Origin of the sequence: Rhodanobacter sp. Root179, assembly GCF_001428465.1 — a bacterium.
In the GTDB taxonomy this organism is placed as follows: domain Bacteria; phylum Pseudomonadota; class Gammaproteobacteria; order Xanthomonadales; family Rhodanobacteraceae; genus Rhodanobacter.
The window spans coordinates 1-57,671 of record NZ_LMHR01000073.1 but is presented as its reverse complement, the minus strand read 5'-3'; the positions used below and the strand labels follow the sequence as shown (position 1 = coordinate 57,671).

Sequence of the window (57,671 nt, the reverse complement as noted above, 5' to 3'; positions counted from 1 at the left end):
ATGGCCGCCTGCCTGGAGGTCAGAAGTGCCTCGAATTCGTTCCTGCTCGATTCGATTGCCAGGATGTCGGCGGTCAGGCCTTCAACACGATGCGTCGCCGCCTTGCGCTCGACTTCAATGAGTCCCTGGCGCTCCTCCAGCAGACTTGTGAGTCGATCCCGATCGGCCGTCAGTTCCGCGTACGAGACTTCCAGGCGCTTCGCGCGCCCGCTCAGATACCTGCGCAGCAAGCGGTCATTCCTACGCTGGCTCAAAACCAGGCTCTGCGGCACGCCGAAATGCGCGTGGCAAATCCGGCGTATTATCGATTGCGCCTCGATGGCCGCCACCGGCATTCCACCGAGAATGGTGTTCTTTCCGTGCAGTCGGTATTGCAGCAACTTCTGCTGGACGAACTGGACGTTCACGTCTTTGGCGAATACGCAGCGCAGCACAAAATCCCAGTCCAGGTTGTAACGATAATTTCTGAACGGACCGACCTTGGAGAACACCTCCTTGCGCAGGAGGAAATTTGACGTTGACACGGTGAGGTTGCCGTAAAGCAATCCGTCGTCCACACCGTGTTCGACAACCCGTTGACGAATCCGCGCAAGACTCGCATTCCACCAGAAAGCCTCATCGACGATCTCTGCTCCCTCCCCGTCGACAAGAATCGTGTCACTGAAAAGAAAGTCCCCGCCAGCTCTTTTTGCATCCGCGAGCATCACTTCCAGTCGATCAACGGCCCATGCATCGTCCGAATTCAGGATCGCAATCCACGGGGCATTTGAAAGCTGCACGCCACGATTGATCGTGGCATGCGACCCTGCGTTGTCCTGCCGAAGAACTTTCAATCGTTCGTCGCCACGCGCCAAGCTCTCCAGCAGAGCGAACGAGCCATCCACGGATCCATCGTCAATGGCGATCACTTCGATGTCACCAAAGGTCTGCCCCAGAACGCTGGTCACAGCCTCCGTGATGAACTTCTCGTGGTTGTACGAAGGGATGACAACACTAACTTCGGGTAAGCGCATATGTTTCTTCACGGCATGAGGTATGAACGCAGTCAAGTCTATGGCTACTGCGCGGGCTTATTGAGCCATGAATGCAACCTTGCTTCGTCGCCCAGCGGCAATATACGCGGATTCGCCGCTGGCCGAGCTGTCAACACATACTGAAAAACGTTTGCCGTGGGATGGCTGTCAAGCAACGCCCTTACATTGGCAGGCAGCTTGATCCAGCATTCATGGAACTGTTCATGCGAGCCCCCCGCGTCGACTGTTTCGCGATGGGTAACCTCCCAACCGGCCGAATTGAGCATCGATTCCAGGGAGTTCCATGTAAAGAATCGCAGATGTGTCTCGTCCAGAATGCCCGTGGCCTTATAGTCAAATCGACCGCACAACAATTCCGCGATGACCCCGGCATGCCCAACGTTCGGCACGGACAGGACGAGATATCCGTCTTCTCCGAGCATGCCGCGCAGCTCGCGCAACAACCTCAGGGGATCGCGCAAATGCTCGATGACATCAGCGGCGAGAACCACATCGAACGGGGGCGGGATATCCGTGGCCCACGAGGCATCCTCAAGGTCTCCGACGACCAGTTGGTCAAGCCAGGCCCGGGCGTGTTCAGCGCTGGCCGCATCGTATTCCACTCCGGTGACCGCGCATCCCTGCTCGACGGCAAGCTGGCGGGTGATGACCCCATAACCACAGCCCAGTTCCAGCACCCGGCGATCGGATCCCACGAGACGCGACAAGCGCGCCGCCGTACTCAGCCCGTCCGGATCGAAACTGTAGTCGTAAGGCGATATACGGGAATCATCCGTCATTGCCGTCGACCTCGATCTTCACATCCAGCATCGGAACGCCGACCAGACCGGTGGAAACGCTGCTGGACACTGAGCGAATCACAAGGACGTCATGCGCCCACAGCAACTGCTGATGGTCCATCTGCGTGCCATCCGCAATGGCGACGTCGAAACTGTAGTCTCCCACCGGCATGATGGGCATCGGAAACGTGAACTGCGCCCGCAACACGTTTCCCTTGATGGCAGTCGGCGGCGAATCTATATAGGTCAGGTACGTGTTGTCGCCAAAGAGGGTCTGCCCCAGCTTGTCCTTCAGGAAAAATCCGATGATGGGTTGGCGTATCGCCTCCAGACATCGTGCGTGAACCAGCAATGAAACCATTTCGCCGCCGACGACCCAAGACAGGGGATTATCGTCTTCCCCGAGCAAGGCCACGTCCGCCAAGGTGACCCCTCCCTGGCCAAACGATTTGACATTCGGATTGAACTTGAAAACCTCAAGATCATTTCTGATTGACGAACGCATCACCAGGTCGCGACGCTGATCCCTCCATTCACGGGCGCCAAGCACCTTCTGCACGGCGTGATGATCGAGCCGCTCATCCTTTTGCGCCTGATTGAACAGGGACGCCAGGTACTTTTCCGTAACAGACTTGGCGTCACCTATGGCGCGCATTTCGCCCTTGTCGATCCACATCGCTCTGTCGCACAGACTCCGCACGGCCCCTGTGTCGTGACTTACGAAGATCAGGGTACCCGTCTCCTTGAAGTCGCGCAGAAACCTCATGCACTTTTGCGTGAATTGTGCATCGCCAACGGCGAGCGCCTCGTCAATCACCATGATTTCCGCATCGACATGCGCAATGACCGCAAACGCGAGGCGAACGAACATGCCACTTGAATACGTCTTCACTGGCCGATCTATGAAATCGCCTATCTCGGCGAATTCAATGATTTTTGGCAGTCTTGCCGTGATGTCGGCCGTAGAGAGCCCGTAGATGCCACCACTGAGAACGGCGTTCTGTCGGCCGGTGAACTCCGGATTGAAACCGGCTCCCAGTTCCAGAAGTGCAGCTACCTTGCCGGTGCAAGCGACCGTACCTGACGTGGCGGCCAAGGTGCCGCAGACAATCTGCAGGAGCGTGGACTTCCCGGATCCGTTCTTGCCAATGACGCCGAATGTCTGCCCCTTCTTGACCTCAAAGCTGATGTCTTTGAGCGCCCAGAATTCACGATACAGCCTTTTTCGGCCGCGCAGAAAGGACTGCCACAGCCGATGCACCGGCGCGTCGTACATCTGGTAGCACTTGGACAGACCGTGGGCACGAATGGAGACGTCAGAGGACATCAGGGAATCCCTTGCGCGCCTTTTGAAAGAAGACAAACCCCAACGCGGCCATTACCAGGGATATGCCGAGATAGACGGCCAGCACCTCGAAGTCCGGAAGCTCTCCAAACATCAACGCCCCGCGCGCCTCCTCCATTGGTATGGTCAACGGGTTCAACCTGATATAGGGCCTCGCCTTTTCCGGCAAGGTCGATATCTGGTAGAAGAGCGGCGACAGGAACATCGTGGCGCTGATGACCAAGGCGACCACCTGATTGACGTCCCTGACATAAGTCCCCAAGGCCGCAAGAAACCAGCTCAAGCCCAATATCATGATCAACAAGGGAAGTATGATGACCGGGATCCAAAGCCCCTGCCAATGCATCGGCGCATTGAGGAAAATGGCCATTGCCACGAGTACAAATATGGCAATGATGGCATTGAACACGGCCGTGACGAGTTGGATCACCGGCAATATTTCAAGGGGAAATACCACCTTTTTGACGTAATTCGCATTACTCAGTATCAAGGTAGGTGCACGATTGATGCATTCGGCAAAAATATTAAACAATATAAGCCCGGTAAATAGCGCAATAGTGTAGTTGCCCTGCACGTGTTCCCCCTGCGCCCATCGGCTCTTGAACAAGCTCCCGAACACAAACGAATAGAGCGCCAAAAGGAGCAGGTTTTGAATGACGTACCAGGACAAGCCGCCGTAGGATCCCTTGAAGCGCGCAGCAATTTCGCGTTTTGACAAGGCCCACAGAAGCTCCCTGTTTCTAACCAAGGCAGATATCATTCAATTAACTCCGTGATGCAGCGTTGTTGGCTCTGCAACTTGTTCTCCTCACGCTGTCAGCGCCAATGACGTCTCGCGTTCAAGTGGCGTGTCTAGCCATCCTGTCGATCACGCTTGCCTGGATGCTCAGGCCAGCGAGTTCTTCAGCTCAGCCATCAGATCGGTTACGTCCTCCACCCCGACCGACAGCCGGATCAGCCCGTCGCTGATGCCCAGCCGCTTGCGATTGGCTGCCGGCACCGAGGCGTGGGTCATGATCGCCGGATGCTCGATCAGGCTTTCGACGCCGCCCAGCGACTCGGCCAGCGCGAACAGTTCGCAGCGCTCCAGCATGCGCCGGGCCTTCTTCAGGCCACCCTTCACCTCGATCGTGATGATGCCGCCGAAACCGTGCATCTGGCGCTTCGCCAGCGCGTGCTGCGGATGGCTTTTCAGGCCCGGATAGATCACCCGCTCCACGGCGGGATGCTTTTCCAGCCACTTGGCCAGCTCCAGCGCGCTTTCGCAATGCGCCTTCATGCGCAGGTGCAGGGTCTTCAGGCCACGCATGGCGAGGAACGCATCGAACGGGCCGGCCACCGCACCGACCGAGTTCTGCAGGAAGCCCATCTGCGTGGCCAGTTCCTTGTTGCTGGCGACCACGATGCCGCCGACCATGTCTGAATGGCCGTTGAGGTACTTGGTGGCCGAATGCAGCACCAGGTCGGCGCCGTATTCCAGCGGTCGCTGCACCATCGGCGAGCAGAACGTGTTGTCGACCACCAGGATCAGACCGTGCTTCTTGGCGAACGCGGCAACCTTGCCCAGGTCGACCAGCTTCAGCATCGGGTTGGTCGGCGTTTCCGCCCAGATCATCCTGGTGTTCGGCTTCAGCGCCGCCTTCATCGCGGCGGTGTCGTTCAGGTCGACGAAGCTGAAGTCCAGCCCCGCCGAGCGCCGGCGTACCTTCTCGAACAGGCGGTAGGTGCCGCCGTACAGGTCGTCCATCGCGATCACGTGGCTGCCCGAATCGAGCAGGTCCAGCACGGTCGCCGCGGCGGCCAGTCCCGACGCGAAGGCGAAGCCGGCGACGCCGCCCTCCAGATCCGCCACGCAGCGCTCGTAAGCCATCCGGGTCGGGTTCTGCGTGCGCGAATACTCGTAACCCTGGTGCACGCCTGGACTCTTCTGCACGTAGGTCGAGGTCGCGTAGATCGGCGTCATGATCGCGCCGGTGCTGGGATCAGGATGCTGGCCGGCGTGGATGGCGCGGGTGCCGAGGCCGTGGGGAACGCTGGAGTTCGACTTTTTCATTCGCGGATCATCCGGACTTGGTCAGGGCAAGTCATAAAAGACTGTTATCTTACTCGTTTGCCCCGTACCACCGAAACGCGGAAGTTACGCCTGTTCATTTTTCCTGACCCCCGGTCGACCCGCGGCCGTCGGATGTTCCACCTGGGCCGATAGTGCGGCAACATGCAGGGAATGGCATTCGTGACTGGCATGGGCCACCGCCGTTGACCGGAACCAGATGAAATTCCTTCTCCACGCTAAAGTCGATCAGCTCACCATCCAGGAACGGCTTGGCACTCCCGACTACAGCTACTTTTTCCTGCTGCGCGCCTTCAGCGGTGTGCTTTCACAGTTGGGTGAAGTGATCCATCTGCAGTATCCCGAACAGGCGGATCCGATCCACGCACAATGCCTCGATAACGGCGAAGCTTGCGTACTGCTGTCGTTTGCCCCGCCGCACAAGACTCCGCTGGATCTTGAATGCCCCACGATTCCGGTTTTTGCGTGGGAGTATCCCGACATTCCGGGGCGGATCGAGGAAAACTGCTGGCAGGGTGACCCCAGGCACGACTGGCGACAGGTGCTGGCCCGAACGGGCCGAGCCATCACGTTGTCCAACCACACGGTGGACGCGGTCAAGCGCAGCATGGGGCGTGACTATCCGATCGTGGCGATTCCCTCGCCACTGGCGATCGCGCAGGTCAGCGAACGGTCGTTGCCGAGTCCGGAGGATACCCTGCTGAGAGTTCACGCCAGCGTGGCCGATAGCGCCAAAATGGGGCTCAATCCGAATGGCCTGCTTTGCCTCGAAGAGGAAGACGGAACCCCTTTCGATCCAGGTGACGACGCTGCGTTGCCCGGATCCCTGGCCTGCCAGAACGGCAACGCCACTGACATGCCAGCGCCAGCGGCCGTGCCGTGCGCGCCGGATGAATCGGAGCCTGCCATTTGTGGCTGGGACTTGCCTGCCGCCGCACAGATACGCATGCGCCTGCGCGGCGTGGTCTACACCTCGGTGCTGACCCCCTCCGCCGGGCGCAAGAACTGGGAAGATCTGCTCACCGCGTTCTGCTGGGCGTTCCGGGATACCGCGGACGCCACCCTCATCCTCAAGCTGGCCGGCACCGAGCTGACCTTCCACCATCACCAGCTCCTGATGCTGCTCAGCAAGTTGTCGCCCTTCCGGTGCCGGGTCATCGCCATCAACGGTTACCTGTCAGACCAGGACTATGCCGCCCTGCTGGATGCCACCAACTATTACGTGAACGCGTCATTGTGCGAAGGCTTGTGTCTTCCGTTAATGGAGTTTCTCGCTGCCGGAGTGCCAGCCATTGCCCCCGACAACACAGCGATGGCGGACTATATCCAGGATGATCTGGCGTTTGTGGTGGCGAGCTATCCCGGCCTGCCCAAGCCATGGCCGCACGGTGACAACGAATCCCACCGCACCAGTTGCCATCAGCTGGATTGGCACTCGCTGATGCAGGCCTATCGCCAGAGTCACCAGATTGCCATGCATGACCCGGGACGTTACCGGCAGATGTCACGTCGCGCGCGGGAGGCGATGCTGGCGTATTGCGGCGAGGACGCGGTGAAGTCGCAGCTGCGCGGGTTCCTGTGTCCTTGGCTGCCCACGCAGGAGCGGTCCGGAACCTCCGCGCCCAGCGTATTGAAAAAGCCGACGCCGATCGAATCGTGATCATCATCATCCATACCAGCACGCCCGGCGGTGACCTGCGCCACCAACTCGGGCGCCCCGAGTACAGCTACCGTTTCGTGGTGGAGGAATTCCGGCCGCTGCTGCAGGAACTGGGCGCGATCATCGAAGTGACCTATCCGGAACACGAGGTCGACGCCATCTACGCGGACTGCCAGCGGGACGGCGAGTCGTGCGTTTTCCTGTGCTTCCTGCCGCCAAACAAAGTGCCGTTCGGGCTGGCCTGCCCCACCATCCCGGTGTTCGCGTGGGAATACGATACGCCGCCGAATGAGGCCTTCGGCGGCAAACCGCGCAACGATTGGACACGGGTACTGGGTAAACTTGGATCCGCCCTGACCCACTCAAGTTTCACCGTCGAGCGCGTGCATGACGCACTCGGACCGGATTTTCCCGTGTGTTCGGTGCCCGCACCGCTGTGGAATCGCATGCAGACACTGCGCGCCGGCAGTGCGGGACAGTTGCGATTACCCGCGAACAGTCTGCTGGTGGACAGTCGCCACACCGATCTCGGCGCGTATCGGATGAGCCTGATCGAGGCGGCCCTGCCAGACCTCCTGCCGATGCCCGAGCGTGCCGGTGGGCAGGATCTTGTCCTGGACGGCGTGATCTATACGTCCATCTACAACCCGCACGACGGGCGCAAGAACTGGATGGAGATGATCACCGGCTTCTGCGACGCCCTGCGCGACAAGGCGGATGCCACCTTGTTGATCAAGTTGACCCATCATGATCCGCGTGACCTGATCCCGAACATGCTCGAGGCGATCTACAAGATGGGATCGCTCGCGTGTCGCGTGGTGCTGCTCCATGCCTACCTCCCGACTGCGGAATACAACACCTTGTTGCGTTCTAGCACATATGCGGTGAACACGTCCCACGGTGAAGGTCAGTGTCTGCCGTTGATGGAATACATGTCCGCCGGCAAGCCTGCGGTGGCCCCCCGCCATACCGCCATGCTCGACTATCTCACGCCGGAAAATGCCTTCATCGTCGATTCGAGCCCCGAACCGGGAACCTGGCCACATGACCAACGCCAGGTATTTCGCACACTACGCCAGCGCGTCCACTACCAAGCCCTGGTCCGTGCCTACCGTTGCAGTTACCAAGTCGCGCGCCACGAGCCGGAGGTCTACGCCGCGATGAGTGCTGCGGCCACGATGGCGCTGCAGCATTACTGCTCGATGGAAGTGGTGCGAACGCGACTGCAACAATTCGTCAATGCGCGACTTTCGGCCACGCTGGTGAACACTCCGGATGCGCGCCATGTCGATTCCGTCTGAGCGCCAAGTGCTTGGTGCGCGGCGCAACCTGGACATCGAATGCCTGCGCGCGGTCGCGGTCATCGGCGTGGTCTTCCACCACATGCAGGGAAATTTGTTCCATCCGGGACTGGCGTGGATCGACAAACTCTTCCATCGCGCGGATTTCTGGTTCGGCGTGGATCTTTTCCTGGCCATTTCCGGGTTCGTCATTGCCCGCAGCTTTTTGCCCCAGATGAGCACCAGCCGCGGCGACCGGGACGAACAGGTCGGCGTGATCGGTGCGTTCTGGATCCGCCGTTTCTGGCGCCTGCTGCCGTCCGCGTGGCTATGGCTTGGCCTGATCATGCTGGCTGTGGTCGCGTTCAATCACAGCGGGGCGTTCGGCAGCGTCCATGCCAATCTGATGGCGACTCTGGCCGGCATCTTCAACGTCGCGAATTTCCGCTTTGCCGATGCATTCTTCCGCTACGAATACGGCACCAGCTTCGTCTACTGGAGCCTGTCGCTGGAAGAGCAGTTCTATCTGCTGCTGCCATTGCTGGCGCTTGCGCTGCATCGACGCATTGGCCTGCTCATGGTCTGCATCGTCCTGCTGCAGTTGTGCCTGTTTCGCACCCCCATGCTGATGTCCGTGCGTACCGACGCACTGGCGCTCGGCGTATTGCTGGCAATCGCCGCGCCCCGCGCCGGCTATGAAAAATTGAGCCCGCGTTTCCTGCTGCGCCTGCACTGGCTGCGCAGCGTGCTGCCGCTCGTGCTGCTGGCGACCATGGCGATGCTCGCCTCGGGCGATCTTGGCGACTGGCGCTTCCGCATCAGTGCCATTGCCGTACTCTCCGCCGCGCTGGTCTGGCTGGCCTCGTACGACCGCGACTATCTGCTGCCAACCGGCTGGTGCAAGAATCTGCTGGTATGGATCGGAGCCCGCTCCTATGCGATCTATCTGATTCACGTTCCCGTGTATTTCCTGCTGCGTGAAATCTGCTTTCGGCTGGGCACGGCGCAAGGCTCACCCGTGCATCCGTCCGCATGGCTGATGACCGTGCTGGCATGCGGCCTGATTGCCTTGCTGGCCGATCTGAATTACCGCTACCTTGAACAGCCACTGCGCCTGCGCGGCAGACGCATCGCGGATCGCTTCAGGCAGCGCCGGACCAGTCGCCAGGCCCTGGTGGTTTCGCGGGCCTACCCAGACAGCAGCAACATCGATCCCGGTGCATGAGCCGTATTGCCTGCAACGGTTGACCCACCCGCTGACAAGCTTGATACGTCCACCACACGCCACCATCGACGGAGTAACCATGTCCGATCTCACCAAAAAGCTGCTAGGCCTGGCGCCACCTCCGGAGCAGGCCGGAGCGCCTGCACCTGCTGGTCAGCCAGCGGAGGTAGTCGACTTGTCCGGCGCCGCCGGCGTTGGCCTGCATGATGCGGTGCTCAGCGGCTGGTTCCAGAACAGCACCAACGAGGTTTTTCGCGGCATTCCGATCGGACCCGGTGATTCGGTGGTCGACGTGGGCTGCGGCGACGGCGGTGCCAGCATGTTCTGTGCGCGGCGCGGGGCCCACGTCACTGCGGTCGACATCGACCCGCAAGTGATCGCCGCGATCGAGTCGCGCCTGGCGGAAGGCTGCCCGGGCGGCCATGCCAGCCATGTCAGCAACGGCAATCCGCTGCCGCTGGCCAACGCGGTGGCCAACCGAGTGCTGTGCACCGAGGTACTCGAACACGTGGACGATCCTCGGCAACTACTGTCCGAGCTCGTACGCATCGGCAAGCCGGGCGCGCTCTATCTGCTGACCGTACCGGGCGCCCTGCAGGAGAACCTGCAGAAGCATGTGGCACCGTCGAGTTACTTCCAGAAGCCGAACCACGTCCGTATCATCGAGCGCTCCGAGTTTGCCGACATGGTGACGCATGCCGGGCTGATCATCGAGGAACACACCCAATACGGGTTTTTCTGGTCGATCTGGTGGGCGCTGTTCTGGGCCTGCGAGGTGGATCTGGGCAAACCCAGCCATCCGGCGCTGGATCACTGGACCGAGTCCTGGCGTGCCATTCTGGCGCTGCCGCAAGGCACCCAGCTCAAACAGCAACTGGATCAATTCATGCCCAAGAGCCAGGTTATCGTTGCGCGCAAGCCATGATCCAGATCCGGCCCTCCCACGTCCGCCAGCAACCGATTGACCGCGTGGCCGCCTCATGAGCCTCGCCCTCACCCGCACCCTGTGGCGCTATCGCGGCTTCATCATGGGCAGCGTCAAGCGCGAGTTCCAGGCGCGCTATCGCAACTCGCTGCTGGGCGCAGCATGGACCGTGTTGCAGCCGCTGGCCATGATCACGGTCTATACCGTGGTGTTCTCCGAACTGATGCGCACGCGCCTGCCCGGCATCGACAGTCCCTACGCGTACAGCATCTTCCTGTGCGCCGGTCTGCTGACCTGGGGACTGTTCGGCGAGATCCTGCAACGTGGGCAGACGGTGTTCCTGGACAACGGAAACATGATCAAGAAGCTGAACTTCCCGCGCATCTGCCTGCCCGCGATCACGGTGATCAACGCCGTGGTGAACTTCGCGATCACCTTCTCGATCTTCCTGGCTTTTCTGGCAGTCACCCACAGCCTTCCGGGCTGGGTCATCCTGTACGCGATACCGGTCCTGCTGGTGCAGATTGCATTTGCCACCGGGCTGGGCATCATCGCCGGCGTGCTCAATGTCTTTTTTCGGGACGTCGGCCAGTTTGTCAACATCCTGCTGCAATTCTGGTTCTGGTTCACCCCGATCATCTATTCCACCGCTACCTTGCCAGCGCCGGTCAGACCATGGATGAAGCTCAACCCGATGACCCCGCTGGCGCAGGCCTACCAGGGCATCTTCGTATATGGACTGGCTCCATCGTGGTCCACGATCTGGCCCGTTGCCGTTCTGGCCGCGGGACTGTGCGTGGTGGCACTCACGCTGTTCCGCCGTCGGGCGGGTGAAATGGTGGACGAACTCTGATGGGCGACGTCCGCGTCAGTGGCCTGGGCAAGGCCTACAAGCAATATCCGGGGCAGTGGTCGCGATTGGCCGAGTGGATTTTGCCTGCCGGCAAGCCGCGCCACATCGAGCACTGGGTGTTGAAGGACATCGACTTCCATCTGCACGCCGGCGAGGCGGTGGGTATCGTCGGCGCCAACGGTGCCGGCAAGAGCACTCTGCTGAAGATGCTCGCCGGCACCGTGCGCCCCAGTTGCGGCGAGATCACGATTGGCGGGCGCGTGGCTGCCATGCTGGAGCTTGGCATGGGTTTCCATCCCGATTTCACAGGACGGCAGAACGCGGTGATGGGTGGCCAGTTGCTGGGGCTGTCGCTGGAAGAGATTGCCCAACTGATGCCGCACATCGAGGCCTTTGCCGAGATCGGCGAATACATCGACCAGCCGGTGCGCACTTATTCCAGCGGCATGCAAATGCGGCTGGCCTTCAGCGTGGCGACCGCCCAGCGACCGGATATCCTGATTGTCGATGAGGCACTCTCGGTGGGCGACTCGTACTTTCAGCACAAGAGTTTCGAGCGCATCCGCGAGTTCCGGCGCGAGGGCACCACCTTGCTGATCGTTTCGCACGATCGCTATGCCATCCAGACTGTCTGCGACCGCGCCATCCTGATGGACGCTGGTCGCATCCGCATGCAGGGATTACCCGTCGACGTACTGGATTACTACAACGCCATGATGGCCGAACAAAACCACCACAGGATCCAGCAGAAAACCCTCGCCGACGGCCGGGTTACCACCATATCCGGATCGGGTGAGGCCAGCATTGTCGATGTGCGCCTGCTTAACCAGCACGATCGTCCCGCCGATACCGTGGAGGTTGGCGAACCACTTCGCCTGCAAGTTCGTGTAAGAGTGAACTCGGCATTGCCGCGGTTGGTACTCGGTTTCCTGGTCAAGGATCGCCTCGGCCAAGCGATCTATGGAATCAACACGCACCGCCTCGAACAGCCCCTGGAAGATCTGGCCGCGGGGGAGGAAGCCACTTACTGCTTCAGCTTTCCGGCGCGGCTTGGCAAGGGCAGTTATTCCGTTTCATTGTCGCTGTCTCGTGAGGACTCTCATGTGGACAAGAACTTCGAGTGGCGCGACAACGCATTGATCTTTCATGTATTCAATACGGACATGGAGGACTTTGTGGGCAGCAGCTGGCTTGGCGCTGACGTGACGATCACACGCCATGGCATGGCATCAGGCGCCATACATCCAGTGCAAAGTCTCCCGTAAAACCCGCTGCGGAAATGGGCCAATGCGCCTCTGCAACCGGGCTGGATCGCCAACAAGACATTGCACCTCGTTGGCGCGCACGAAGGCCGGATTCACCCGGACCTCGATCGCATGACCGGCGATGTCCTCCATCATTGCGACCACCTCGCGCAACGAATGGCTGTTGCCCGTACAGATGTTGAAGGTGTCGCCTTCGCCGCATGTTTCCAGCAAACGACGGTATGTCCAGGCGACCGTCCGCACGTCCATGAACTCCCGCCAGACGTCGAGGTTGCCCAGCTCGACGATCCCTTCACCACGACGGAAATGGGCGACGATTTTCGGAATCAGGAAACGTTCGTCCTGACCTACGCCGGTGTAGTTGAAGGGTCGGGTAAACACCAGGGGAAGGCGGTCGGACCAGGTTCGCGCCATGTATTCCATCGCCAGCTTGCTCACCGCGTAATCATTCGCCGGTGCCGCCGGCACGCTTTCATCAAGCTTGCCGGTCTGCCCCGCGGCCTGGCCGTACACGTTGGCGCTGCTGGCCAGTACCACGATCGATGGCGCAGCCGGCAGCTCGGCCAGCGCGGCGAGCAAATGGCGCGTGCCGACGATGTTGGTCCGGTAGAGCGAATCCACGTCGCCGTGGGCGACAAACGCGATCGCCGCCAGGTGGATCACCGCCCACGGGCGAATTCCCGCCACCGCGGCCTGCACCGCCGCGGCATCGAGCAGGTCGACACGCCCGCCGTGGGCATTCAGGCCACAGACCTCGTAACCGGCACGTTCGAGGTCCTGCGCCACGTAGCGGCCGGTGAAGCCGTCGCGGCCGGTGACCAGCACCCGCCGCGGCACTGTCTCAGAAGGAGAAGCCATGCTGGTTCCTGCGCAGATCGGCCTCGACCATCATCCGGCACAGTGATTCGAGCGACGTTTGCGCCGACCAGCCCAATGCGGCACGGGCCTTGCTCGCATCGCCGATCAGCAGGTCGACCTCTGCCGGCCGGTAGTGACGCGGATTGATCCGCACCAGGGTCTTCCCGGTTCGTGCATCCACGCCGTGCTCATCGGCTTCCGTACCCTCCCATGCCAGTTCGATGTCCACGGCCGCAAACGCCATGGTGGCGAAATTGCGTACCGTTTCGGTACGCCCGGTGGCCAGCACGCAGGTTTCGGGGGTCTCGGCCTGCAACATGCGCCACATGCCGTCGACATACTCCTTTGCATAGCCCCAGTCGCGCTGCGCGTGCAGGTTGCCGAGTTCCAGCACGTCGAGCTTGCCGAGTCGTATCTTCGCCACCGCATCGGTGATCTTGCGCGTGACGAACTCGCGTCCGCGCAGCGGCGACTCATGATTGAACAGGATGCCGCTGGCGCCGAACAGACCGTAGGATTCGCGATAATTCACCGTGATCCAGTGCGCATACAGCTTGGCCACGCCGTATGGGCTGCGCGGATGGAACGCCGTGTCCTCGGATTGCGGAACCGCCTGCACCTTGCCGAACATTTCCGAAGTGGACGCCTGATAGAAGCGGATCGACGGATCGACCACCCGGATCGCCTCCAGCAAGTGCAGTGCACCCACGCCCGTGATCTGCGTCGTCGTCAACGGCTGGTCGAACGACACGCCCACAAAACTCTGTGCGGCGAGGTTGTAGACCTCGCTGACCTGATACTTCTGCAGCAATCGAATCGCCGCACCCATGTCGGTAAGGTCGAACTCCACCAGCTCCAGCTGCGGGTGGCCGAGGATGCCCAGTTCCTCGATGCGCCAGAAATTGGTCGAACTGGTGCGACGGTAGGCTCCCACCACCCGGTAGCCCTTGTGCAGCAGAAGCTCCGCCAGATAGGCACCGTCCTGTCCGGTGATGCCCGTGATCAACGCTGCCTTCATGCGGTTTCCTGCGTACGGTTGAGTACGGACATGCTACGGGCAAGCCGGCGTCTGTCCAAGCGGTGAATCACCATCCCGTGAGTTGCCTCAACTGTCGACAGGCTGCGTGTCCGGCCGCCAGGGTGGCAGCCATTGCGCATGGGCGCCATCGAACAGCATGTTCCAGAGGCGGGCGGTCGTGTCCTGCCAGCCGAGCACGGCGTCGGCCTTCGGGGCGTGCCTGGCGCGGTCCGTGGCCGCCGCCTGCCGCAATGCCTCGACCAGACTTTCCACGCGCCCGCCATCGAAATAGCTGGCAAACGCCGAAGACACTTCGCGGAATACCGGGATGTCTCGCGCCATGACCGGCAGGCCGCGGCGTGCCGCCTCCACCAGCGGCAGGCCGAAGCCCTCGGCCTCGGAGGCCGCCACCAGCGCGCGAGCACCGTCATATATCTGTTCGAGATATTCGTCGCTGGCCTGTTCCAGCCAGATCATTCGGGTCCCCGCTTCCGCATGCGAACGCATCCGTGCCGCCAGTGCGTCGGACATCCAGCCTTGTCGACCGACCACCACCAGGACCGCATCGACGCCTTCGGCCCACAGCTGTTCGAACGCGTCCAGCACTAGGGCATGCCCCTTGCGTGGTTCGATCGTGCCGACCATCAGGAAAGCCGGCGACCCGCGCAAGCGCGCCAGCACCTGGCCGGCGTCCGGTGGCAACCCCATGCTCGGCCGCGCCGCACCCGGGTCGTTGCCCGGGTAGAAATAGCCCAGAGGCAGTGCGTCATGTCGCAATGGCGGATGTTCGTCGAACCACTGGCGCACGTCGTCGGCGACAAACCGGGAAATGCACAGCAGGGCATCGGCGTATCGACCAATGCACTGCAGCCAGCGCCCGTGCATCCGGGCGATGCCGTCTGGGAACCATGCCGGCTGGCGAACCGGCAGCAGGTCGTACACCACGAACAGCATGCACACGCCGCGCACGCGCCAGGCATCGAGCAGGGCCGTGTTTTCCGGCAGCGCGTCGGCCACCCAGTCCAGTCCGAGCAGGATGTCGCCCGCCCGCGGCTGCACCACCTCTTCCGGCAGTTCGAACGACGGATGCCCGAGCACCTTCAGGGCGTAACTGCCAGCGTAGCGGTAACTGCCATTTACGAGCCGCACCGGCTCGATCCGGTACTGCGCCTGCGGATGCTGCAGCAGCGCCGACAGCACGCCGTGCACCACGCGCTCGATACCCGTGTGCAGGTCGTTGCCGGCAGTGGCGGTAACGTCGACATACAGCCGCGGTCGATCCACCAAGGGCTGGTTCGCAACCAGGGCCTGTTGCAATTCCCGTCGAGCCGGAGCGTCCATGGCAAATCCGGCGTCCGTGCGCGCCAGGCCTTCCAGCAGGCGCTGTTGTCCGGCCCCCGGCGAGCGCTGGTGGAAGGCCTCGATCGCCTCGCGATAGCGTCCTGCCACTTCGGCCGGATGGTGCTGCTGCCCGATCACGTGGGCCGCTTCGGCGGCGAGCCGCGCACGTGATTCGGCCTCGTCCCTCAGCTCCTGCAGGGCGGAGACCAGCTCGGCATCACTGAACTGGTCGGCAAGTCGAAGCACCGCGGCTTCGGGCAACTCCGTCGCTGTGCCGTGGGCGTTGACGATCAGCGGCAAGCCATGGGCAAGCGCATCGAAAACCGCGGCCGAAGTCTCGCCGCGCGAGTCGGTACGCAGCTGCACCACGATGTCGGTGGCGGCCAGATAGTCGGCATAGCTGTCGGCGCTGACAAAGCCGGTGATGTGGATACGCTCGCCGCCAGCGGCAGCGCTGATGGCCGAAGTCAGCGCCTGACCATACTCACCGCCGTGGTTCTCTCCGACAAAAATCAGCCGGCAGCGGTTGTCGTTTGTCAGCGCGGATTGCAGCCATGCCTCCAGCAGACGATGGTTCAATTTCGTCGGTGCCAGCATGCCGAAGCTGCAGACCACGAAGTCATCCGGCCCGATGCCGAGAAGGCGCCGCGCCAGCCGGCGATCGCCGTAGGTACGCTGTTTCGGAAATGGCACCACCACGAACTTGTCCGCGGCCGCCGCGCCATAGTGCAGACGCGCCTGTTTCACGGCGTAGTGCGAGTGCACGATCACGCCAAGCGCCCGCTCGATCACGTCCCGGTTGACTGGCCAAGTATCGAGCGTCGAAGGGCGGCCATGACGCAGGTCGTGCAGCAAGGCGGCATGACCGTGATTGTCGTACAGCAGGCGCAGGAACGCCGAAGGCTCGCCGGCGGCGTGCGCTATCCAGTTTCTCGCTGCGCCCAGCCACGAATCGTGCAACACCACTACGCCGGGGTGCCGCTGCAGCATGCCGAACATGTGCGCGTGAAACGGCGAATTGCCGAAGTGGTACAGCACTCGATCCTCGGCCGCATGGTCCACAAACCATTGCAGCGAACGAACAGGGAAACTGGCCAGCACCCACGGATCGGTCACCTCGGCCTGATCGACCACCACGTCGATCTCGTAATGGCAGGCCAGCTCACGCAGCAGACGGGCGCTGTAATCGGCGATACCCGACCGCACCGGCGGCAACGGCGACACGTAGATCAGCCGCGGTCGGGCGCACCGCCCGCCCCGCGACTTCGCCTTGTTCCCCACATGACTCTCGATGGCCGCCAGTGCCTTGCGCGCACTGACCGGCCAGCTGAACTGACGCGCCTGCACGCGGGCGTGCGCCCGCAGGCTCTGGACATGGCCATCCCCGCTCAGCACGGCCTGCAACCTGGCCGCAATCGAACTGCGGCTGCGCGGATCGAACAATGCATCCTCGCGCCCGATCACCTCCGGCAGGCTGGCGGCGTTCGAGCCGATCACCGCGGCACCGCACGCCATCGCCTCCAGCGGGGGCAGGCCCAGCCCCTCGTGCAGCGATGGCGCCACGAACAGGGTGCAGCCTGAATACAGTCGCGCCAGCTCCTCATCCGCCAGGGTCCCGGTGAAAACCAGCCGATCGGCAGCCAGGCGATGCCGGTGTGCCACCTGGCGCAGCTGAGCTGCCGTCACCGGATCGCATCGACCGGCAAGCACCAGTTGATGCCGCTGCACGACGCTGGCAGGAAGTTCGGCGAACGCGGCGATCAATGTGTCCACATTCTTGTGCGCGTCGTAACCTCCCGCATACAGCACGAAATCCGGACGCAGGCCCCAGTCCTGCTGCCAGCGGGCCCGGCAGGCGGCATCGATCGGCATGGGCCGGAACACCGGATCGGGAGCACCAGATACCACGGCCACATCCTCCGCCCGCAGCTGCAATGCGTCGATGGCCTCTCGCCGCGACGATTCGGAAATCGCCAGCAGCAAACCGCAGCGCTTGAGCAGGCCCAGCCGCTGGTAGTACCAGCGCCGGTAGGCGGCGTCGTGCAGGTGCCGCGCGGGATTCAGCAGCGGGATCAGGTCGTACAGGGTGGCCACATGCCGATGATCGTCGATACCGCTGCCCAGCGCCGCCGTCGAATCATCGCCCCAGCCTTCGAACAGGCTGCTGTGCCAGATGCAGTCCGCGCGCAATCCGCCGAGAAAGCCCGCGTGGGCGACCCTGGCCATCTGCACGCGCCGCTGGTTGCCTGGCTGGCAGGCTGCAATGCCGGAGGGCAGTTCGTTGACCAGCATGCGCTCGCGCGGAATCAGCCCATCGAACTGCTCGATGATGCCGAGCGAACTTTCATCCTGCCGCCCGTTCAGCGCCAGCCATACCTCGTGCCGGCCCGCCTCGACCGCGAAAGCCTTCGCCATCGACAGCGTATAGCGCCCGATGCCCCGATGCCGACTGTGCGATTGCGCGCCCTGGAGATCCAGCACGATCTTCATCGCGGCATTCCGTATCCGTTCAATGGACGTTTCCGTGGTCGTTACCGGCGGCCTGCGGATACAGGCGTGACCGCAGGCGTGCATGCAGACCTGGCACAACACGCACGAGCCGCCTGGCGACACGCCGGAAAAGCGGCACGCGCAACATCGCGCGAACGAGGTTCCCGGGGCGATGGCGCCCTTCCCGGCGCCACGTGGACAACAGTCGCAGTGGCCTTGTCAGGCGCCATGAGCGGCTCTCGACGAAGGACGCATGCATGCGTGCGTGTTCCCTCGCCAGTTCGGCCAGGCGCCGTTCCAGTTCCACGCGCTCCCGATCCTGCTCGGCCAGACGCCGCAGCCGCTGATCACTGGCGACGAGCATTTCGCGATAGTCCACCTGCAGCAAGGCCAATCGATCACGCATGACGCTGTGGTCATGTTCGATCTCCACCAGCCGCGTCAGCCGCTGGTCCGCCAGCAGCCGCCAGTCGATGCCCGCGGCCGGTACCGATGCATCAGTGCGAATGGCACTGGCCGGCGACAGGCCTTCCGTCTTGTTCGTCATGTCAAAAAATCCGTCGGAGTCGCGGAAGCAAACGGCATCATCATGCAGTGCCCTGCAGTTCGTCATCGATCTGGCGCAGCCGCCGGGTCAGCACCGACATGCAGGCCTCGACCGAGAAGTTGCTGGCCATGTCGCGTTTCGCCTGTGCCCCCAGGCGGCTGCCCAGCGTACGGTCCTGATAGAGCGCGCGCATGTGTTGCGCAGCATGTCGCGGGTCGGGGTCGGCCCATTGCTGACCGTCCGCGTAGGGGTACTGGCCCCGCTGTACGGGAATCATCCTGTAATCCACCAGACAGCTGTTCGCCGGCGTCATGAACTCCAGGTTGCCCGAATAGCCTGTCGCCACCACGGCCTTGCCCAGGCACATCGCCTCGGCCATGCCCAGTCCGAAGCCCTCACAACGATGCAGCGAAACATAGACGTCGATGCAGCGATGCAATGACTGGAGGTGATGGCGCTCGAGCAGGTCGTCGCGCAGCTGGATGCGCGCATCGCGTGCGACAGCCCCCAGCAACTGGATCAGCAGAGCGGTGTTGCGGTTTCCATTGCTGGACTTGATCAGCAATGAGACCTTCTCGTCCCCGCGTGGGAACGCCTTGCAAAAGGCATCAATGACCGCTTGCGGATTCTTTCTGGCGACGGTCGAATTGAAATCGAAAGAACAGAAAAAGACGTAATCGTCGTCACGCAAGCCGAAATGGTGACGCTGCAGGCTGCTGTCACTCGTCCCCGGCACCAACGGCAGCGGCACGCGCGTCACGGGCTTGTTGCAGATCCGCCGCATCGCCTGTTCGACGAAGGCGGACGAAACCATGATTTCATCGACCTGATCGATGGCCAGTCGCCAGTCTTCGGGAAAGTTCTCCAGCTCCCAGAACCAGTAGCCGATCACATAACGGCCCCGAGCTGTCGAGATGCCGGCGCTCAGCAAGGTGTCCGCCCAATGATCCGGATTGACAAAGATCAGATCACACCGGTACGGAGAAGCCGTGCCCAGATGGGCGGCCAGCGTGCGGTCATGCCGGGGATGCGGGATATCGATGTCCACGTCGTACAACGAAACCGGATACTTCGTGGCAAGCATGGCATTCGCATAGAGTCGCGCGCATTCCCCAAGACCCAGCCAGCGGGAAAGGTACCCATGGAGATTGACTCCGTGCGCCGCCGCGACGTTCGGCGGCCCATCACCGGACCCCACGTCGGGAACCGTCGGCGTGTCGCTGCCCCATTCGCTGGTTCGCCTGAAGCCCAGATCATGCCTGATCGGCCTTTCCAGCCTGCCACGGACCCATTGCCGGATCGGCAACGGAATTCCGTGACGGATTCCGGCCCAGCGCGGACTTGACAAGGTCCGCATGAGAAAACCTCTCAACATCGGATGAAGTGCTTTCAGGGAACGTACCGACACAACCACCTCAGGTATGCCTGGAACAACCATCTCATCGCGACGCGACGTGCATAAAACCGGACCAACACACTTCAGCTTCAGGCGCTCGGCATACGTGACATGAACGCCCGCAGCGGGCCGGAACCATGGGGCCATGCCACTTCACACCCCTGTATGACAGAATACTTGGGATCAAATTGGAGTGATACATGAAGATATTGCTGGTCACCGGCGGAGCCGGTTTCATCGGTGCCAACTTCGTCCTGCAGGCCATCGCCGATGGTCTGCGCGTGGTGAACCTGGACAAGCTCACCTACGCCGGCAACCCCGACACGCTTGCTTCGCTGGACGGGAACGAGCGGCACCTGTTCGTGCAGGGCGACATCGGCGATCGTGAACTGGTGGCGAAGCTGCTGGCCGAGCACCGGCCCGACGCCATCGTCAATTTCGCCGCCGAATCGCATGTGGACCGCTCGATCGACGGCCCGGCCGAGTTCGTGCAGACCAATGTGGTGGGCACGCTGGGCCTGCTCGAATGCGCCCGCGACTACTGGCGCGGCCTCGAGGGCGCCGCCCGCGACGGCTTCCGCTTCCTGCACGTGTCGACCGACGAGGTCTACGGCTCGCTGGGCGCCGAGGGCAAGTTCACCGAGACCACGCCGTACGCTCCGAACTCCCCGTACTCCGCGTCCAAAGCCGCCTCCGACCACCTGGTGCGGGCGTTCCACCACACCTACGGCCTGCCGGTGCTGACCACCAACTGCTCGAACAATTACGGGCCGTACCAGTTCCCCGAGAAGCTGATCCCGCTGGTGATCCAGAAGGCCCTGGCCGGCGAGCCGCTGCCGGTCTACGGCGATGGACTCAACATCCGCGACTGGCTGTTCGTGGGCGATCACTGCAGCGCGATCCGCCGCGTGCTGGACGCCGGTCGCGTGGGCGAGACCTACAACGTGGGCGGCAATGCCGAGCGCGAGAACATCACCGTGGTGAAGACCATCTGCGCCCTGCTCGATGCGCGCCAGCCACTGGCCGACGGGCGCCCCCGCGAATCGCTGATCAACTACGTCAGGGATCGGCCCGGCCACGATCGCCGCTATGCGATCGATTCGAGCAAGTTGCAGGATGAACTGGGCTGGCGGCCGACCCACACCTTCGAGACCGGCATCGCGCAGACGGTGGACTGGTATCTCGCCCATCAGTCGTGGAGCCAGCGCGTGCTGGACGGCAGCTATCGCATGGAGCGCCTCGGCTCATGAGCACGACGCAGAAAGGCATCATCCTCGCCGGTGGTTCCGGCACGCGGCTGCACCCGATCACCCGCGCGATCAGCAAGCAGCTGCTGCCGGTGTACGACAAGCCGATGATCTACTACCCGCTGGCCACGCTGATGCTGGCCGGTATCCGCGAGATCCTGATCATCAACACGCCGCACGAGCAGGCGATGTTCCAGCGCCTGCTGGGCGACGGCTCGCAGTGGGGCCTGGACATCCGTTACGCGGTGCAGCCGTCGCCGGACGGGCTGGCCCAGGCGTTCACCATCGGCCGTGATTTCGTCGACGGCAAGCCCAGCTGCCTGGTGCTGGGCGACAACATCTTCTACGGCCACGGTTTCACCGAGCGCCTCAAGCGTGCCGCGGCGCGCGAACACGGCGCCACCGTGTTCGGCTACTGGGTGAAGGACCCGCAGCGTTACGGCGTGGCGGAATTCGACGCCGACGGAAAAGTGGTCGGGCTGGAGGAAAAGCCCGCCACACCGAAGTCCCACTACGCCGTCACCGGACTGTATTTCTACGACGCTCGCGTCTGCGACTACGCCGCGGCATTGCAGCCGTCGCCGCGCGGCGAGCTGGAGATCACCGACCTCAACCGCTGCTACCTCGACGACGGTTCGCTGCACCTGGAGCAGCTCGGCCGCGGCTTTGCCTGGCTCGACACCGGCACCCACGAATCGCTGATGGAAGCGGGCAACTACATCGAGACGATCGAGAACCGGCAAGGCCTGAAGGTCTGCTGCCCGGAGGAGATCGCCCACCTCAACGGCTGGATCGACGACGAGCAATTGCTGGGACTGGCCGCGCCGCTGGCCAAGACCGGCTACGGCCAGTATCTGCAGGGTCTGGTGCGCGAGGGACACGCCCGATGAAGGTGATCCAGACCAGCCTGCCCGGCGCGCTGATCCTCGAACCCCAGGTGTTCGGCGATGCCCGCGGGTTCTTTTATGAAAGCTACAACGAGGCGAAGTACCAGGAGGCCGGCGTCGATCACCGCTTCGTGCAGTCCAACGTGTCGCGCTCGGCGCGCGGCGTGTTGCGCGGCCTGCATTACCAGTGGCCGAATCCGCAGGGCAAGCTGGTCAGCGTGCTCGAAGGCGAGGTCTACGACGTGGCGGTGGACATCCGCCGCGGCTCGCCCACCTTCGGTCAGTCGATCGGCGTGATGCTGACGGCCGACAACCACCGTCATTTCTGGGTGCCTGAAGGCTTCGCGCACGGCTTCTGCGTGTTGTCCGAGTTCGCCACCTTCAGCTACCAGTGCACCGCGCTGTATGACCCCAGGGCCGACGCAGGCATCCGCTGGAACGACGCCGCGCTCGGCATCGACTGGCCGATCAGCGCGCCGCTGCTGTCGGACAAGGACGGCAAGACGCCCCTGCTCGCCGACGTGCCAGCGGAGCGCCTGCCGGTCTACGTGGCATGAAGATCCTGCTGCTCGGGGCCAACGGCCAGCTCGGCCGCAGCCTGCTCGATCACGGCGGCCTCGCCGCGCGCGGCGAGCTGGTCGCCGCCAGTCGTGATGGCGTGCTGGCCGGCGGCGGGCCCGGCGAGCTCGCCGACCTGTCGAACCCCGCATCCCTGCCCGCCCTGCTCGACCGCGTGCAACCCGACGTGATCATCAACGCCGCCGCCTATACCGCAGTCGATCGCGCCGAGCAGGAGGAGGCCCTGGCTACCCGCGTCAACGGCGAGGCGGTGGGCGTGCTCGGCCACTGGGCCGCGGCACGTGGCGCGCTGGTGATCCACTACTCCACCGACTACGTGTTCGACGGTCGGCAGTCGCAGCCGTACGCGGTCGATGCAGCCACCGGTCCGCTCGGCGCCTATGGCCGCAGCAAGCTGGCCGGCGAACTCGCGCTGCGCGACAGCGACGCCGACCATTTCATCTTCCGCACCGCCTGGGTCTACGCGGCGCATGGCCACAACTTCCTGCGCACCATGCTGCGCCTGGGCGCCGAACGCGACGAGTTGCGCGTGGTGGCCGACCAGCACGGCGCACCCACCGACACCGGCCTGATCGTAGACGGAACACTCGCCGCACTCGATCGCTGGTTGTCGTCGGATCGTGTGCAACGCGACGCACTGGCCGGCACCCATCATCTGGTTGCCAGCGGCGCGACGACCTGGCACGGCTTTGCCGGCGCGATCTTCGCCGAGGCCGCCACCCAGGGCCTGCTGGCCCGCGTGCCCGGCGTGCTCGCGATCGACAGCAGCGAATTCCCCACGCCGGCCGTGCGTCCGGCCTGGTCGCTGCTGGACAATGGCGGTTTCCAGCGGCATTTTGGCCTTGCCCTGCCGGACTGGACGCAGGGCTTGCGCGATGCCATGCGCCAGCTTGCCTCATCCACGCACTGAACGAGATCCTGCCACCATGTTGATCCCCCTCATCCTCAGCGGTGGCAGCGGCACCCGGCTCTGGCCCGTCTCGCGCAAGAACCTGCCCAAGCAGTTCCTCGCGCTCGCCGGCAAGGGCACGCTGTTCCAGCAGACCATCGCGCGCACCCGCCAGTTGCCCGACGTCGCCGCGCCGATCGTGGTGGCCAGCGAGGATCACCGCTTCCTCGCCGCCGACCAGTTGCTGGAGGCCGGCATCAGGGACGCCAGCATCGTGCTGGAACCGCTGGCCCGCAACACCGCGCCGGCGATCGCGCTGGGTGCGTTGCAGGCCTTGCAGCGCGACCCCGAGGCCATGCTGCTGGTGCTGCCGGCCGATCACCTGATCGGCGACACCGACGCCTTCGTCGAGGCCGTGAGACAGGCGCAGCCGCTGGCGGCGCAGGACTGGCTGGTGACGTTCGGCATCCGCCCGGACCGGCCGGAAACCGGCTTTGGCTACATCCGCCGCGCCGACGCGATCGACCGCCACGGCTATCGCGTCGAGCAGTTCGTCGAGAAGCCCGACCTGGCCACCGCCCAGTCCTACCTGGCCGACGGCGGCTACGACTGGAACTCCGGCATGTTCCTGTTCAAGGCCGCGCGCTACCTGGAAGAACTGGCCGCGCACGCGCCGGCGATGCTGGAAGCGGTGCGCATGGCGCACGCGAAAGCCACGGTCGATCTGGACTTCGTGCGCATCGACCGCGACGCGTTCGCCCCAGTGCCCGACGACTCGATCGACTACGCCGTGATGGAGAAGACCCGTCGTGCCGCGGTGATCCCGGTCAGCTGCGCATGGAGCGACATCGGTTCGTGGTCGGCACTGTGGCTGACCGGCGACAAGGACGCCGACGGCAACCTGCGCGAAGGCGACACCCTGGCGGTGGACACGCATCGTTCGCTGCTGCGTTCGCACGACCGCCACCTGCTGGCCACCGTGGGCGTCGATGACCTGATCGTGGTGACCACGCCGGACGCGACCCTGGTGGCCCACCGCGACGCCGCGCAGGACGTGAAGAAGATCGTCGAGCAACTGAAGGCCGCCGGCCGCAGCGAACACTCGCTGCATCGCGTGGTGCACCGCCCCTGGGGCAATTATGACTCCCTGGAGGAAGGCGAGCGCTTCCAGGTCAAGCGGATCCAGGTCAAGCCGGGCGCGTCGCTCAGCCTGCAGAAGCATCATCATCGCGCCGAGCACTGGATCGTGGTCTCCGGCACCGCCGAGGTCACCTGCGACGACAAGGTGTTCCTGCTGGGCGAGAACCAGAGCACGTACATCCCGCTGGGCAGCAAGCACCGCCTGCGCAACCCCGGCAAGGTCGTGCTGGAACTGATCGAGGTGCAGTCCGGCAGCTATCTGGGTGAGGACGACATCGTGCGTTTCGACGATGTCTACGGCCGCGTCTGAGCACGACGGCCGCTGCCGCAGCGGGCCACGGATTCGCTGAAACGGGAACCTCGATTCGCCCCAGGGCTGCCGACCGCCACGTCGTTCAGGCCGTCTGCGCACACTTCGCCGATGCGGGCCAGGAGCCCTTCCCGGCGGTGCGCAGCACGGCTTGGGCCGCCCATTCGCCGGTTTCGCAGCCACCTTCCATGAAGCCCTGGTTGTCGAACGCGCAATGCTCGCCGGCGAAGTGCAGGTTGCCCACGCGTTCGCCGATGGCGCCACGGATGCCGGTCCACTGGCCCGGCAGGAAGCACGCGTAGCTGCCCAGGGTCCACGGGAACGTGGGCCAGTGCATGCGCGCCTCGCGCGCCCCGTCCCTCGCCGCGGACAGTCCCGGGAAGACCGCTTCCAGTTGTTGCACGGCGGCGGCAGCCTGCTGCTTCGCGCTACCGCTTCCCAGTTCGACGCCATGCCGTCCGCCGGTGAAGTTGGTCAGGATGCCGGCCGTACCAGGCTGCATGCGGCTGGTTTCCCAGGTGGTCTGCAGCGGCAGGTCGGTATAGATGGCGCCACCGCTCTGGTGGCGCGTGTGCCAGACCCGCTCGTTGAAGCCGATCATCAGCTTGGCGTTGGTGCCATAACCGAGTTCGGCGATCGCACGGCGTTTCACCACCGGCAACGCCGCGTCGATGCGTACGCGGCGCAACGTGGTGAAGGGCAAGGCCAACACCACCCGTTGCGCGCGCACCTCGAATGCGCCGGCATCGCGCTTGAAGCCCAGCACGTAGCGGCCATCGGCGCCCTGGCCGAGCGATTCCAGCACGCTGCCAGTGTGGATGGCGTCGGCCAGTCCCGCGCCCAACCGCTGCACGATCAGGTCGTTGCCGCCGCGCGCGTGGAAGCGCTCGTCGCTTTCGCCGAAAATGCGGAAATGGTCCCGACCCGGATCAATGAAGGTGAGGAAATTCAGCGCGGACTGTTCGTCGCAGTCCAGACCCATCTCCGTCGTGTAGGCCACCTCGATCAGGGTGCGCAGCCAGCCGCTGGCGCCCTGGCGATCCAGCCATTGCGCGATCGTTTCGCGATCCAGTCGCTGCGCGCCGCCGGGCGTGGCCGCGGTGATTTCTTCCTCCGGCAAGGTCGCCGCGTCGCGGGCGATCGCCGCGGCCAGCGGCGCGAATTCGCGCAGGATGTCGTCCTCGCCGTAACGCCGACCGTTGCAGAACCAGATGTCGCCGAACGCAGCCGTGGGATCGCGCGACAGGTCGTCCAGTTCGATGCCCAGCTCACAGGCCAGCGCGCGGATATGCACGTGGCCGGTGTCGATCAGCTCGCCGCCCAGTTCGCACACCTGGTTGTCGGCGAAGTGGCCGCGCAGGCTGAACATGCGCCCGCCGATGCGTTCCTGTGCCTCGTACACACGCACCGGCACGCCGGCCTGGCGCAGCCGGTGCGCGCAGGTCAACCCGGCCACGCCGGCGCCGACCACCACCACTTCATCCGTGCCGGTGGCGCGAAGGGGCATCGGCACGCGTGCGCAGGCGCCCAGCATCAGCGCCGCGGAAGCCACCGCCGATTGCCGCAGGAATCGGCGCCGCGCATGATCCACCCGCAAGCTGCGTTCGCGCGCAATCGCCTCGTCCAGCGGCTCGCCCGTACTCCGGGACACGGCCGCAATCGCCGCGGCCCGCCGCAACACATCGACCAGCGCCGTCCGAGCCATCGTCTTACCCCCAGTCGGTACACCCCCGCGCACGGGCGCAGCCTACGCCGAATCTGCCACCGCATCGATTGCAACGACAGGTATCCCGAGGTCACCCCCGGCGGCGATCGCGCTGCGCCCCGTGAGCCTGGGCGATCGTCACTCGATGTGGAAATGGCGTTTGAACGGGACGCCGACGGCGGCGGGCTCTTCCAGCTCACGGGCGTAGCGATGCCCCGCATACACCGCGTGGGCGATCAGGCCCGGCGCCTCGGCGTCGCCGATGCAGCGCAGTGATTGCAGGCCGGCAGCGGACCACTCAGGCTCGCGTCGCAACAGCTCCTGGTACAGCGCGTCGTCGGGCAGGCGGGCGGTGACCGTGACGACAGCGTCGCAGGCCAGCTCGCGGCGCTGATGGTCCCACACGTTTTCGATGGCGAGCGTGCTGCCGGCGTAACCGACGATGTCGTGCGACACGATCGCCTCGATGCCGAGCTTGGCCATCCGCTTGCGGATGTGTCGGTAGTCCAGCGTGTGCTGGCTCCATGGCGCGACGCCGTCCTCCGGCGTCAGATACGCCACTTCGCAACCGCGCAGACGCAAGGCTTCGGCCGCGATGCCCGCGTGGTAGAAACCGTCATCGTCGAACACCACCACGCGACCTTCGGGCAGACGGCCATCCATCAGGTCGTCGGGCGTATAGATGCGCGCGCCGTCGGCGAAACCGTCGATGGCTGTGCCGTGGCTGCGGCCGTAGCCGTCGCGGCGCCAGTGGCAGCCGGTGGCGATCACCACGTGCTCGGCGCCGAAGTCCAGCACGTCCTGCGCGGTGAGTGCGGAATCGAGATAGACGGCTATATTCGCCAGCTTGCGGATCTGGCCCACGCGCCAGTCGCGCACGCGTGCCCATTCGGCCAGGCCCGGCAGGCGCGCTTCGCGGGTGACGCGGCCGCCGAGTTCCTTGCGCGCCTCGGCCAGGCTCACCTCGTAGCCCCGCTGGCCCAGCGCGCGCGCCGCTTCCAGTCCGGCCGGGCCGGCGCCGACCACCAGCACGCGCGCTGCCGAGCGCTTCGGCGCCATGCGCTCCGGGTGCCAGTCCTTGCGCCACTCCTCGCCCATGGTCGGATTCTGCGTGCAGCGGATCGGCGAGATCGTCATGTCGCCGGAAACGCAGATGTTGCAGCCGATGCATTCGCGGATGTCGTCGCTGCGGCCTTCTTCGATCTTCTTCGGCAGGAACGGATCGGCGATCGACGGGCGCGCGCAGCCGATCATGTCGAGTACGCCGCGCTTGAGTTGCGAGACCATGGTGTCGGGCGAGGTGAAGCGGCCCACGCCGACCACCGGCTTGCTGGTGGTCTTCTTCACGAAGTCGATGAACGGCTCCTGCGCGCCTTCGGCGGCGAAGCGCGAGGGCACCGAGTCGTTGTACCAGGCGGCCAGGTTCACGTCCCACAGGTCGGGCAGCTCGGCCAGCATGGCCACGATCTCCTTCGCCTCGGCCAGCTCGACGCCGCCCGGCCCCAGCAGCTCCTCGGTGGCGAAGCGCAGCGCCACGGCGCAGGTGTCGCCTACCGCATCCTTGGTGTCTTCGAGCACCTCGCGCAGCAGCCGCACGCGATTCTTCAGCGAGCCGCCGTACTCGTCGCTGCGCTGGTTGCGCCGGCGCTGCAGGAAGTGCATCGCCAGCGACAGGTCGTGCGCCGCGTAGACGTAGATGATGTCCATGCCCGCGCGCCTGCCGCGGACGGCTGCTTCGCGATGCCAGCGGCGGTATTCGCGGATGTCGTGCTTCGTCATCGCCCGCGCCTGGTGCGGGTAGCCGTACTTGGTCGGCTGGTGCGAGGGTGCGATCAGCACCTCGCGCGAATAGAGGTTGGACGCCGTCGGCCCGTTGTGGGTGAGTTCCAGCGCAGCCAGCGCGCCGTGCGCATGCACCTTGTCGCACATCAGGGCCAGCGCGGGGATGTCGCGGTCATCCCACAACCGCGCCTCCACGTACGGCGTGAGATCGCCGCTGGGGTGGATCTCGCACTCCTCGGTGGAGACCACCGCCCAGCCGCCCTCGGCCTTCATCTCGCGCATCGCCGCATGGGCCAGCGGCATCGCGTGGCCCATGCCGTTGCAATGCGGCACCTGGAAGAAGCGGTTCTTCGCGATGACCGGGCCGATCTTCACCGGTTCGAACAGGATGTCGTAGCGGGGGTCGCGCATGGTGCTCAGGCCTCGGTGGCGGCGACCGGCTTGCGCCGCCACCGCATGAAGACATACAGCGGCAGGCCCGCGGCGATCAGACCCAGCGCATACACGAACGGCTCGCCGCCGATGCCGACGAAGGCGAACACCACATAGGCCGCGCCGATACCCGCCACCAGCAGCACGCTGCGACCGCTGCAGCCCGCCGCGCCGCGCCGCCACAACACCGCCAGCGCCAGTGCGCAGCACAGGTACAAGGGCAGGTTCGCCGCGGTGACCACCAGGGTGAGGAAGGTGAACGCCGCCACCAGCGAACTGCTGTAGCTCATCCACACCATCACCGAGGCCAGCGCCCCGGTGATCAGCAGGGCGGCAACCGGCGCGCCATGACGATTGCTGCGCGCAAGCAACGGTGGCAGCACGCCGCTATCCGCCATGGTGCGGGTCAGTTGACCAGCCAGCAGGGTCCAGCCATTCAGGGCGCCGAGTCCGCTGATCACCACGAACAGCGCCAGCCAGCGGCCAAGCCCGGCGTGGCCGAACGTGTCCATCAGCAGCGCGAATGGCGCGCTGGCGCTGGCCAGCACGTCCTGCCGCAGCAACAGCAGCGGCACGGTCGACACGACGACGTAGATCAGCGCGACCACCACCGCGCCCGTCATCGTGGCGCGCGGAATGGTGCGGCCGGGGTTGTCCACGCGGCTGGCCGGAATGCTGGCCGATTCGATGCCCAGCATCGCGAACAACGCGATGGTGGAAGCCGCCATCACGCCGGCAAACGTCACCGGCGTGGTCGGCGGATGGGCCACATAGCTACCCGGCGAGTTCAGCAACACCCAGCCGCCAAGCACGGCGATCGCCAGCATCGGCAGCAGCTTCAGCGTGGTGGTGACGATCTGCACGATGCCACCGGTGCGCACGCCGAGCAGATTGACCAGGGTGAACAGCCACACCAGCACCAGCGCGAACCACACCGGCGGAATGACGCCGAGTGCCGGCATCACCACGGTGACGTAGCCCACCACGCCAGTGGCCAGCGCCGCGTTGGTCAGCCACAGCGACACCCAGTACGCCCACATCGACATGTAGGCCGGCAGCTCGCCCAGCGTGTCGCGGACATAGCCGTAAGGGCCATCGGCGGCAGGCAGCGCCACGGACAGATGCGCGAATACCCGCGCCAGGGTGAGGCAGCCGAACAGGGTGATGCCCCAGCCGATCAGCGCGTTGAAACCGAACGGCGCCAGCGACGAGGGCAGCAGGAAGATGCCCATGCCGATCACGTTGCCGACCACCAGCGCGGTGCAGGTCCAGAAGCCGATCCGACTGCGGTCACGCATCTCGAAGCGCGCCTGTCCGGTTCGGTGGCAGCGCATGCGGCGACGAACTCATGCAGATTCGCCGGCCGGCCCCGCATAGGCCGCGCGCAACAGGTTCTGGAAATGCCACACGCCGCTTTCGCGCCTGGGGTTGAGCCGGCCGGGCGTATACGCGCCGGAGGCCAGTCCCCGCTGCACCGCCTCGCAGATGCCGATGTCCTCGTTCTGCACCTCGTCGCTGAAGCTGCGGTCGGCCTCCATGCGCGCCTGCGCCGCGGCGTCCTGCGCGTAGTAGTAGTCGAACACGATGCGGCAGCGGCCCGGGCCCAGCGGCAGGATGCGATTGGTCTGCAACCTTCCCGGCATGATGTTGAGCATCACGTTGGGATAGATGAAGTAGTAGAACGCCTCGCCGTCGCCGTAGATGTCGGTGCTGTTGCGCAGCGGCGAGGATTGCAGCGAATGCCAGGGGAACAGCTCGGTGTCGTAGGCGCGGTAGTCGAGCACCTTCGACAGGCCCGGATGCACGTGCGGCAGGTGGTAGCCCTCGAGGTAGTTGTCGACGTAGACCTTCCAGTTGCAGTCGATGTCGTAGGTGTCGCGGCGCAGGTAGCGCATGGCCGCCAGGTCGATCGGCGCGATGCGTTCGGCGATGCCGCCATAGACTTCCTCGAACGGCGGCACGGCGGCGTCCAGCGCCACGAACACCAGCCCCTGCCATTCGTGCACGCGCAGCGGCGGCAGGCGGATGTCCTCCACGCGGAAGTCGGCGGCGTCCTGCATTTCCGGCGCGCTGCGCAGCTGGCCTTCCAGCGTGTAGGTCCAGCCATGGTACTTGCAGTGCAGCGCCCGCGCGCCCTTGCCGTCGCACAGCGCCAGCGGACCGGCGCGGTGGCGACAGACATTGGGAAAGGCCCGCAGCACGCCATCCTGGCCGCGCACCAGCAGCAAGGGCACGCCGCCGACCTGATCGACCACGTGATCGCCCGGTTCGGCCAGCTGCTCCCGATGGGCCACCAGTTGCCAACTGCGTGCGAACACCGCGCGCTGCTCCATCGCCAGCATCGCCTCCCCCGCGTAGTAGCGCGCCGGCAAGGCGTGGGCCCGGTCGAGCGGTTCGACGACGGTGTCGGTGTGCATGGATTGCTGTTCCCCGGTTGGATGGCCGCGAACAACCCGGCCGATGCGACCCGCCCGGCCCGGCGGAGGCGTCCGGCTGAGCCTAGCGCTTGTGTCGAACCGGCGGCAACCGCAGCTGCGCCGCGCCGGCCGGCGCCACTATCTACCAGCCGGATTCGGTTGTAGATTGCGGCGAACCCCGCGAGAGGCCGCTACCTTCCATGTCAGGCGCCGTACCGCTGTCGTCACTCCGGCCCGTCGCCCCGCGTGGGCCGTTCCCGTCGCCAGCACGAGGCGACGCATGATCGCGGCGTCGGCCAGCGGCACGCTGGAGCAGGCGCTGGCACACGCGGAGCGGCTGCTGCAACGCGACCCCGCACTGGCGGTGGAACAGCTCGAAGAAATCCTGCACGCAGTCGGCGCCCATCCGCTGGCGCTGCAACTGCTGGCCGCCGCGCGCCTGCGTCAGGGCGATGCCCGGGCCGCGCTCGACATCCTGCTTCCGCTGGCGCCGTCGCAACCGACATGGGCGGCGCTGCAGTTCGACCTGGGCGTGGTGCTGGGTCGGCTCGGCCACGGCGAAGAGGCGATCGCCGCGCTGCGCCGTGCGGTCGCGCTGCAACCCGACCTGCCGCAAGCCTGGCGCGAACTCGGCGATCACCTGATGGCAGCCGGCGAGCAGGAGGCGGCGGACGCCGCCTATGCCCGGCACGTGCTGCACTCCACCCACGATCCGCGCCTGATGGGCGCTGCCGTGGCGCTCGCCGAAGGCCGCGTCCCGCAGGCCGAGGCGCTGTTGCGCGAGCATCTGAAACAGGCGCCCACCGACGTGGCGGCGATCCGCATGTTCGCCGAAGTCGCCGCCCGCGTGGGCCGCAACGAGGATGCGCTGAACCTGCTGGCGCGCTGCCTCGAACTGGCCCCCGGCTTCGACGCCGCGCGCCAGCACTACGCCATGGTCCTGCATCGCAGCAACCAGCCCGAACAGGCGTTGGCGCAGATCGAGCGCTTGCTGGCGAACGACCCGCAGCACCCGGCCTACCGCAACCTCAAGGCGGTGGTGCTGTGCCGCATCGGCGATTACGAGCCGGCCCTCGCGATCTACGCCGACCTGGTGCAACGCTACCCCGACAACCCGCGGGTGTGGATGAGCTACGGCCACGCGCTGAAGACCGCCGGCTTCGGCGAACGCGCGATCGCCGCCTACCGGCACAGCCTGGAGCGCCTGCCCTCGTTCGGCGAAGTCTGGTGGAGCCTCGCCAACCTCAAGACCTTCCGCTTCAGTGCGGGCGACCTCGCCACGATGAGCGATCAGCTGGCCCGCAGCGACCTGTCGGACGAAGACCGCCTGCACCTGGAGTTCGCGATGGGCAAGGCGCGCGAGGATGCCGACGCCTGCGCGGATTCGTTCGCCCACTACGCGCGCGGCAACGCGATCCGCCGCGCGCAACTGCACTACAGCGCGGACGCGACCAGCGCGCGGGTGGACCGCGCCTGCGCGCACTACACCGGCGAGTTCTTCGGCGCGCGCGCGGGCATGGGCTGCCCGGCGCGCGATCCGATCTTCGTCGTTGGCCTGCCGCGCGCCGGCTCCACCCTGATCGAGCAGATCCTGTCCAGCCACAGCCAGGTCGAGGGCACGATGGAGCTGCCCGAAGTCGCCTCGATCACCCGCGGCCTGCGCCGGCAGGGCGACGGCGACGGCGCGACGCCCTACCACGACGCGCTGGCCGCGCTCGACGCCGACGCGCTGCGCGCGCTCGGCGAGCGCTACCTCGCGCACACGCGCATCCATCGCAAGACCTCGGCACCGCTGTTCATCGACAAGATGCCGAACAACTTCATGCACATCGGCCTGATCCAGCTGATGCTGCCGAACGCCCGAATCATCGACGCGCGCCGGCATCCGCTGGCGTGCTGCTTCTCGGCGTTCAAGCAGCACTTCGCGCGCGGGCAGAGCTTCAGCTACGACCTGGAGGACGTCGGGCGCTACTACCACGACTACGTCCGCCTGATGGCGCACTTCGACACGGTGCTGCCCGGGCGCATCCACCGCGTGTTCTACGAGCGCATGGTGGCCGACACCGAGGGCGAGGTTCGTCGCCTGCTGGATTATTGCGGCCTGCCATTCGAGGACGCCTGCCTGCGCTTCTTCGAGAACCCGCGACCGGTGCACACCGCCAGTTCGGAGCAGGTGCGCCGCCCGATCTATCGCGAGGGCGTGGATCACTGGCGCCACTTTGCGCCGTGGCTGGGGCCGCTGGAACAGGCACTCGGGCCGGTGCTGGACAGCTATCCCGAGGTGCCGGGGTTCATCTGAAAAGTTGGGGGTTGGGTTGGTTTGCCGTTCACCGGATGAGGGGAAATCGCATGCACGCAAGCAGTTCCAGACAGGCCATGAACGCCCGACGGGCGACGTTGATCCGGTTGCCGCTGGCGGCCGCCATCTGTCTCGCCATGGCGGCGCCCGCCATCGCGCAGGACACCGGGCAGTCCACGCCGTCCGACACCACGTCGTCGACAAAGAAAGCCACCACGCTCAGCGTAGTCACGGTGACCGCGCAGAAACGCACGGAGAACCTGCAGAAGGTGCCGATCAGCATGGACGTGCTGGCCACCGACCAGCTCGAAGCGCTGCACGTGAAGAGTTTCGACGACTACGTGAAATACCTGCCCAGCGTGACGTTCCAGCAGGGCGGCGGCGGCATCGCCACCGGCCCCGGCTTCGTCTCGATCTACATGCGCGGCGTGACCAGTGGCGGCAACACCAACCACTCCGGCTCGCAGCCGAGCGTGGGCGTGTACCTCGACGACCAGCCGGTGACGACGATCCAGGGCCCGCTCGACATCCACATGTACGACATCGCCCGCATCGAAGTGCTGGCCGGCCCGCAGGGCACGTTGTACGGCGCCAGCGCCGAGGCCGGCGCCCTGCGCATCATCACCAACAAGCCCGACCCCAGCGGTTACGCGGCCAGCTACAGCCTGGGCGTGGACACGCTCGCCCACGGCGGCATCGGCTACACCGCCGAGGGCATGCTCAACCTGCCGATCAACTCGACCGCCGCAATCCGCCTGGTCGGCTGGCGCGAGCACGATGCGGGCTACATCGACAACAAGGCCGGCTCGCGCACCTTCCCGACCTCGGGCATCACCATCAGCAACGCGCCTGGCTGCACGGCGAGCGGAGCCTCGCCCTCGTCGGCATCCCAGTGCGTCGGCCATGCAAAAGACAACTACAACGACGCCAACATCACCGGCGCGCGCGCCGCGCTGAAGGTCGACCTCGACGACAACTGGTCGATCACGCCGATGCTGATGGGGCAGCAGACCATCTCGCACGGCAACTTCGCCAGCGACCCGGCGGTGGGCGACCTGGCCGTCACGCATTTCTATCCCGAGCGCGTCAACGATCGCTGGTGGCAGGGCGCGCTGACCGTGCAGGGCAAGATCGGCAACTTCGACCTGACCTATGCCTACGCGCACCTCAAGCGCAATCAGGAGGAGCAGACCGACTACAGCGACTACGGATTCTGGTACGACGCGCTGTACGGTTCCGGCGCGTATTTCTACGACAACAGCGGCGCGCTGATCAATCCGTCGCAACACATCAGCGATCGCGACGGCTACACCAACAGCAGCCACGAGCTGCGCCTGGTCTCGCCGGCGGACGATCGCCTGCGCCTGGTCGCCGGCGCGTTCTGGCAGAAGCAGAAGCACGACATCATGCAGAACTACCAGGTCGACGGCCTGGCCGACTCACTCTCCGTCACCGGCTGGAACGACACCATCTGGCTGACCCGGCAGATGCGCTACGACCGCGACGAGGCGCTGTTCGGCGAACTGTCGTGGGATTTCATCCCCGACGTGCTCACCGGCACCTTCGGCGAACGCTACTACCGCACCAGCAACCAGCTGTACGGCTATTTCGGCTACGGCGCGGGCTTCTCCTCCAGCCAGGGCGAGGCCGCCTGCGTGTCGCCCGAGCCGTTCATGGGCGCGCCGTGCCTGGACTTCAACAAGAAGGTGAAGGAGAGCGGCAACCTCACCAAGTTCAACCTGACCTGGAACATCAGCGACACCAAGATGATCTACGCCACCCGCTCCGAGGGCTTCCGTCCCGGCGGCGTCAACCGGCGCGGCACCTTGCTGCCGTACCACGCCGACTTCCTGATCAACCAGGAGCTGGGCTGGAAGACCTCGTGGCTGAACAACCGGGTGTCCTTCAACGGCGCGGTGTTCCGCGAAACCTGGAACGACTTCCAGTTCCCGATCCTCGGCGCGAACGGCCTCACCGAAATCAAGAACGCCAACTCCGCCCGCATCGACGGCCTCGAATCGCAACTGAACTGGCAGGCCACCTACAACCTGCAACTGACCGCCGGCTGGGCGCTGTATCGCGCGCGGCTGACCGCCAACTACTGCGGCTTCACCGACGCCAGCGGGCGCCCGATCACCGACTGCCCGCCCGGCTCGCTCAACCCGCAGGACGGCAGCGTGGTGTCCGGGCCGCTGGCGCCCAGGGGTACCCAGCTGCCGATCACGCCGAAGTTCAAGGGCAACCTGATCGCGCACTACAGCTTCACCCTCGGTGACAGCGACGCGTTCGTGCAGGCGGCCCTGGTCCACGTCGGCAAGCGCACCACGGACCTGCGCCTGAGCGAGCGGGCGCTGCTCGGCGACCTGCCCGCCTACACCACGCTGGACCTGTCCGCCGGCGTGCAGAAAGGCAGCTGGTCGGCCGACGTCTACATCAACAACGCGTTCGACAAGCGCTCGGCGCAATACAAGTACACCGAGTGCGGCGTCGACGTCTGCGGCGCGCACGGCGTGGTGGCGCCATACCCGAACGGTCAGGTCTACACCGGCTACAGCCTGCCGCGCACCATCGGCATCCGCTTCAAGCAGGAGTTCTAGTCGTCCGCGACACGTCGCTGCCCCGCACGAATGGGGCGGCGGCGTGTCGTCGTGCGCGCGATGTGACGCCGGATCGAGTCCGCTGGTCCATCAGGGGTCAGGCGATCGCCAAATAATATTCACACTCATGATAGTTAATATTGACGAGTGGTGCATTTGTCCGCATGATGCAACGGCAAGGGCCTTTCCCGGCACCACGCGTAAAAGGTGGCTGCAGGGACGGAACGGGAAGGCGTGCCGGACGCACGATTCGAGTCAGGCAGAGCGGGTAGTTCGGCAAGTCCGGGGAAACTGGAACTCCTTCAGTGAGGTGAGTCCGTGCGAGCGAAACTTCGTCTTTGGCGGTTCCCCCGGCATCCATGCCGGCATGCATTGCCGCCCGGGGGTATCTGGCCGCTGCGCATTCCCACGCGCGACGACGCCCGTGACGATCATGCACGGTAACGAGTCCGCTGTTCCGGTTTCCCAGGCATCGACGGTGCCCGGCGTGCGGGCCTGGCTCGCGCTGGGCGTCCTGTGTTTCGTGTACGTCCTGAATTTTCTGGACCGGCAACTGCTGGCCATCCTCGCCAAGCCCATCCAGGACGCGCTGGATCTTTCCGACGGCCAGCTGGGGCTGATCGGCGGCCTCTACTTCGCGTTGTTCTACACGTTCATATCGATCCCGATCGGCTGGCTGGCCGACAAGACGAATCGCGTCAGGGTGTTGTCGCTGGCTTGCGCCGTCTGGAGCGCCGCCACCATGGCGTGTGGCCTGGCCCGCACCTATCCCGAGCTGGCCATTGCACGCATGACGACCGGCTTCGGGGAGGCCGGCGGCGTCCCGCCGTCCTACGCAATCATTTCCGACTACTTCCCGCCTGGCTGGCGTGGCCGGGCACTGGGCATATACAACCTCGGTCCGCCGATCGGCGCTGCCCTGGGCGTGGCGTTTGGCGCATCCATCGCGGTCGTGTTCGGCTGGCGATATGCGTTCATCGTTCTCGGCGGCGTGGGCGTGTTGACGGCGGGCGTCCTCAGCCTCGCGGTACGCGAACCGCGAAAGGGAGGCCTGGACGACGTCCGCCCGGGCGACATCCGCCCATCGGGATTCATCGAGACCCTGAAGATGTTCGTTTCGCATCCCGCGCTGATGCTTGCCGCGTTCGGAAGCGCCGCGACGCAGATGATCACCTATGGCATGGGCAACTTCACCACCCTGTTCCTGATGCGCGAGAAAGGCATGACCCTGGATGAGGTCGCGGTGTACTACGCGCTGGTCATCGCCATCGGGATGGGCGGGGGCATGATGGTCTCCGGGAGGATGCTGGATCACTTCACCCGACGCAGCCGGACCGCCTATGGCCTGCTCCCCGCCATCTCCCTGGTGGTCGCCCTGCCGCTTTACGTGGGCTTCGTATGGGCGCCTGGATGGGCGCTATCGCTCTGGTTCCTGCTCGGCGTGGCGTTTCTCAACTACTTCTATCTCACCGCGTCGGTGACGCTGGTCCAGCAGGAAGTCCGTCCGGACCAGCGCGTCATGTCGGGCGCATTGCTGCTGCTGGTCATGAACTTCATCGGCCTGGGCCTGGGCCCGACCTACGTGGGATTGCTCAGCGACTACTTCCACGCCAGCGACCCGGTGCATTCGTTGCAGACCGCCCTGTACCTGCTGATACCTTTCTACATCGTTGCCATCGTGCTGTTTCTGTTTCTGGCGCGGGTGCTGCGTCGCCAGGATCGTGCCATCAAGAACGGAGGAATCATGTCGTGATGCCGCTACGCACGGGCGCCCTGGGCGTCCTGATCGTTTGCATTGCCTGCCTGGCTCCGTCTTATTCGCACGAAGGTCCCGCCATGTCGTCCACCTCGAAGACCCAGTCCGCGCCCGTGGTGGACACCTCCACCGGCCGCGTGCAGGGACTGGCTGCCGGCGCGCTGAACGTGTTCAAGGGCATACCGTATGCCGCGCCACCGGTCGGCGCGCTGCGCTGGAAGGCACCGGTGGCGATGCCGGCGTGGTCGGGCATCCGGGAAGCCACGGAGTTCGGCGCCGCCTGCCTGCAGCCCAAGCCCAAACTCTCGAACATCTACGAAGGCAAGCCGGTTCCGATGAGCGAGGACTGCCTGACGCTGAACGTCTGGGCACCCAGGGACACGCGGAACGCGCCCGTGTTTGTCTGGATCTACGGTGGCGCCTTGTGGGGCGGCTCGAACCGCGACCCGCTTTACGACGGGGCACGTCTGGCCGAGCGCGGCATCATCGTGGTCTCCATCAATTACCGCCTGGGGCCGCTCGGCTGGCTCGCGCTTCCGGCGCTGAGCGCCGAGTCTCCGCTCGGCGTTTCCGGCAACTACGGCCTGCTCGACCAGATTGCCGCGCTGCGCTGGGTCAAGGAGAACATCGGCGCCTTCGGCGGCGATTCCGCGAACGTCACGATCGCGGGCGAATCCGCGGGCGGCTTGAGCGTCATGTATCTCATGGCTTCGCCGCAGGCGCGCGGCCTGTTCGCGAAAGCCATCGCGGAAAGCGCGTACATGATCTCCATGCCGGAACTGAAAAGGAACAGCCACGGCATGCCGGCTGCGGAAGAAGGCGGCACCAGACTGGCCGCCGCGCTGCATGCGCCTGATCTTGCCGCGCTGCGCGCCATGGACGCGGGCAAGCTGACCGAAGCCGCGGCAGCGGCCGGATTCGCGCCGTGGGTGACTGTCGACGGCCACCTGGTACCGGATCAGCTGGTCGACATTTTCGAGAAGGGCGAACAGGCGCGAGTCCCGCTGCTGGCCGGCTTCAACAGCGGCGAAATCCGTTCGCTGCGGATCCTGGCGCCGCCTGCGCCCGCCAGCGCCGCGGAGTACGAGCGCAGCATCCGTGAGCGCTACGGCGATCTTGCGGATGACTTCCTGCGCCTGTATCCCGGTGACAACCTGGAAGAGAGCATCCTCGCCACGACCAGGGACGCGCTGTACGGGTGGACCGCGGAGAAACTGGTGCGGGCGCAGACGAAGTTTGGCCAGCCGGGCTATCTCTACTACTTCGATCATGGCTATCCGGCAGCCGATGCCGCCCACCTGCATGGCTTCCATGCCAGCGAACTGCCTTACGTGTTCGGCAATTTCGACGGCACCCCGCCACGGTGGCCGAAGGTGCCCGAGACGCTGCCGCAACGCAGGCTTTCCGATGCGATGGCCGGTTACTGGGCCAGCTTCGCACGCACGGGAAAGCCGATGGCCAGGGGAGAACCCGAGTGGCCGGCATTCGGCTCGAACCGGGCTTACATGGCGTTCACCGATGGCCCGCGGCCCTCGAAGGATCTGCTGCCGGGCATGTACCAGCTGGTCAACGAGGTCGTCTGTCGGCGCCGGGCAAGCGGCGATCAGCCGTGGAACTGGAACGTGGGCATCGTGGCGCCGCCACTGCCCGCCGTTGACGCCAAGTGCGCGCCACGCTGAACGGCCTGCGCCCCACGGCAGGAAGCTCCGGAAACAACATGAAGAGGTGTGGCGCCCAGTTCGATCTGCGCGCCGCGACTTGCTCAGTGTCCCAACGCGAGAAACCCGGCCGCCATGAACCGGGTAATCCGTTGCTTGACGGCCGGGAAGTCATCCGAGCGACAGACCCCACCAGATAACCGATCGATGCGGCCGGTGCGGGCGAGCGTGTTCATCAGGGCACCGGTCACGAAGTGGTAGCCCCAGAAGATGTCCTCCGCCGAATAGTCGGGCAGCGCACGCTTCAGGATACCCACCAGCTTGAGCACCACCGGATCAAAATGGACATCCATCAGCGCGGCCCCTTCGGGCGTGTTGCTGACTCGCGCGCTGAAGGCCCCGTAGTTCATCCAGTGCTCGCCTCCCTCGTAGTAGAGGTCGAGATCGGTGTCGAGAAAGGCGTGAAGCGCGCCCTCGACGGTGGGCGAGTCTCCCGCCTCTGCCTCGTATTCTTCCAGCGCCGTCATGCGCCGGCTGCTGGTGACGCCGGCGCGCCGGGCAAATACCGCCTCGAACAAGGTCTGCTTGTCCTGGAAGTAGTAGTGGACGAGTGTCGTGTGGATGCCGACGCGTTTGGCGACATCGCTCAAGGTGACGCCATACAGTCCGTTCCTGGAAAACAGGAACTCCGCAGCGTCGAGGATCTGCTCCATGCTCTCGGCGCGCTGCTCAGCCTTCCGGCGAGGAGCGCGCTTTTTGGTTTCCCTTGGCATCTCGATACGGCAACCACTTTGAAGAGCGTTGATCAGTCTATGCACCGCTGCCGCGGGGCGTCAACAATCCGGGTTCTCGTCATCCAGGTCGATGCCGCCGAACGTCGAACGAAGCCGCAGCTTGTCGATTTTGCCGGTAGCCGCCAGCGGCATGGCACTGACGAGTTCGACCCGATCGGGGATCCACCAATCCGCGACCTTGCCCTTCAACCAGGCGAGCAGCTCAGCGGCTTCAAGCGCCATTCCCCCGCGCGGCTCGACCACGAGCACCGGACGCTCGCCCCATTTTTCGTCGGCCCTGCCGATGACCGCCACCAGACTGACAGCCGCGTGCTGACCCACGATGTCCTCGATTTCCGACGGGTTGATCCATTCACCACCGGACTTGATCAGATCCTTCGACCGCCCGCGAATGGCGAGATTTCCGTCTTCATCGATGCTGGCCAGGTCGCCGGTCTCGAAGTAGCCATCGTCATCGAGCACATCCACATCGCTCTTGTAGTAGCGATCGATGACGCTGGCGCCCTTGATCCTGAGGTGCCCGGTCATGCCGCGCTGGCGGGACAGCGTCTTTCCATCGGCATCCGTCAGCCTGATGTCGACACCCATCACGGGGCGGCCGGAAGTCTGGTTTCCGAGTGACCGACGGGCGGGCGAAGCCATGGTGCCGGTGGGGTACAACTCGGTCATGCCCCAACTGGTCTGTATCCGGACACCGAGCCGCTCCTCCATTCGTCGGATCAGCGTCTCCGGACAACTCGAGCCGCCGATGAGGATGCGTTCGAGGTCGGGCAGTTCGCCTCCGACAGCATCGAGATGATCGATCACGCCCAGCCAGAGCGTGTGGACACCGACGGCGACGGTAACCTTTTCATCGCGCAACAGTGCGGCCAGGCTGGCGCCGTCCGCATGCCGGCCCGGCAGCACGAGCTTCGCGCCCACCGCAGGTACGGCGAAAGGCAGGCCCCACCCATTGGCATGGAACATGGGAACCGCTGCCAGCACCACGTCGCGGTCGGTCAGTGCGATGGCATCGGCCTGGAGTACCCGCAGCGTGTGCAGGTAGTTGCCACGATGGGTGTAGAGCACGCCCTTGGGTGGCCCGGTCGTGCCGGAGGTGTAGCAAAGCCCGGCGGGCACCTCTTCGTCAAACTCGCCCCATGCGACCGGCGTACCGCGCTGGTCGAGCAGCGTTTCAAGAAGCCATGATCTGGCCGTCCATTCCTGAGCGGAAGAATCGCCAGGAAGCTCGCCGTCCATGACCACCACATGCTCGATCGTGGGACAAAGCGGCAGAAGCGCATCCAGGAAGGTGGCCAGGCTCGACGTCACGGCGAGCGCACGATCCCCTGCCTCGTTGATGATCGCGGCCAGGTGCTCGACGGTGTAGCGCGGATTCAGCGTATGGCAGACGAAGCCCGCTCCCATGGTCGCGTAATACATCTCGAAATGGTGCCGGGTATTCCAGCCGAGGGTGCCGACGCGATCACCGGGATGCAGGCCCAGCGAGCGCAAGGCGCCTGAAAGACGGTTGCTGCGGTCTCTCAGTGCGGCATAACCGATGCGGTCCGTACCGCCGGCCTGTGCAGACACGACTTCGCGCTGCCCCCACCATTTGGCGGCGTGCTCCAGAAATTTGTCGACGGTCAGAGAATAGGATGGCATGCGGAAGAGACACCTTGCGCGGCCTCGCCGTGTCGCCGCACGGCAACACGGCGAGGCCGCTGCGCGATCATTGGAAGAAGTACGTGGCCCGTATGCCGTACTGACGCGGGAACCCGGCAAACCGAAGCCCCGAATTGATGGCGCCGATGTAGTGCTGGTTGGTCAGGTTCGAGCCGTACAGGGTCGTGAGCCAGCTGCCGTGCGACCAGTCGATCTGGGCACCGAGCAGGTTGCGGCTTCCGATGCGGTCGCCGAGCGCCTCGTTCTCGAACAAGGTGGCCCACTGCCCCGCAATGTGCGCGTAGTTGATGCGGGGGGTGACCGTGTCGCTGCCGACATGGATGGTCCGCTGCAGACCCGTGTTGAACGTCAGCTTCGGCGCATAGGTTTGCTCGGTTCCGCCCAGGTTGCGGCAGGTGGCGCTTTGCGGGCCGCTGGCCGGATCGCAGAACGCGACCGAGGGAAGCCTGGGGTCGGTGGCGTAGAACTCGCCCACGTCGCTGTGCAGCCAGCCGAGATTGCCGTACACCGACCAGTCGCCGAAGGCCGCCTGGAGCTGTGCTTCAAACCCGTAGATCCTGGTGGGATGGGGCGTATTGAGCTCGATGCCGAAGGTGGGAAAGTCCGGGTAGCCGATGGTCACCTGGAAGTTCTTGTAGTCGTTGTGGAACACATTGACCTGGGTGCGCAGGTGATCGTCCAGCCAGGCCGCCTTCCAGCCGGCTTCCAGGCTGGTCACCGTCTCGGCCTTGAACGGATCGGGCAAGCCGAGGCCCACCGGCACATTCAGACCGCCCGGGCGGTAGCCGCTGGCGGCAAAGGCATAGAGGAAGTTTCTTTCGCTGAGCGTCCAGTCCAGCGACACCTTGCCGGAGAAGTTCGAGTATCCGGCGGACTGGTCATCGATCAGCGGCAGACCGTACTGGACAACGGTCACGTGGTTGGTCGTGCGGTCCTTCGAATAGCGCCCGCCAACCGTGAGCTTGAGCCCGTCGGTGAGCTGGTATCCGACCTGGCCAAACACCGCGGTGTTCTTCTTGGGATTGGTTCCCTGCAGCGCGTACTCGGTGGCCGGGAAGCCTTCCGGCACGCCGATCAGGAATTGGCCGGGGGGGAACGTGTAGGTGTCCTTCTGCCAGTAGGCGCCGAGTACCCAGGTCAGCGGGCCGCTGTCGGGCGAAATCAGATTGAGTTCCTGGGAATAGATGGTTTCGTACACCAGGTCCCGGAACGTGCTGTTGCCCAGTTCGGTGCCATCCAGGTCGGCCTTGTACGCCGTGCTGCCATGCTGATAACCGGAGGTCGCCCGGAATTTCACCCCGTTGGCGAATTGGTAATCGACCTTCAGCACCGTGCGCGAAAATTGATCCAGCGCCTTCAGCGGAGCGTTGGCCGTGATGTTGAACGGGTCGTTGGGCGAGTTCACCGGGTCGGCCGGATAGGCGCCCATGTCGATGTGGTTGTAGTCGGTCTTGAGCAGGGCCGAGAAGCTGTCACTGGGCTTCCAGAGCAAGCCGACGCGGGCACTGCGCGAGCGCAAACGGGCGTCGGATCCGCTGTACGGGCCGGAGATGTTCCAGAAGCTGCTCCGGTTGTCGCTGTTGACCGCGACGCGCGCCGCGAACGTGTTGCTGATGGGCAGGTTCACGGCGCCCTGCAGGGCCACGTCGCTGTAGTTGCCGGCCTGGCCCGACACGTAGCCCTGGTAACCGCCATTGATGACCGGGTCGTTCGAGCTGACCAGCACCGCGCCGCCGACCGCGTTCTGGCCGCCGAACGTACCTTGCGGACCGCGCAGGATCTGCACCGAGGCAATGTCGTAGTACGGCTCCTCGGCGAAGTAGCCGGGGAATGTCGGCACGCCGTCGCGGTAGACGATGACGCCCGTGCCGGTCTGCGTGTTGTGCTCCGCCTTGCCGATCCCGCGGATGTCGAAATCGATGCCCTGGCCGAAATTGTTCACGGTGGCCGAAGGGCTGGTGAACTGGAGCTGGTCAACCACGTTCACGCCGCGATTGAGCAAGTCGTCGCCGGTCAGCACCGTCGCCGCGATCGGCGTGGTCTGCAGGGATTCATCTCGCCGCTCCGCCGAAACGGTGACCGTTTTCAGCGTCGTGGCCTTGTCCTTGGCTTTCGATGGGGCCTGGTCGGACCCGGTATCGGATGATGCCGCCGTGGCTTGCGCCATCGCCCCGCACCACGGCAAGGTCAGGAGCGCGAGCCCCAACCAGCGTGCGCGGCTCTTTCCGGAATTGATCTTCATCTCTCCCCTCCCATTGATCGGCTTGCGTGGTAAGTCGGCGACTTTGATGGCGCCGTCATGGATCAGCACATCCCCGAGCGCAATTTGGCGCTGTTTTTGATCCATAGTCAATATTAACTAAGTTTATAGTGAATATCTTTACCAGGGCTTTTCGGGGTGCTAGGGTGCGCGTTCGGCGCCCTCCTCCGGCGAGTGTCGCCGGACCCGAATTCTGGCCAGAGCGCCCGTCAGCAGGGCAACAGGAGGCTCCAATGATTGATCTGAAAGGGCGCGTGGCGATCGTGACCGGCGCAGGCGGCGGCCTCGGCCGCTCCCATGCGCTGCTGCTCGCCAGGCACGGCGCCCGCGTCGTGGTCAACGACCTGGGCGCCGGCGGCGCGGCGGTGGCCCGGGAGATCAACGAGAATGGCGGGGAAGCGTATTCCGCCGAAGGCTCGGTCACCGATGTCGCCTTCGTTCAACAGATGGTGGACACGGCGCTGGCCACCTGGGAACGCGTCGACATCCTGGTCAACAACGCGGGAATCCTGCGCGACAAGTCGTTCGCGAAGATGAGCCTCGACGATTTCCGCCTGGTGGTCGAAGTCCACCTGATGGGCGCCGCGCATTGCAGCAAGGCGGTCTGGGAGACGATGCGGACCCAGGGCTACGGGCGCATCGTGATGACCACCTCGTCTTCGGGCCTGTATGGCAATTTCGGACAGGCGAACTACGCCGCCGCGAAGATGGGCCTGGTCGGGTTGATGCAGACGCTTGCACTCGAGGGAGTCAAGCACGGCATCCGGGTCAATTGCGTTGCGCCGACCGCGGCCACCCGGATGATGGAAGACATCCTGCCGGAGGAACAACTGGCCTTGCTACGACCCGAGCTGGTCAGCCCGGCCGTGCTTGCGCTGGTGTCCGAAGCCGCGCCGACGCGGGCCATCGTCTGCGCCGGCGCTGGCGGCTTCGAGCTGGCGAATATCAGCCTGACCCAGGGGATCCACCTTGCGGGCGCGACGCTTTCTGCCGAGAACCTGCTCGCGCAATGGGCGCAGGTTGCGGACAGGAACGGAGAATTCATTCCCGAGCAGGGTTTCGATCAGAGTCGTCACGAATTGCGCAAGGCCGGCTACGTCCCCACCGAGGCGACCGGGGCCTGAGGCAGCTGGACGATCTCGGTCTTCCGCCGATCCTTTCCCCCTGACCGTTCGAAGGCGAAACGCGGGGCACACTGATGAACACGTTTGCAGGCAAGGTCGCGCTGGTGACGGGCGCAAGCTCCGGCCTGGGTGAGGCGACCGCCCGGAAATTCGCGCAGGAGGGCGCGAAGGTCGTCATCGCCGCCCGGCGCACGGAGCAAGGCGCTCAGGTCGCGCAACAGATCATCGCCCTGGGTGGCGAGGCGCATTTTGTCCGTGCCGACGTCAGCTGCGCGGCGGACGTCGAGCGCATGGTCAACGAGGCGATGGAGAGGTTTGGCCGTCTGGACTGTGCCGTCAACAACGCGGGAATCGCCGGGCCCAGGTTCACGCCGGCAGCCGAAGTGACCGAGGCGGAATGGGACGAGGTCATGGGCGTCAACCTGAAGGGCGTGTGGCTCTGCATGAAGCATGAAATACGCACCATGCTGGCGAACGGGGGCGGCGCCATCGTCAATGTCGCTTCGATCTACGGCTGCAAGCCGAGCGACATCGGCCATGCGCCCTACTCGACCAGCAAGTTCGGCGTCGTCGGCCTCACCCAGTCCGCGGCGGCCGACTATGGGCAGATGGGCATTCGCATCAACGCGGTCGCGCCCGGCTTCACGGCGAGCGAGATGGTCAATCCCGACCGGCCCGGCGCAGCAGAGCGGTACAAGGCGCTTGTCGCCCGTCATTCGGGCATGAACCGTTTGGGCAAGGCCGAAGAAACCGCGAACGCGATCCTCTGGCTGTGCTCCGGGAGCGCGAGCTACGTCAGCGGAACCGTGCTCACCATCGACGGCGGCAGCGCCAAACGGCTCTACTGAAGTCACCTGCGATATGCGGTGCCCGGGCTCCCCATTATTCGGCGGCCCCAGTCACCCGGGGCGACCGGCGCATCATTCCACAGTGACCGACTTGGCCAGGTTGCGCGGCTGGTCGACGTCGGTGCCACGCAGCACGGCGACGTGGTAGGCCAGCAGTTGCAGCGGCACGGTGAACACCGCCGGTGCGATGAAGCTGCCGCCGGATTCCACGCGCAGCATCGTGCCGTGGGCGGCCATGTCGTCCATCCCGGCGGCACCGTCGGCGAACACGATCAGGCGACCGCCGCGGGCACGCACTTCCTGCAGGTTGGACTTCAGCTTGTCCAGCAGCGGGCCGTTCGGCGCCACCGCCACGATCGGCATGTGCTCGTCGACCAGGGCCAGCGGCCCGTGCTTGAGCTCACCCGCGGGATAGGCTTCGGCGTGGATGTAGGAGATTTCCTTGAGCTTCAGTGCGCCTTCCAGCGCGACCGGATATTGCGCGCCGCGACCCAGGAACAGGGCGTGCTGGCGGTGGATGAATTCGGCCGACAGCTCGATGATCGCCGGCTCCAGCTGCAGCGCGTCCTCGATCGCCCGGGGCAGGTGCTGCAACTCGGCGCACAGCGCGGCATAGCGATCCTCGTCCAGGCCATTGCGACGCGCCAGTTCCAGCGCCAGCAGGGCCAGCCCGGCCAGCTGGGTGGTGAAGGCCTTGGTCGAGGCCACGCCGATCTCGGGGCCGGCGCGGGTCATCAGTTTCAGGTCGGCTTCGCGCACCAGCGAGGATTCGGGCGAATTGCAGATGACCAGGGTGCCCAGATAACCGCGACGGCGTGATTCGCGCATCGCGGCCAGCGTGTCGGCGGTTTCGCCGGACTGCGAGATGGCGACAAACAGCGTGCCGTCCGGCACCACCGCCTCGCGATAGCGGAATTCGCTGGCCACTTCCACGCTGACCGGCAGGCGCGCGAATTCCTCGATCCAGTACTTGGCCACGAGGCCAGCGTGATAGCTGGTGCCGCAGGCGATGATGTGCACGCCGCGCGTGGCTTGCAGCAGCGCGTCGCTGTCGATCCCGAAGATGTTCGGCAGAACGCCATGCGGGCCGATGCGCGCCTCCAGCGTGTCGGCCACCGCGCGCGGCTGCTCGAAGATTTCCTTCTGCATGTAGTGGCGGTATTCGCCGCGCTCGACCGCGTCCCTGGACAGCTCGCTCTCGTGCATGTCCCGCTGTACCGGCGTGCCGTCCAGGCCGAACACCTGCACGCCGTCGCGGGTGATCTCGACCACGTCATCCTCGTCGAGGTAGAGCATCTTGTTGGTGACCTGGATCAGCGCCTGCGCGTCGGAGCCCAGGAAGTTCTCGCCGATGCCGAGGCCAACCAGCAGCGGCGCGCCGCGGCGCGCGCCGACCACGCGATCGGGCTCGTCACTGCTGAGCACGGCGATGGCATAGGCACCTTCCAGTTCGCGCACCGTGGCCAGCACCGCCTCGCGCAGGCTCACGCCCGCCGTGTAGCGCCGGTCGATCAGCGCCGCCATCACTTCGGTGTCCGTTTCCGAGGTGAATACGTGGCCCTCCGCCTGCAACTCGGCGCGCAGGCCGGCGTAGTTCTCGATGATGCCGTTGTGCACGATGGAGATACGCCCGGCCATGTGCGGATGCGCGTTCGCCTCGCTGGGCACGCCGTGGGTGGCCCAGCGCGTATGCGCGATGCCGGTGCCGCCGGGCAGCGGATCGGCCAGGTACAGCGCCTCCATTTCGCGCACCTTGCCCTTGGCACGTGCCCGGCGGATCTCGCCACGATCGATCACGGCCACGCCGGACGAGTCGTAACCCCGGTATTCGAGCGCCTTCAGGCCGGCGATCAGCAGCGGCGCGACATCACGCTGGGCAACGGCAGCAACAATTCCACACATCGAGCAGGTTTCCTTGGATGAAAGACGGAACTTCCGGCCCCGTCGAGGGATGAGTGATTATGCGTGTACGACCTGACTGCAGCCTTTCGGGGATGTGGCGGGCCGGGTCATCAGTTCACTTTGCGACGCAGCCAGTTCAGCAGGTCGATGCGGGTGATCAGGCCGAGGAAGTCGTCGCCGTCGACCACGATGGCCACGTGGCCGCGCTCGAACACCGGCAACAGCGACTCGACCGGCGAGCGCACGTCGAGCTTCTGCAGGCTGGTGATCATGGCGCTCGACACCGAGTCGCGGAAACGCGACTCGTCGGCGTGCACGTGCATCAGCACGTCCGATTCGTCGACGATGCCGACCAGCTTGCGGCCGTCCATCACCGGCAGCTGCGACACGTCGTACAGCTTCATGCGGTTGTAGGCGGTGATCAGCAGTTCGTTGGGGCCGACCACCACGGTGTCGCGCTGGGCGAACGGGCGCAGCAGCAGGTCGCGCAGGTCGCCGTGCTGCTCGCGCTCGATGAAGCCGTTGTCGAGCATCCAGTAGTCGTTGTACAGCTTGGACAGATACTTGTTGCCGGTGTCGCAGACCAGGGTCACCACGCGCTTCGACGTGGTCTGCTCGCGGCAGTAGCGCAGCGCCGCGGCCAGCAGGGTGCCGGTGGACGAGCCGCCCAGGATGCCCTCCTTCGCCAGCAGCTCGCGGGCGGTGAGGAAGCTCTCCTTGTCCGGGATCGCATAAGCCTTCTTCACCCGGGTGAAGTCGCTGATGCCCGGCAGGAAATCCTCGCCGATGCCTTCGACCATCCAGCTGGCCGACTTGGTCGAGAGCGTGCCCTCGTTGATGTATTCGGCGAGGATGGAACCGACCGGATCGGCCAGCACCAGTTCGGTTTGCGGCGAATGCTCGGCGAAGAATTTCGACAGTCCGCTCAGCGTGCCGGACGAACCGCAGCCGAGCACGATCGCGTCGACCTGGCCGTCCATCTGCTCGAGGATTTCCGGCCCGGTGGTGGCGATGTGCGCGGCCGGGTTGTCGGGGTTGCCGAACTGGTTGATGAAGTACGCGCCGGGCGTCTCGCGAGCGATCCGCTCGGCCATGTCCTGGTAATACTCGGGATGGCCCTTGGCCACGTCGGAACGGGTCAGCACCACCTCGGCGCCCATCGCCTTCAAGTTGAAGATCTTCTCGCGGCTCATCTTGTCCGGCACCACCAGGATCAGGCGGTAACCCTTGGCCTGCGCCACCAGGGCCAGGCCCAGGCCGGTGTTGCCGGCGGTGCCTTCGACCAGGATGTCGCCCGGGCGGATGCGGCCGTCCTTCTCGGCGCCCTCGATCATCGACAGGCCGATGCGGTCCTTGATCGAGCCGCCGGGGTTGGCGCTCTCCAGCTTGAGGAACAGTTCGCATACGCCGGTGTCCAGACGCTGGGTGCGGACCATCGGCGTGTGGCCGATCAATTCAAGAACGCTCTGGTGGACCGTCATGGGGGCTCCGTGATGTGGCTGCGACGCGATGAAGACCGTCGCGACAAGAGGGCCATGATACCCGAGCGCTCGAAGCGGGCAGCGCAAACGCGGCGGCCCCGGCACCCTTTCCGTCTGGCGGAAAGGGCCCGGGGCCGCGTTCGCGAACAGCCGAGGTCAGTGGACGAGATGCGCCCGATCTGCCCACATGCGTTCGAGTCGGGACTTGGCCAGCAATTTTTCCTTCTTCATGCTGGCCAGGGTCATGTCGTCGATGGGCAGCACGCCGATGTCGGCGTCGTGCACCTTGCTGTCGAGTTCCCTGTGATGCTGGTAGAGCCGCCGGAATTCCGCATCAGCCTTCATCAATGCCTCGACATCATCACGCTGCTGGTTTTCAAACATGGTCCGACCTCCTCGCGAGTTGACGTGCGGACGCAACAGGCCGTCCGCAGACGGTGAACCGGGGCGCGCACCCTCGATCCGCGCCGGAACACCGGATGCGGAGCAAGCTTTCGAAGCGAGGAATGCGTGCATGGTTCGGTCAGTGACCCACGGGACCGGGATGCCCCGTGGGACTTTGACCCTACTCCCCCACCGGAGGGGGTGCAAGCGTTTCGAGGGCACTTTCGGGAGGCGTGGAAAGTTCCGTAAAAAACTGTCAAAACAGCCTTTTACATCCGCTCAACGACTTTCTTCCGGGACCGTAACGGGAGCCCGGAAGAGACCCTTCAGCGATGCTGGCCGGACGGCTTGGCATCGGTCCCGGAGGGCTTGTCCGCGCCTTCCATCTGCGAGCGCATCGCCTTGGCGGCCTGTGCCGCCAACTCGGCCTGCCGCTTGGCGGCGCGTGCCACCTTGCTCTGGGCCGCGGCCAGCTTCTTTGCCCGATCCGCTTCCGCCCGGGCCTGGTCGGCCGCCTGCGAATACTCCAGGCCCTGCGCCTGCAGCCGGGCCGCCTCCTCCTGCGCCAGCTGGTATTGCAGGCGCTGGCGCTCCAGCTCGCGCCGGGCCAGCTCCGCATCGCGACGGCTGTTGTCCAGCAGGATCTGGTCGTGTTCGCGATCGAGCTGGGTCAGCTTGACCTGGGCGTCCTGCACCTGCGCGGCGGTCTTGGCCAGGTCGACGCGACGCTCGGCCAGATACAGCGCATGCGGCCGCTCACGCGAGCCGGCCTGGGCCAGCCGGTTGATGGCGTCGCGGGCACGGGCCTGTTCGGCCTGGGCGTAGGCGCCCAGGCCGGGATCGCTGGCGAGCTGGTTGAGGCTGCCGGTCAGGCGGTTGATGTCGATGTCGTCCTGGCGGGCATGAGCCGAACCCAGCGTGCCCAACGCCAGCGCGATGGTGGCAAGGATGATGGCGGAACACTTCATGGCTGACCTCCCGCGGGGTCCACCGCAGGCTGTTGTGCGTTGTCCGGCACGGTCTGGAAACCGTCACCGGCCGGCGTGGACAGCGCCGAGGACGGCGGAGCCGGCATGTCTTCGGTGGGCTGGGCGTTGCTGGCCGGTGGCGCCGGCGCAGGCGCCTGCGCCGCGGCGGCCGCAGCCTCGCCCTGGGCCCGCAGACGGCTGTTTTCCTTCATCTTGCTCTGGATCTGGGCGCGCGCTGCGCCCAGGCGGGCTTTGGCCTGGGCCAGTTCCGCGTCGGCGCGGGATTCCTCGGCCAGACTCGCCGCGTCGGCGTACTTGCGTTCGGCCATCGCCGACTGCGCCAGCTGGAACTTGTCCTGGGCAAAACCGAGGTCCACCGGCGCATAATCGGCCGCGCCGGCGTCGCGAGCCATCTGCAGCTGGGTCTGGGCCATGTTCATCGAGTCATTGGGCGGCGGCACCGAGGCGCAGCCAGCCACGAACAGGGCCAGGACCAGGGCGATCAGGACGGTGCGGCCGGGCCGGAAATGTCCGGCCGGCAGGGAAAAGATGTGCATCACATTCCTCATGGTGTGTCGCAGCGTATTGTGGGCGGGCATAATCCATCATTGCAACGCGCATTTCGCAAACTAGGGGTTTTTCGTGGACATCGGTTACTTCCTGAAGCTTATGGTAGACAAGGGCGCGTCGGACATGTTCCTGTCCACAGGCGCCCCGGTGAATATCAAGGTCGAGGGCAAACTGTATCCGCTGGGCAATACCGGCCTTCCCAGCGGCATGGTCAAGAAGATCGCCTACTCGCTGATGGACGAAGGCCAGGTGCCCCAGTTCGAGCGCGACCTTGAATTGAACATGGCGCTGGCGGTGAAGGAAGCCGGCCGCTTCCGCATCAACGTGTTCAAGCAGCGCGGCGAAGTGGGCATGGTGATCCGCGCGATCAAGAGCGAGATCCCCAGCATCGAGCAGCTGCAGCTGCCGAAGATCTTCCGCGACCTGATCATGGAGCCGCGCGGCCTGATCCTGGTGGTCGGCGCCACCGGTTCGGGCAAGTCGACCACGCTGGCGGCGATGCTCGACCACCGCAACACGAATTCCTCCGGCCACATCCTCACCATCGAGGATCCGATCGAATACCTGCACCGGCACAAGAAGTCGATCGTCAACCAGCGCGAGGTGGGCCTGGACACCCACACCTATCATGAGGCCCTGAAGAACGCGATGCGCGAGGCGCCGGACGTGATCATGATCGGCGAGATCCGCGACACCGACACCATGGAAGCGGCGATCGCCTTCTCCGAGACCGGCCACCTGTGCCTGGCCACGCTGCACTCGAACAACGCCGACCAGACGCTGGAACGCATCCTCAACTTCTTCCCCGAATCGGCGCACAAGAACGTGCTGATGAACTTGGCGCTGAACCTGCGCGCGGTGATCAGCCAGCGCCTGGTGATCGGCAAGGACGGCCGGCGCATTCCCGCGGCCGAGGTGCTGCTGAACACTCCGCTGATCCGCGACATGATCCGCCGTGGCCAGACCCACGAGATCAAGGAGGCGATGGACCGCAGCCTGCAGGAAGGCATGCAGACCTTCGACCAGTCGCTCTACCGCCTGTACAAGGAAGGCCGCGTGGACCTGGACGAAGCGCTCAACAAGTCCGACTCGCGCGACGGCCTGGCCCTGAAGATCCGCCTGGCCGAAGGCGGCACCAGCGACGAGGAACTGGCCGGCAACGACCCGTACGGGATGGGCTTCTAGAAAAGCGGCCCATGGCCGCCGCAAAGCCCCTTCTCCCTGCCGGGGAGACAAATCGGCAGGATTGCCGATTTGCACGGCGACAGCCGCCCGAAGGGTGAGGGCCAAGGATGGCCCGAATGCAGGTGGCCCGAAGGGTCGGATGAGGGGTCACGGTTGCGACAGATCCCCACCCCCGACAAAAGCGATCGCGCACAAGGTGCGCTCCTGCACGTTCTCAAGGCGCGTCCGGCTGAGCCTCCGGAGCGGCGCGCTGGAACGCTTCCAGTTCGTTGCAGGCGCGGTGGATGCGCGCGATGGTGGGGTAATCGTCCATCGGCAGTTTCCAGCGCAGCGCGTTGTAGACCTGCGGAATCAGGCAAGCGTCGGCCATGCTCGGGGTCTCGCCGTGGCAATAGCGACCCGTCGCGGCGCTGTCGGACAACTGCTCCTCGATCGCCTTGAAACCCGCCGCCATCCAGTGCCGCGACCAGGTCGCGCGCTGTTCCTCGCTGGCGCCAAATTCGGCTTCCAGCTGTTGCAGGACACGCAGGTTGCCCAGCGGATGGATGTCGCAGGTGACCGCCATCGCCAGCGCCCTGACCTGGGCGCGACCGCGGGCGTCCACCGGCAGCAGGGCCGTTTCCAGTTCCGGGTGCATCTCGTCCAGGTATTCCATGATCGCCAGTGACTGGGTGATCACCCGATCGCCATCGAGCAGGCACGGCACCATTTCCTGCGGGTTGAGTGCCTTGTAGGCCGGCGCATGCTGCTGACCGCCGTCCTGCACCAGATGCACCGGCCGGGTTTCGTACTCCAACCCCTTGAGGTTCAGCGCGATGCGCACGCGATAGGCAGCGCTGGAGCGCCAGTAGCTGTAAAGCACCAGACCGGTGGCCATGAGCAGTCCCCCTCTGCACGATGATGGCAAGCAGGCGACAGTGTGGCCCGGGCCGGTCCGGGCCGCAACGCCCCGTTGGCGGCGCCCCGGTTTGCATCGACGCGATCGGGGCCGGACAATAGTCGGCTGCCGCCCTTTCGCGGTGAACCCCGACCACCACTGGAGTCCTGCCGTGTCCGTCACCCGCATGAGCGACCTCGATTTGCGCGACCAGCGCGTGCTGATCCGCGAAGATCTGAACGTGCCGTTCGACGACCACGGCCAGATCACCTCGACCCAGCGCCTCGACGCCGCCCTGCCGACCATCCGGGCCGCCCGCGACGCCGGTGCCCGCGTCATGGTGATGTCGCATCTGGGCCGCCCCAAGGAAGGCCAGTTCGACGCCGACTCCTCACTGGCGCCGGTGGCACTGTGGCTCGGCGGCAAGCTGGATCAGCCGGTGCGGCTGGTTTCCGACTATCTGGCCGACGGCGTCGAGGTCGGCCCGGGCGAAGTCGTGCTGCTGGAAAACTGCCGCATGAATGTCGGCGAGGGCAAGGACGACGAGGCGCTGGCAAAGAAGTATGCGGCGCTGTGCGACATCTTCGTGATGGACGCCTTCGGCACCGCGCACCGCGCCCAGGCCTCGACCCACGGCGTGATCAAGTACGCCCCGGTCGCCGCCGCCGGCCCGCTGCTGTGTGCCGAGCTCGATGCGCTGGGCAAGGCGCTGGAACACCCGGCCCACCCGCTGCTGGCCATCGTGGCCGGCTCCAAGGTGTCGACCAAGCTGACCCTGCTGGACAACCTGATCGGCAAGGTCGACCAGCTGATCGTGGGCGGTGGCATCGCCAATACCTTCATCGCGGCGATGGGTCACTCGGTCGGCAACTCGCTGGTGGAGATGGACCTGCTCGACGCGGCGAAGAAGGTGCTGGCCGACGCAAAGCGACGTGGCGCCGAAGTACCGATGCCGGTCGACGTGGTGGTGGCACCGACCTTCTCCGCCCAGGCGCCGGCCACGGTGAAACCGGTCGATCAGGTCGGGCCGGACGAAATGATCCTCGACATCGGCCCGCAAACCGCGGAGATCTACGCCGCGCTGATCGCCAGGGCCGGCACAGTGGTGTGGAACGGTCCGGTCGGCGTGTTCGAGTTCGACGCGTTCGGCAAGGGCACCGAGACCCTGGCGCGCGCGATTGCAGCATCGGATGCGTTCTCGATCGCCGGCGGCGGCGACACCCTGGCCGCGGTCGACAAGTACGGCATCGCCGACCAGGTTTCCTACATCTCCACCGGCGGCGGCGCCTTCCTCGAATTCCTCGAAGGCAAGGAACTGCCCGCAGTCACCGCACTGAAGGCGCGGGCCGCGAAGTAATGCTCTGCCTGTTCGACCTCGACGGCACCCTGATCGATTCCGAGCACGGCATCACCGCCTGTGTGAAACATGCGCTGGCGCGGCTCGACGTGCCGGCGCCCGCGCACGAGGAATTGCGTCGCTGGATCGGCCCGCCGCTGCGGCACAGCTTTGCGCCCTTGCTGGATCACGATCCCGAGCGGATCGAGGCGGCAGTGGATTACTACCACGAGCGTTTCAACACGCTAGGCTGGCGGGAACACGAGATCTATCCGGGCATCGAGGCGCTGATCGAACGACTGCTCGGCGCCGGCCACCGACTCGCCGTGGTCACCAGCAAGCCGCACCGCCACGCCGCGCCGATCATCGCCCACCTGCCCTTCGGCGACGCCTTCCTGCGCCTGTACGGCCCGCATCCGGACAGCCCGCACAGCGAGAAGGCCTCGATGATCGCCGAGGCGCTGGCGGATTTCGACAGCGACCCGGCAGACGCCGTGATGATCGGCGACCGCCACTTCGACATCGACGGCGCGGTGGCCAACCGCGTGCGCGGTTTCGGCGTGCTGTGGGGCTTTGGCAATCGCGAGGAACTGGAGCAGGCCGGGGCCAGCGCGATCGCGGCGACACCGGACGAACTGGCGGGCCTGCTGCTCGCCTGAGTTTGCCAGCGCGAAAAAAAAGCCGCGGCATGCCGCGGCTTTTTTGTGGATGAAGAAACCCGCGCTCAGCGCACGACGCGCTTCACCGCATCGATCACGTGCGCGACGGTGAAGCCGAAGTGCTCGAACAGCTGCGGCGCGGGTGCGGAGGCGCCGAACGTGGTCATGCCGATGACTTCGCCGTCCAGGCCCACGTACTTGCACCAGAAGTCGGCCGTCGCCGCTTCCACCGCGACACGCGCGCGACACCAGCCCGGCAACACGCCTTCGCGGTATTCCAGCGGCTGCGCGTCGAACACTTCGGTGCACGGCATCGACACCACGCGCACGGCCACGCCCTGCTGGGTCAGCGCGCGCGAGGCTTCCATCGCCAGTTCCACTTCCGAGCCGGTGGCGATCAGGATGGCCTGGAACTTCGTGTCCAGCGGATCGGACAGCACGTAGCCGCCGCGCATGATGTCGGCGACCTGCTGCTCGCTGCGCTGCTGATGCTTGAGGTTCTGGCGCGAGAAGATCAGGCACGACGGCGCGCCCTTGCGCTCGATCGCCGCCTTCCACGACGCGGCCGATTCCACCGCGTCGCACGGACGCCACAGCTGGTTGTTCGGGATGTAGCGCAGGCTGGCCATGTGCTCGACCGGCTGGTGGGTCGGGCCGTCCTCGCCCAGGCCGATGGAGTCGTGCGTGTAGACGTGGATCGCGTGCGCCGGGATCAGCGCGCTCATGCGCACCGCATTGCGGGCGTAGTCGGAGAACACCAGGAAGGTCGCGTCGTACGGGATGAAGCCGCCGTGCAGCGCCAGGCCGTTGGCGATCGCGGTCATGCCGAACTCGCGCACGCCGTAGTAGACGTAGTTGCCCTTGCCGCCCGCGCTGTCGCCGGTGGCGGCGTCGAGGCTGCCCTTCCACTTGGTCAGGTTGGAGCCGGCCAGGTCGGCCGAGCCGCCGATCAGTTCGGGCAGCAGCGGGCCGAACGCGTCCAGCGTCATCTGCGAGGCCTTGCGCGAGGCCACTTCCGGGCCCTCGGCCTGCAACTTCGCGATATACGCCTGTGACTTTTCCGCCCAGTCGGCGGGCAGCTCGCCGGCGAGGCGGCGCTTGAACTCGGCGGCCAGCTCCGGATGCGCGGCGGCGTACTTCGCGAACGCGTCGTTCCAGGCCTGCTCGGCTTCATTACCTGACTTTTTGTGATCCCAGCCGGCGTAGATCTCGGCCGGGATTTCGAATGGAGCGTACTTCCAGCCCAGCTGTTCGCGGGCGGCGGCGATCTCGTCCTTGCCCAGCGGGGCGCCGTGGCTTTCTTCCTTGCCCTGCTTGTGCGGCGCGCCGAAACCGATGATGGTCTTGGCGCAGACCAGGGTGGGCTTGTCGTGCTGCGCCGTAGCGGCAGCAATCGCCTTCCTGATCGCCTCGGCGTCGTGCCCGTCGATGCCGCGGATCACGTTCCAGCCATAGGCCTCGAAGCGCGCCGGCGTGTCGTCGGTGAACCAGCCGTGCACTTCGCCGTCGATGGAGATGCCGTTGTCGTCGTAGATCGCGACCAGCTTGCCCAGCTGCCAGGTGCCGGCCAGCGAGGCGACTTCGTGCGAGATGCCTTCCATCAGGCAGCCGTCGCCGAGGAAGACGTAGGTGTGGTGATCGACTACTTCGTGGCCGTCACGGTTGAAATGCGCCGCCAGCACCTTCTCCGCCAGCGCGAAGCCGACGGCGTTGGCCAGGCCCTGGCCCAGCGGGCCGGTGGTGGTTTCCACTCCCGGCGTTTCACTGGCTTCCGGGTGGCCGGCGGTCTTCGAATGCAGCTGGCGGAAGCGCTTCAGCTGATCCATCGGCAGG

The 57,671-nt window shown here is 65.2% G+C and carries 44 protein-coding genes (1 of these 44 running past the window's edge); 20 read left to right on the top strand and 24 right to left on the bottom strand.

Features of this window, described 5'->3' with window-relative positions:
- From ASD82_RS08465 to ASD82_RS08445, 5 genes are all read right to left on the bottom strand, one after another.
- A protein-coding gene (locus ASD82_RS08465) for a glycosyltransferase (RefSeq protein WP_056717391.1) crosses the window boundary here: on the bottom strand, positions 1 to 1,013 show its beginning. Its footprint begins 1,039 nt before the window's first position; only the first 1,013 of its 2,052 coding nucleotides appear in the window; it begins with the start codon at positions 1,011 to 1,013; the stop codon falls past the left edge of the window.
- A 44-nt stretch (positions 1,014 to 1,057) separates the two neighbouring features.
- Positions 1,058 to 1,813, bottom strand: coding sequence for a class I SAM-dependent methyltransferase (locus ASD82_RS08460; protein WP_056717390.1), 756 nt, complete (start codon positions 1,811 to 1,813; stop codon positions 1,058 to 1,060).
- Positions 1,803 to 3,140, bottom strand: coding sequence for an ABC transporter ATP-binding protein (locus tag ASD82_RS08455; RefSeq protein WP_056717389.1), 1,338 nt, complete (start codon positions 3,138 to 3,140; stop codon positions 1,803 to 1,805). Before ASD82_RS08455 ends, ASD82_RS08460 begins: the two co-directional genes overlap by 11 nt.
- On the bottom strand, positions 3,130 to 3,918 hold the full coding sequence (locus ASD82_RS08450; protein WP_056717388.1) for an ABC transporter permease: 789 nt from the start codon (positions 3,916 to 3,918) through the stop codon (positions 3,130 to 3,132). Before ASD82_RS08450 ends, ASD82_RS08455 begins: the two co-directional genes overlap by 11 nt.
- Before the next feature lie 126 nt (positions 3,919 to 4,044).
- The gene (locus tag ASD82_RS08445; protein WP_056717387.1) at positions 4,045 to 5,211 is read right to left on the bottom strand and encodes a PLP-dependent aspartate aminotransferase family protein; all 1,167 of its coding nucleotides are present in this window, start codon (positions 5,209 to 5,211) and stop codon (positions 4,045 to 4,047) included.
- 217 nt (positions 5,212 to 5,428) lie between these two features.
- On the opposite strand from ASD82_RS08445, the gene ASD82_RS08440 reads away from it, so the two are divergent.
- The 6 genes from ASD82_RS08440 (at position 5,429) to ASD82_RS08415 (ending at position 12,437) form a co-directional block, all read left to right on the top strand.
- The gene (locus ASD82_RS08440) at positions 5,429 to 6,889 is read left to right on the top strand and encodes a glycosyltransferase (RefSeq protein WP_056717386.1); all 1,461 of its coding nucleotides are present in this window, start codon (positions 5,429 to 5,431) and stop codon (positions 6,887 to 6,889) included.
- Positions 6,886 to 8,190 (top strand): glycosyltransferase, encoded by a 1,305-nt coding sequence (locus ASD82_RS08435; protein ID WP_056717385.1) that lies wholly within the window; start codon positions 6,886 to 6,888, stop codon positions 8,188 to 8,190. Before ASD82_RS08440 ends, ASD82_RS08435 begins: the two co-directional genes overlap by 4 nt.
- Entirely contained in the window at positions 8,165 to 9,394 is a 1,230-nt protein-coding gene (locus tag ASD82_RS08430) for an acyltransferase (protein ID WP_235580670.1), read from the top strand. Before ASD82_RS08435 ends, ASD82_RS08430 begins: the two co-directional genes overlap by 26 nt.
- A gap of 79 nt (positions 9,395 to 9,473) precedes the next feature.
- Positions 9,474 to 10,319 carry a class I SAM-dependent methyltransferase gene (locus tag ASD82_RS08425; protein WP_056717384.1) on the top strand — a complete coding sequence of 282 codons (846 nt, stop codon included), beginning with the start codon at positions 9,474 to 9,476 and terminating at the stop codon, positions 10,317 to 10,319.
- A gap of 55 nt (positions 10,320 to 10,374) precedes the next feature.
- Complete coding sequence (locus ASD82_RS08420) at positions 10,375 to 11,172, top strand: ABC transporter permease (protein ID WP_056717383.1); 798 nt, start codon at positions 10,375 to 10,377, stop codon at positions 11,170 to 11,172.
- On the top strand, positions 11,172 to 12,437 hold the full coding sequence (locus ASD82_RS08415) for an ABC transporter ATP-binding protein (protein ID WP_056717382.1): 1,266 nt from the start codon (positions 11,172 to 11,174) through the stop codon (positions 12,435 to 12,437). The genes ASD82_RS08420 and ASD82_RS08415 overlap by 1 nt, the downstream gene beginning before the upstream one ends.
- Here the strand turns inward: ASD82_RS08415 and ASD82_RS08410 are convergent.
- The 5 genes from ASD82_RS08410 to ASD82_RS08390 all read right to left on the bottom strand — a co-directional run bounded on the left by ASD82_RS08410 (position 12,402) and on the right by ASD82_RS08390 (position 20,234).
- The gene (locus ASD82_RS08410) at positions 12,402 to 13,295 is read right to left on the bottom strand and encodes a GDP-mannose 4,6-dehydratase (protein ID WP_056717381.1); all 894 of its coding nucleotides are present in this window, start codon (positions 13,293 to 13,295) and stop codon (positions 12,402 to 12,404) included. The genes ASD82_RS08415 and ASD82_RS08410 overlap by 36 nt on opposite strands.
- A complete protein-coding gene (gene gmd / locus ASD82_RS08405) occupies positions 13,279 to 14,313 on the bottom strand; it encodes a GDP-mannose 4,6-dehydratase (RefSeq protein ID WP_056717380.1) in 1,035 nt (344 codons plus the stop codon). The genes ASD82_RS08410 and gmd overlap by 17 nt, the downstream gene beginning before the upstream one ends.
- Positions 14,314 to 14,400: 87 nt before the next feature.
- The gene (locus ASD82_RS08400; RefSeq protein ID WP_056717379.1) at positions 14,401 to 18,144 is read right to left on the bottom strand and encodes a glycosyltransferase; all 3,744 of its coding nucleotides are present in this window, start codon (positions 18,142 to 18,144) and stop codon (positions 14,401 to 14,403) included.
- A gap of 19 nt (positions 18,145 to 18,163) precedes the next feature.
- Positions 18,164 to 18,691, bottom strand: coding sequence for a hypothetical protein (locus ASD82_RS17710; protein ID WP_056717378.1), 528 nt, complete (start codon positions 18,689 to 18,691; stop codon positions 18,164 to 18,166).
- A gap of 40 nt (positions 18,692 to 18,731) precedes the next feature.
- Positions 18,732 to 20,234 (bottom strand): glycosyltransferase, encoded by a 1,503-nt coding sequence (locus tag ASD82_RS08390; RefSeq protein ID WP_082585283.1) that lies wholly within the window; start codon positions 20,232 to 20,234, stop codon positions 18,732 to 18,734.
- Positions 20,235 to 20,287: 53 nt separating this feature from the next.
- Here ASD82_RS08390 and rfbB point away from each other — a divergent pair, with 53 nt between their 5' ends.
- Genes rfbB through ASD82_RS08365 form a run of 5 tightly spaced genes read left to right on the top strand, consistent with a single transcriptional unit; the run spans position 20,288 to position 25,139 of the window.
- Positions 20,288 to 21,337, top strand: a complete 1,050-nt coding sequence (gene rfbB, locus ASD82_RS08385; protein ID WP_056717376.1) for a dTDP-glucose 4,6-dehydratase — start codon at positions 20,288 to 20,290, stop codon at positions 21,335 to 21,337.
- The gene (rfbA, locus tag ASD82_RS08380) at positions 21,334 to 22,224 is read left to right on the top strand and encodes a glucose-1-phosphate thymidylyltransferase RfbA (RefSeq protein WP_056717375.1); all 891 of its coding nucleotides are present in this window, start codon (positions 21,334 to 21,336) and stop codon (positions 22,222 to 22,224) included. The genes rfbB and rfbA overlap by 4 nt, the downstream gene beginning before the upstream one ends.
- Entirely contained in the window at positions 22,221 to 22,778 is a 558-nt protein-coding gene (gene rfbC / locus ASD82_RS08375) for a dTDP-4-dehydrorhamnose 3,5-epimerase (RefSeq protein WP_056717374.1), read from the top strand. Before rfbA ends, rfbC begins: the two co-directional genes overlap by 4 nt.
- The gene (rfbD, locus tag ASD82_RS08370) at positions 22,775 to 23,710 is read left to right on the top strand and encodes a dTDP-4-dehydrorhamnose reductase (RefSeq protein WP_056717373.1); all 936 of its coding nucleotides are present in this window, start codon (positions 22,775 to 22,777) and stop codon (positions 23,708 to 23,710) included. The genes rfbC and rfbD overlap by 4 nt, the downstream gene beginning before the upstream one ends.
- Before the next feature lie 16 nt (positions 23,711 to 23,726).
- Positions 23,727 to 25,139, top strand: coding sequence for a mannose-1-phosphate guanylyltransferase/mannose-6-phosphate isomerase (locus tag ASD82_RS08365; protein ID WP_056717372.1), 1,413 nt, complete (start codon positions 23,727 to 23,729; stop codon positions 25,137 to 25,139).
- An 85-nt stretch (positions 25,140 to 25,224) separates the two neighbouring features.
- Here the strand turns inward: ASD82_RS08365 and ASD82_RS08360 are convergent, their stop codons facing one another.
- The 4 genes from ASD82_RS08360 to ASD82_RS08345 all read right to left on the bottom strand — a co-directional run bounded on the left by ASD82_RS08360 (position 25,225) and on the right by ASD82_RS08345 (position 31,475).
- Positions 25,225 to 26,790: an NAD(P)/FAD-dependent oxidoreductase gene (locus ASD82_RS08360; protein WP_235580669.1), complete on the bottom strand. Its 1,566-nt coding sequence runs from the start codon at positions 26,788 to 26,790 to the stop codon at positions 25,225 to 25,227.
- 192 nt (positions 26,791 to 26,982) lie between these two features.
- The gene (locus tag ASD82_RS08355) at positions 26,983 to 29,037 is read right to left on the bottom strand and encodes an FAD-dependent oxidoreductase (RefSeq protein ID WP_056717406.1); all 2,055 of its coding nucleotides are present in this window, start codon (positions 29,035 to 29,037) and stop codon (positions 26,983 to 26,985) included.
- Between the two features lie 5 nt (positions 29,038 to 29,042).
- Positions 29,043 to 30,392, bottom strand: coding sequence for an amino acid permease (locus ASD82_RS08350; RefSeq protein ID WP_235580668.1), 1,350 nt, complete (start codon positions 30,390 to 30,392; stop codon positions 29,043 to 29,045).
- Between the two features lie 12 nt (positions 30,393 to 30,404).
- Positions 30,405 to 31,475, bottom strand: coding sequence for an aromatic ring-hydroxylating dioxygenase subunit alpha (locus ASD82_RS08345; RefSeq protein ID WP_056717370.1), 1,071 nt, complete (start codon positions 31,473 to 31,475; stop codon positions 30,405 to 30,407).
- A 280-nt stretch (positions 31,476 to 31,755) separates the two neighbouring features.
- Between ASD82_RS08345 and ASD82_RS08340 the strand changes: the two genes are divergently transcribed.
- The 4 genes from ASD82_RS08340 to ASD82_RS08325 all read left to right on the top strand — a co-directional run bounded on the left by ASD82_RS08340 (position 31,756) and on the right by ASD82_RS08325 (position 39,806).
- Positions 31,756 to 33,774 (top strand): tetratricopeptide repeat-containing sulfotransferase family protein, encoded by a 2,019-nt coding sequence (locus tag ASD82_RS08340; protein WP_056717369.1) that lies wholly within the window; start codon positions 31,756 to 31,758, stop codon positions 33,772 to 33,774.
- Positions 33,775 to 33,851: 77 nt separating this feature from the next.
- A complete protein-coding gene (locus ASD82_RS08335) occupies positions 33,852 to 36,371 on the top strand; it encodes a TonB-dependent receptor (protein ID WP_200950260.1) in 2,520 nt (839 codons plus the stop codon).
- A gap of 433 nt (positions 36,372 to 36,804) precedes the next feature.
- Positions 36,805 to 38,124 carry an MFS transporter gene (locus ASD82_RS08330; RefSeq protein WP_056717368.1) on the top strand — a complete coding sequence of 440 codons (1,320 nt, stop codon included), beginning with the start codon at positions 36,805 to 36,807 and terminating at the stop codon, positions 38,122 to 38,124.
- 83 nt (positions 38,125 to 38,207) lie between these two features.
- Positions 38,208 to 39,806, top strand: a complete 1,599-nt coding sequence (locus ASD82_RS08325) for a carboxylesterase family protein (RefSeq protein ID WP_157599220.1) — start codon at positions 38,208 to 38,210, stop codon at positions 39,804 to 39,806.
- Between the two features lie 83 nt (positions 39,807 to 39,889).
- Here the strand turns inward: ASD82_RS08325 and ASD82_RS08320 are convergent, their stop codons facing one another.
- The 3 genes from ASD82_RS08320 to ASD82_RS08310 form a co-directional block, all read right to left on the bottom strand.
- A complete protein-coding gene (locus ASD82_RS08320) occupies positions 39,890 to 40,498 on the bottom strand; it encodes a TetR/AcrR family transcriptional regulator (protein WP_200946191.1) in 609 nt (202 codons plus the stop codon).
- A gap of 120 nt (positions 40,499 to 40,618) precedes the next feature.
- Positions 40,619 to 42,223 carry an AMP-binding protein gene (locus ASD82_RS08315; RefSeq protein ID WP_056717365.1) on the bottom strand — a complete coding sequence of 535 codons (1,605 nt, stop codon included), beginning with the start codon at positions 42,221 to 42,223 and terminating at the stop codon, positions 40,619 to 40,621.
- A 67-nt stretch (positions 42,224 to 42,290) separates the two neighbouring features.
- Entirely contained in the window at positions 42,291 to 44,486 is a 2,196-nt protein-coding gene (locus ASD82_RS08310) for a TonB-dependent receptor (RefSeq protein ID WP_200950258.1), read from the bottom strand.
- Between the two features lie 251 nt (positions 44,487 to 44,737).
- On the opposite strand from ASD82_RS08310, the gene ASD82_RS08305 reads away from it, so the two are divergent.
- Positions 44,738 to 45,628, top strand: coding sequence for an SDR family NAD(P)-dependent oxidoreductase (locus ASD82_RS08305; RefSeq protein ID WP_056717364.1), 891 nt, complete (start codon positions 44,738 to 44,740; stop codon positions 45,626 to 45,628).
- A 74-nt stretch (positions 45,629 to 45,702) separates the two neighbouring features.
- A complete protein-coding gene (locus ASD82_RS08300; protein WP_056717363.1) occupies positions 45,703 to 46,476 on the top strand; it encodes a glucose 1-dehydrogenase in 774 nt (257 codons plus the stop codon).
- A gap of 72 nt (positions 46,477 to 46,548) precedes the next feature.
- Here the strand turns inward: ASD82_RS08300 and glmS are convergent, their stop codons facing one another.
- From glmS to ASD82_RS08275, 5 genes are all read right to left on the bottom strand, one after another.
- Positions 46,549 to 48,378: a glutamine--fructose-6-phosphate transaminase (isomerizing) gene (gene glmS, locus ASD82_RS08295; protein WP_056717362.1), complete on the bottom strand. Its 1,830-nt coding sequence runs from the start codon at positions 48,376 to 48,378 to the stop codon at positions 46,549 to 46,551.
- 110 nt (positions 48,379 to 48,488) lie between these two features.
- Positions 48,489 to 49,859 (bottom strand): pyridoxal-phosphate dependent enzyme, encoded by a 1,371-nt coding sequence (locus tag ASD82_RS08290; protein WP_056717361.1) that lies wholly within the window; start codon positions 49,857 to 49,859, stop codon positions 48,489 to 48,491.
- A gap of 156 nt (positions 49,860 to 50,015) precedes the next feature.
- On the bottom strand, positions 50,016 to 50,243 hold the full coding sequence (locus ASD82_RS08285; RefSeq protein ID WP_056717360.1) for a YdcH family protein: 228 nt from the start codon (positions 50,241 to 50,243) through the stop codon (positions 50,016 to 50,018).
- Positions 50,244 to 50,569: 326 nt separating this feature from the next.
- Positions 50,570 to 51,211 carry a hypothetical protein gene (locus tag ASD82_RS08280; protein WP_056717359.1) on the bottom strand — a complete coding sequence of 214 codons (642 nt, stop codon included), beginning with the start codon at positions 51,209 to 51,211 and terminating at the stop codon, positions 50,570 to 50,572.
- The gene (locus tag ASD82_RS08275; protein WP_056717358.1) at positions 51,208 to 51,768 is read right to left on the bottom strand and encodes a DUF4398 domain-containing protein; all 561 of its coding nucleotides are present in this window, start codon (positions 51,766 to 51,768) and stop codon (positions 51,208 to 51,210) included. The genes ASD82_RS08280 and ASD82_RS08275 overlap by 4 nt, the downstream gene beginning before the upstream one ends.
- A gap of 85 nt (positions 51,769 to 51,853) precedes the next feature.
- On the opposite strand from ASD82_RS08275, the gene ASD82_RS08270 reads away from it, so the two are divergent.
- On the top strand, positions 51,854 to 52,966 hold the full coding sequence (locus ASD82_RS08270; protein WP_007807540.1) for a PilT/PilU family type 4a pilus ATPase: 1,113 nt from the start codon (positions 51,854 to 51,856) through the stop codon (positions 52,964 to 52,966).
- A gap of 214 nt (positions 52,967 to 53,180) precedes the next feature.
- On the opposite strand, the gene maiA is transcribed toward ASD82_RS08270, so the two are convergent.
- Positions 53,181 to 53,843 carry a maleylacetoacetate isomerase gene (maiA, locus tag ASD82_RS08265; protein WP_056717357.1) on the bottom strand — a complete coding sequence of 221 codons (663 nt, stop codon included), beginning with the start codon at positions 53,841 to 53,843 and terminating at the stop codon, positions 53,181 to 53,183.
- A 172-nt stretch (positions 53,844 to 54,015) separates the two neighbouring features.
- On the opposite strand from maiA, the gene ASD82_RS08260 reads away from it, so the two are divergent.
- Together ASD82_RS08260 and ASD82_RS08255 are read left to right on the top strand one after the other, a co-directional pair.
- Positions 54,016 to 55,200 carry a phosphoglycerate kinase gene (locus ASD82_RS08260; protein ID WP_056717356.1) on the top strand — a complete coding sequence of 395 codons (1,185 nt, stop codon included), beginning with the start codon at positions 54,016 to 54,018 and terminating at the stop codon, positions 55,198 to 55,200.
- A complete protein-coding gene (locus ASD82_RS08255) occupies positions 55,200 to 55,838 on the top strand; it encodes an HAD hydrolase-like protein (RefSeq protein ID WP_056717355.1) in 639 nt (212 codons plus the stop codon). The genes ASD82_RS08260 and ASD82_RS08255 overlap by 1 nt, the downstream gene beginning before the upstream one ends.
- A gap of 65 nt (positions 55,839 to 55,903) precedes the next feature.
- Here the strand turns inward: ASD82_RS08255 and tkt are convergent.
- A partial coding sequence (tkt, locus tag ASD82_RS08250) for a transketolase (protein WP_056717354.1) occupies positions 55,904 to 57,671 on the bottom strand: 1,768 nt, incomplete at its 5' end.

What these genes read in the sequence shown, in the direction of transcription:
- ASD82_RS08310 (WP_200950258.1), bottom strand. Translation starts at nt 44,486, where the DNA reads ATGAAGATCAATTCCGGAAAGAGCCGCGCACGCTGGTTGGGGCTCGCG.
- ASD82_RS08320 (WP_200946191.1), bottom strand. Translation starts at nt 40,498, where the DNA reads ATGGAGCAGATCCTCGACGCTGCGGAGTTCCTGTTTTCCAGGAACGGA.
- ASD82_RS08450 (WP_056717388.1), bottom strand. Translation starts at nt 3,918, where the DNA reads ATGATATCTGCCTTGGTTAGAAACAGGGAGCTTCTGTGGGCCTTGTCA.
- rfbC (WP_056717374.1), top strand. Translation starts at nt 22,221, where the DNA reads ATGAAGGTGATCCAGACCAGCCTGCCCGGCGCGCTGATCCTCGAACCC.
- ASD82_RS08420 (WP_056717383.1), top strand. Translation starts at nt 10,375, where the DNA reads ATGAGCCTCGCCCTCACCCGCACCCTGTGGCGCTATCGCGGCTTCATC.
- ASD82_RS08340 (WP_056717369.1), top strand. Translation starts at nt 31,756, where the DNA reads ATGATCGCGGCGTCGGCCAGCGGCACGCTGGAGCAGGCGCTGGCACAC.
- ASD82_RS08275 (WP_056717358.1), bottom strand. Translation starts at nt 51,768, where the DNA reads ATGCACATCTTTTCCCTGCCGGCCGGACATTTCCGGCCCGGCCGCACC.
- ASD82_RS08355 (WP_056717406.1), bottom strand. Translation starts at nt 29,037, where the DNA reads ATGCGCGACCCCCGCTACGACATCCTGTTCGAACCGGTGAAGATCGGC.
- ASD82_RS08315 (WP_056717365.1), bottom strand. Translation starts at nt 42,223, where the DNA reads ATGCCATCCTATTCTCTGACCGTCGACAAATTTCTGGAGCACGCCGCC.
- ASD82_RS08445 (WP_056717387.1), bottom strand. Translation starts at nt 5,211, where the DNA reads ATGAAAAAGTCGAACTCCAGCGTTCCCCACGGCCTCGGCACCCGCGCC.
- ASD82_RS08285 (WP_056717360.1), bottom strand. Translation starts at nt 50,243, where the DNA reads ATGTTTGAAAACCAGCAGCGTGATGATGTCGAGGCATTGATGAAGGCT.
- glmS (WP_056717362.1), bottom strand. Translation starts at nt 48,378, where the DNA reads ATGTGTGGAATTGTTGCTGCCGTTGCCCAGCGTGATGTCGCGCCGCTG.
- ASD82_RS08425 (WP_056717384.1), top strand. Translation starts at nt 9,474, where the DNA reads ATGTCCGATCTCACCAAAAAGCTGCTAGGCCTGGCGCCACCTCCGGAG.
- ASD82_RS08305 (WP_056717364.1), top strand. Translation starts at nt 44,738, where the DNA reads ATGATTGATCTGAAAGGGCGCGTGGCGATCGTGACCGGCGCAGGCGGC.
- ASD82_RS08410 (WP_056717381.1), bottom strand. Translation starts at nt 13,295, where the DNA reads ATGGCTTCTCCTTCTGAGACAGTGCCGCGGCGGGTGCTGGTCACCGGC.
- ASD82_RS17710 (WP_056717378.1), bottom strand. Translation starts at nt 18,691, where the DNA reads ATGACGAACAAGACGGAAGGCCTGTCGCCGGCCAGTGCCATTCGCACT.
- ASD82_RS08345 (WP_056717370.1), bottom strand. Translation starts at nt 31,475, where the DNA reads ATGCACACCGACACCGTCGTCGAACCGCTCGACCGGGCCCACGCCTTG.
- ASD82_RS08430 (WP_235580670.1), top strand. Translation starts at nt 8,165, where the DNA reads ATGCGCGCCATGTCGATTCCGTCTGAGCGCCAAGTGCTTGGTGCGCGG.
- ASD82_RS08330 (WP_056717368.1), top strand. Translation starts at nt 36,805, where the DNA reads ATGCACGGTAACGAGTCCGCTGTTCCGGTTTCCCAGGCATCGACGGTG.
- ASD82_RS08325 (WP_157599220.1), top strand. Translation starts at nt 38,208, where the DNA reads ATGTCGTCCACCTCGAAGACCCAGTCCGCGCCCGTGGTGGACACCTCC.
- ASD82_RS08460 (WP_056717390.1), bottom strand. Translation starts at nt 1,813, where the DNA reads ATGACGGATGATTCCCGTATATCGCCTTACGACTACAGTTTCGATCCG.
- rfbA (WP_056717375.1), top strand. Translation starts at nt 21,334, where the DNA reads ATGAGCACGACGCAGAAAGGCATCATCCTCGCCGGTGGTTCCGGCACG.
- rfbB (WP_056717376.1), top strand. Translation starts at nt 20,288, where the DNA reads ATGAAGATATTGCTGGTCACCGGCGGAGCCGGTTTCATCGGTGCCAAC.
- ASD82_RS08255 (WP_056717355.1), top strand. Translation starts at nt 55,200, where the DNA reads ATGCTCTGCCTGTTCGACCTCGACGGCACCCTGATCGATTCCGAGCAC.
- maiA (WP_056717357.1), bottom strand. Translation starts at nt 53,843, where the DNA reads ATGGCCACCGGTCTGGTGCTTTACAGCTACTGGCGCTCCAGCGCTGCC.
- ASD82_RS08300 (WP_056717363.1), top strand. Translation starts at nt 45,703, where the DNA reads ATGAACACGTTTGCAGGCAAGGTCGCGCTGGTGACGGGCGCAAGCTCC.
- ASD82_RS08400 (WP_056717379.1), bottom strand. Translation starts at nt 18,144, where the DNA reads ATGAAGATCGTGCTGGATCTCCAGGGCGCGCAATCGCACAGTCGGCAT.
- ASD82_RS08440 (WP_056717386.1), top strand. Translation starts at nt 5,429, where the DNA reads ATGAAATTCCTTCTCCACGCTAAAGTCGATCAGCTCACCATCCAGGAA.
- ASD82_RS08280 (WP_056717359.1), bottom strand. Translation starts at nt 51,211, where the DNA reads ATGAAGTGTTCCGCCATCATCCTTGCCACCATCGCGCTGGCGTTGGGC.
- gmd (WP_056717380.1), bottom strand. Translation starts at nt 14,313, where the DNA reads ATGAAGGCAGCGTTGATCACGGGCATCACCGGACAGGACGGTGCCTAT.
- ASD82_RS08365 (WP_056717372.1), top strand. Translation starts at nt 23,727, where the DNA reads ATGTTGATCCCCCTCATCCTCAGCGGTGGCAGCGGCACCCGGCTCTGG.
- ASD82_RS08335 (WP_200950260.1), top strand. Translation starts at nt 33,852, where the DNA reads ATGAACGCCCGACGGGCGACGTTGATCCGGTTGCCGCTGGCGGCCGCC.
- ASD82_RS08290 (WP_056717361.1), bottom strand. Translation starts at nt 49,859, where the DNA reads ATGACGGTCCACCAGAGCGTTCTTGAATTGATCGGCCACACGCCGATG.
- ASD82_RS08415 (WP_056717382.1), top strand. Translation starts at nt 11,172, where the DNA reads ATGGGCGACGTCCGCGTCAGTGGCCTGGGCAAGGCCTACAAGCAATAT.
- ASD82_RS08390 (WP_082585283.1), bottom strand. Translation starts at nt 20,234, where the DNA reads ATGGCCCCATGGTTCCGGCCCGCTGCGGGCGTTCATGTCACGTATGCC.
- rfbD (WP_056717373.1), top strand. Translation starts at nt 22,775, where the DNA reads ATGAAGATCCTGCTGCTCGGGGCCAACGGCCAGCTCGGCCGCAGCCTG.
- ASD82_RS08455 (WP_056717389.1), bottom strand. Translation starts at nt 3,140, where the DNA reads ATGTCCTCTGACGTCTCCATTCGTGCCCACGGTCTGTCCAAGTGCTAC.
- ASD82_RS08350 (WP_235580668.1), bottom strand. Translation starts at nt 30,392, where the DNA reads ATGCGCTGCCACCGAACCGGACAGGCGCGCTTCGAGATGCGTGACCGC.